General features: G+C 60.2%; 42 protein-coding genes and 1 pseudogene (2 of these 43 only partly in view). 13 read left to right on the top strand and 30 right to left on the bottom strand.

The genetic code is table 11. The features are described from left to right. Both eda and edd read right to left on the bottom strand, forming a co-directional pair. Window positions 1-512, bottom strand: the 5' portion of a protein-coding gene (gene eda / locus AC4FS3_RS06500; RefSeq protein ID WP_491019839.1) for a bifunctional 4-hydroxy-2-oxoglutarate aldolase/2-dehydro-3-deoxy-phosphogluconate aldolase. It extends 133 nt beyond the left edge of the window; the window shows 512 of its 645 coding nt (coding positions 1-512); the start codon lies at window positions 510-512; its stop codon lies off the left edge, out of view. Between the two features lie 129 nt (window positions 513-641). After that, window positions 642-2,459: a phosphogluconate dehydratase gene (gene edd, locus AC4FS3_RS06495; protein ID WP_491019838.1), complete on the bottom strand. Its 1,818-nt coding sequence runs from the start codon at window positions 2,457-2,459 to the stop codon at window positions 642-644. Between the two features lie 306 nt (window positions 2,460-2,765). Here edd and AC4FS3_RS06490 point away from each other — a divergent pair, with 306 nt between their 5' ends. Together AC4FS3_RS06490 and AC4FS3_RS06485 are read left to right on the top strand one after the other, a co-directional pair. Further along, on the top strand, window positions 2,766-3,989 hold the full coding sequence (locus AC4FS3_RS06490; RefSeq protein WP_491019837.1) for an RSP_2647 family RNA methyltransferase: 1,224 nt from the start codon (window positions 2,766-2,768) through the stop codon (window positions 3,987-3,989). A 1-nt stretch (window position 3,990) separates the two neighbouring features. Then, a complete protein-coding gene (locus AC4FS3_RS06485) occupies window positions 3,991-4,533 on the top strand; it encodes an RSP_2648 family PIN domain-containing protein (protein ID WP_283178002.1) in 543 nt (180 codons plus the stop codon). Between the two features lie 93 nt (window positions 4,534-4,626). Here the strand turns inward: AC4FS3_RS06485 and eno are convergent, their stop codons facing one another. Both eno and AC4FS3_RS06475 read right to left on the bottom strand, forming a co-directional pair. Then, the gene (gene eno / locus AC4FS3_RS06480; protein WP_283178001.1) at window positions 4,627-5,904 is read right to left on the bottom strand and encodes a phosphopyruvate hydratase; all 1,278 of its coding nucleotides are present in this window, start codon (window positions 5,902-5,904) and stop codon (window positions 4,627-4,629) included. A gap of 141 nt (window positions 5,905-6,045) precedes the next feature. After that, entirely contained in the window at window positions 6,046-6,978 is a 933-nt protein-coding gene (locus tag AC4FS3_RS06475; protein ID WP_491019836.1) for a DMT family transporter, read from the bottom strand. Between the two features lie 687 nt (window positions 6,979-7,665). Here AC4FS3_RS06475 and AC4FS3_RS06470 point away from each other — a divergent pair. Both AC4FS3_RS06470 and AC4FS3_RS06465 read left to right on the top strand, forming a co-directional pair. Beyond that, entirely contained in the window at window positions 7,666-11,319 is a 3,654-nt protein-coding gene (locus AC4FS3_RS06470) for a vitamin B12-dependent ribonucleotide reductase (RefSeq protein ID WP_491019835.1), read from the top strand. Window positions 11,320-11,520: 201 nt separating this feature from the next. Next, the gene (locus AC4FS3_RS06465; RefSeq protein ID WP_491019834.1) at window positions 11,521-13,272 is read left to right on the top strand and encodes a TniQ family protein; all 1,752 of its coding nucleotides are present in this window, start codon (window positions 11,521-11,523) and stop codon (window positions 13,270-13,272) included. Between the two features lie 346 nt (window positions 13,273-13,618). On the opposite strand, the gene AC4FS3_RS06460 is transcribed toward AC4FS3_RS06465, so the two are convergent. From AC4FS3_RS06460 to AC4FS3_RS06380, 17 genes are all read right to left on the bottom strand, one after another. Beyond that, entirely contained in the window at window positions 13,619-14,515 is an 897-nt protein-coding gene (locus tag AC4FS3_RS06460; RefSeq protein ID WP_491019833.1) for a bacteriophage abortive infection AbiH family protein, read from the bottom strand. Between the two features lie 309 nt (window positions 14,516-14,824). After that, a complete protein-coding gene (locus AC4FS3_RS06455; protein WP_491019832.1) occupies window positions 14,825-15,277 on the bottom strand; it encodes a hypothetical protein in 453 nt (150 codons plus the stop codon). A 75-nt stretch (window positions 15,278-15,352) separates the two neighbouring features. Beyond that, window positions 15,353-17,977: an AAA family ATPase gene (locus tag AC4FS3_RS06450; protein WP_491019831.1), complete on the bottom strand. Its 2,625-nt coding sequence runs from the start codon at window positions 17,975-17,977 to the stop codon at window positions 15,353-15,355. 289 nt (window positions 17,978-18,266) lie between these two features. Beyond that, window positions 18,267-19,823, bottom strand: coding sequence for an argonaute/piwi family protein (locus AC4FS3_RS06445; protein WP_491019830.1), 1,557 nt, complete (start codon window positions 19,821-19,823; stop codon window positions 18,267-18,269). A gap of 1 nt (window position 19,824) precedes the next feature. After that, on the bottom strand, window positions 19,825-21,738 hold the full coding sequence (locus AC4FS3_RS06440; protein ID WP_491019829.1) for a TIR domain-containing protein: 1,914 nt from the start codon (window positions 21,736-21,738) through the stop codon (window positions 19,825-19,827). Window positions 21,739-22,094: 356 nt separating this feature from the next. Then, window positions 22,095-23,282 (bottom strand): GIY-YIG nuclease family protein, encoded by a 1,188-nt coding sequence (locus AC4FS3_RS06435; RefSeq protein ID WP_491019828.1) that lies wholly within the window; start codon window positions 23,280-23,282, stop codon window positions 22,095-22,097. Then, window positions 23,275-25,320 carry a DEAD/DEAH box helicase gene (locus AC4FS3_RS06430; protein ID WP_491019827.1) on the bottom strand — a complete coding sequence of 682 codons (2,046 nt, stop codon included), beginning with the start codon at window positions 25,318-25,320 and terminating at the stop codon, window positions 23,275-23,277. Before AC4FS3_RS06430 ends, AC4FS3_RS06435 begins: the two co-directional genes overlap by 8 nt. Next, window positions 25,317-25,529 carry a hypothetical protein gene (locus AC4FS3_RS06425; RefSeq protein WP_491019826.1) on the bottom strand — a complete coding sequence of 71 codons (213 nt, stop codon included), beginning with the start codon at window positions 25,527-25,529 and terminating at the stop codon, window positions 25,317-25,319. Before AC4FS3_RS06425 ends, AC4FS3_RS06430 begins: the two co-directional genes overlap by 4 nt. Continuing rightward, a complete protein-coding gene (locus AC4FS3_RS06420) occupies window positions 25,526-27,238 on the bottom strand; it encodes a GmrSD restriction endonuclease domain-containing protein (RefSeq protein ID WP_491019825.1) in 1,713 nt (570 codons plus the stop codon). Before AC4FS3_RS06420 ends, AC4FS3_RS06425 begins: the two co-directional genes overlap by 4 nt. A 27-nt stretch (window positions 27,239-27,265) precedes the next feature. Beyond that, window positions 27,266-30,028 carry a class I SAM-dependent DNA methyltransferase gene (locus tag AC4FS3_RS06415; protein WP_491019824.1) on the bottom strand — a complete coding sequence of 921 codons (2,763 nt, stop codon included), beginning with the start codon at window positions 30,026-30,028 and terminating at the stop codon, window positions 27,266-27,268. A 179-nt stretch (window positions 30,029-30,207) separates the two neighbouring features. Further along, window positions 30,208-31,047, bottom strand: a complete 840-nt coding sequence (locus tag AC4FS3_RS06410) for a metallophosphoesterase (RefSeq protein WP_491019823.1) — start codon at window positions 31,045-31,047, stop codon at window positions 30,208-30,210. Then, complete coding sequence (locus tag AC4FS3_RS06405) at window positions 31,044-31,850, bottom strand: metallophosphoesterase (RefSeq protein WP_491019822.1); 807 nt, start codon at window positions 31,848-31,850, stop codon at window positions 31,044-31,046. The genes AC4FS3_RS06410 and AC4FS3_RS06405 overlap by 4 nt, the downstream gene beginning before the upstream one ends. A 35-nt stretch (window positions 31,851-31,885) precedes the next feature. Next, window positions 31,886-32,548 carry an HAD family hydrolase gene (locus AC4FS3_RS06400; protein WP_491019821.1) on the bottom strand — a complete coding sequence of 221 codons (663 nt, stop codon included), beginning with the start codon at window positions 32,546-32,548 and terminating at the stop codon, window positions 31,886-31,888. Continuing rightward, the gene (locus tag AC4FS3_RS06395) at window positions 32,505-33,332 is read right to left on the bottom strand and encodes a phosphoesterase (protein ID WP_491019820.1); all 828 of its coding nucleotides are present in this window, start codon (window positions 33,330-33,332) and stop codon (window positions 32,505-32,507) included. Before AC4FS3_RS06395 ends, AC4FS3_RS06400 begins: the two co-directional genes overlap by 44 nt. Continuing rightward, on the bottom strand, window positions 33,329-33,589 hold the full coding sequence (locus AC4FS3_RS06390) for a hypothetical protein (protein WP_491019819.1): 261 nt from the start codon (window positions 33,587-33,589) through the stop codon (window positions 33,329-33,331). The genes AC4FS3_RS06395 and AC4FS3_RS06390 overlap by 4 nt, the downstream gene beginning before the upstream one ends. Window positions 33,590-33,605: 16 nt before the next feature. Beyond that, window positions 33,606-33,995 carry a DUF6634 family protein gene (locus AC4FS3_RS06385; RefSeq protein ID WP_491019818.1) on the bottom strand — a complete coding sequence of 130 codons (390 nt, stop codon included), beginning with the start codon at window positions 33,993-33,995 and terminating at the stop codon, window positions 33,606-33,608. A gap of 181 nt (window positions 33,996-34,176) precedes the next feature. Next, window positions 34,177-34,491: a hypothetical protein gene (locus AC4FS3_RS06380; protein ID WP_491019817.1), complete on the bottom strand. Its 315-nt coding sequence runs from the start codon at window positions 34,489-34,491 to the stop codon at window positions 34,177-34,179. Window positions 34,492-35,188: 697 nt separating this feature from the next. Here AC4FS3_RS06380 and AC4FS3_RS06375 point away from each other — a divergent pair. The 5 genes from AC4FS3_RS06375 (at window position 35,189) to AC4FS3_RS06355 (ending at window position 41,019) form a co-directional block, all read left to right on the top strand. Further along, window positions 35,189-35,536, top strand: coding sequence for a hypothetical protein (locus AC4FS3_RS06375; protein WP_491019816.1), 348 nt, complete (start codon window positions 35,189-35,191; stop codon window positions 35,534-35,536). A gap of 163 nt (window positions 35,537-35,699) precedes the next feature. Continuing rightward, the gene (locus AC4FS3_RS06370; RefSeq protein ID WP_491019815.1) at window positions 35,700-36,452 is read left to right on the top strand and encodes a hypothetical protein; all 753 of its coding nucleotides are present in this window, start codon (window positions 35,700-35,702) and stop codon (window positions 36,450-36,452) included. After that, on the top strand, window positions 36,452-38,662 hold the full coding sequence (locus tag AC4FS3_RS06365) for a TnsB C-terminal domain-containing protein (RefSeq protein WP_491019814.1): 2,211 nt from the start codon (window positions 36,452-36,454) through the stop codon (window positions 38,660-38,662). Before AC4FS3_RS06370 ends, AC4FS3_RS06365 begins: the two co-directional genes overlap by 1 nt. Next, window positions 38,659-39,642: an ATP-binding protein gene (locus AC4FS3_RS06360; RefSeq protein WP_491019813.1), complete on the top strand. Its 984-nt coding sequence runs from the start codon at window positions 38,659-38,661 to the stop codon at window positions 39,640-39,642. The genes AC4FS3_RS06365 and AC4FS3_RS06360 overlap by 4 nt, the downstream gene beginning before the upstream one ends. 807 nt (window positions 39,643-40,449) lie before the next feature. Then, window positions 40,450-41,019, top strand: coding sequence for a hypothetical protein (locus AC4FS3_RS06355; RefSeq protein WP_491019812.1), 570 nt, complete (start codon window positions 40,450-40,452; stop codon window positions 41,017-41,019). 266 nt (window positions 41,020-41,285) lie between these two features. On the opposite strand, the gene AC4FS3_RS06350 is transcribed toward AC4FS3_RS06355, so the two are convergent. The 8 genes from AC4FS3_RS06350 to AC4FS3_RS06315 all read right to left on the bottom strand — a co-directional run bounded on the left by AC4FS3_RS06350 (window position 41,286) and on the right by AC4FS3_RS06315 (window position 50,413). Continuing rightward, window positions 41,286-43,706 (bottom strand): GcvT family protein, encoded by a 2,421-nt coding sequence (locus AC4FS3_RS06350; protein WP_491019811.1) that lies wholly within the window; start codon window positions 43,704-43,706, stop codon window positions 41,286-41,288. Between the two features lie 56 nt (window positions 43,707-43,762). Then, complete coding sequence (locus AC4FS3_RS06345; protein ID WP_491019810.1) at window positions 43,763-44,677, bottom strand: hypothetical protein; 915 nt, start codon at window positions 44,675-44,677, stop codon at window positions 43,763-43,765. Beyond that, window positions 44,674-45,969 carry a branched-chain amino acid ABC transporter permease gene (locus AC4FS3_RS06340; protein WP_491019809.1) on the bottom strand — a complete coding sequence of 432 codons (1,296 nt, stop codon included), beginning with the start codon at window positions 45,967-45,969 and terminating at the stop codon, window positions 44,674-44,676. Before AC4FS3_RS06340 ends, AC4FS3_RS06345 begins: the two co-directional genes overlap by 4 nt. A 1-nt stretch (window position 45,970) precedes the next feature. Next, the gene (locus AC4FS3_RS06335; protein WP_491019808.1) at window positions 45,971-46,975 is read right to left on the bottom strand and encodes a branched-chain amino acid ABC transporter permease; all 1,005 of its coding nucleotides are present in this window, start codon (window positions 46,973-46,975) and stop codon (window positions 45,971-45,973) included. After that, complete coding sequence (locus AC4FS3_RS06330) at window positions 46,975-47,322, bottom strand: hypothetical protein (protein ID WP_491019807.1); 348 nt, start codon at window positions 47,320-47,322, stop codon at window positions 46,975-46,977. The genes AC4FS3_RS06335 and AC4FS3_RS06330 overlap by 1 nt, the downstream gene beginning before the upstream one ends. Window positions 47,323-47,503: 181 nt before the next feature. Next, complete coding sequence (locus AC4FS3_RS06325) at window positions 47,504-48,217, bottom strand: ABC transporter ATP-binding protein (RefSeq protein WP_491019806.1); 714 nt, start codon at window positions 48,215-48,217, stop codon at window positions 47,504-47,506. 67 nt (window positions 48,218-48,284) lie between these two features. Next, window positions 48,285-49,067, bottom strand: coding sequence for an ABC transporter ATP-binding protein (locus AC4FS3_RS06320; RefSeq protein ID WP_491019805.1), 783 nt, complete (start codon window positions 49,065-49,067; stop codon window positions 48,285-48,287). Window positions 49,068-49,210: 143 nt separating this feature from the next. Continuing rightward, window positions 49,211-50,413: an ABC transporter substrate-binding protein gene (locus AC4FS3_RS06315; protein WP_283177992.1), complete on the bottom strand. Its 1,203-nt coding sequence runs from the start codon at window positions 50,411-50,413 to the stop codon at window positions 49,211-49,213. A 245-nt stretch (window positions 50,414-50,658) separates the two neighbouring features. Between AC4FS3_RS06315 and AC4FS3_RS06310 the strand changes: the two genes are divergently transcribed. The 4 genes and pseudogenes from AC4FS3_RS06310 (at window position 50,659) to AC4FS3_RS06295 (ending at window position 56,470) form a co-directional block, all read left to right on the top strand. Continuing rightward, window positions 50,659-51,789, top strand: coding sequence for a PQQ-dependent sugar dehydrogenase (locus AC4FS3_RS06310; protein ID WP_491019804.1), 1,131 nt, complete (start codon window positions 50,659-50,661; stop codon window positions 51,787-51,789). A gap of 161 nt (window positions 51,790-51,950) precedes the next feature. Further along, a pseudogene (locus AC4FS3_RS06305) lies at window positions 51,951-52,862 on the top strand (IS5 family transposase); the annotation flags it as partial. A 496-nt stretch (window positions 52,863-53,358) separates the two neighbouring features. Further along, complete coding sequence (locus AC4FS3_RS06300) at window positions 53,359-54,171, top strand: HugZ family pyridoxamine 5'-phosphate oxidase (RefSeq protein WP_491019803.1); 813 nt, start codon at window positions 53,359-53,361, stop codon at window positions 54,169-54,171. A gap of 178 nt (window positions 54,172-54,349) precedes the next feature. Next, window positions 54,350-56,470, top strand: a complete 2,121-nt coding sequence (locus AC4FS3_RS06295) for a TonB-dependent receptor domain-containing protein (RefSeq protein ID WP_491019802.1) — start codon at window positions 54,350-54,352, stop codon at window positions 56,468-56,470. Between the two features lie 64 nt (window positions 56,471-56,534). Here the strand turns inward: AC4FS3_RS06295 and AC4FS3_RS06290 are convergent, their stop codons facing one another. Beyond that, window positions 56,535-57,671, bottom strand: partial view of an ABC transporter ATP-binding protein/permease gene (locus tag AC4FS3_RS06290; protein ID WP_491019801.1) — the 3' portion only. The gene runs 537 nt beyond the window's last position; 1,137 of the gene's 1,674 nt are visible here — the last part of the coding sequence; its start codon lies off the right edge, out of view; its stop codon occupies window positions 56,535-56,537.

Below are 57,671 nucleotides of genomic sequence, written 5' to 3'. Positions count from 1 at the left end.
CCGGCGTTTTTCAGGCTGATGCCACCGGTTGGGCAAAACCGCACCTGGGGCAGTGGCGAGGAGAGCGCCTTAAGAAACCCGGCACCGCCGGCCTGTTCGGCGGGAAAGAACTTCTGCACCGTATAGCCGCGCTCAAGCAAAGCCATGGCCTCCGAGGCCGAAGCCGCCCCCGGCAGCAGTGGCAGCCCCTCATCCTCGCAGGCCTCGATCAGCGCCTGGGTGGCACCGGGCGAAACCCCGAATTTCGCGCCGGCGGCCTTCGCCGCCTTCACATCCGCGCGGGTCAGGAGCGTCCCCGCCCCGACCACACCTCCCTCGACCTCGGCCATGGCGCGGATCACCTCCAGCGCAGCCTTCGTGCGCAGGGTCACCTCAAGCGCGGGCAGGCCACCTGCGACCAGGGCTTTCGCCAGCGGCGCGGCCTGGGTCACATCTTCTACGATCAGAACCGGTACAACCGGTGCCAGCCGGCAGATCTGTTCAGCGGCAATGGATTGCTCTGCGGGGGTCATGTCTCTTCCTCGGACAGGGATCTGCCAGCGGCAGCGTTAAGTTTTATCAAGGGGAAAACAGCATCTTCCTCTTGACCTGAGTTTTCCCGCCAGAGACCTCCGGCAGATGTCAGGCGTCGCGGCGGCGGATCAGACCACCACTGCTGCGCCATGTTCCGCATTGCCGACCGAGCGGCGGAACATCTCGAAAAGCTCGCGTCCGGTGCCATAACCGTTGGCGCTCAGATCGGCCACGACCGGGGCACGGGTCGCGAAATCGGGGGCGAGGCAGGTCAGCTCCCCCTTCGCTGCATCAAGGCGCAACAGATCACCATCCTGCAACCGCGCGAGCGGGCCGCCACAGGCAGCTTCGGGTGAGACATGGATTGCAGCCGGCACCTTGCCACTGGCACCCGACATGCGGCCATCGGTCACCAGCGCCACTTTCAGCCCGCGATCCTGCAACACGGTCAGCACCGGCGTCAGCGAATGCAGCTCGGGCATTCCATTGGCCTGCGGCCCCTGGAAGCGCAGCACCACGATCATATCGCTGGTGAACTCTCCGCGTTTGAAGGCCGCTTTGACGCTTTCCTGGTCATGGAACACCCGGGCAGGGGCTTCGATCACATGGCGCTCGGGCGCCACGGCGGAGATCTTGATCACCGCGCGACCGAGATTGCCCTCCAGCTGCCGCAACCCGCCGGTCTGGGCAAAGGGCTCGGCAGCCGGACGCAGGATCCTGTCATTCAGTGTTTTTGCCGGGCCTTCGCGATAGCGGAAGGTGCCCTCATGCAATTCGGGCTCGCGCGTGTAATGTGTCAGCCCGTCGCCCGCGACCGTCTTCACATCCTCATGCAAAAGCCCCGCGCCCAGCAGATCGCGGATCAGGAACTGCAAGCCTCCCGCCGCGTGGAAATGGTTCACATCCGCCAGCCCGTTCGGATAGACCCGTGCCATCAGCGGCACGGCCCCCGACAGATCGTCAAAGTCCTCAAGGTCGAGCAGCACGCCCGAGGCCCTGGCCATAGCGGGCAGATGCAGCACGAGATTGGTCGAGCCACCTGTGGCCATCAGTCCGACAATCCCGTTCACATAGGCGCGCTCATCAAGGATCTCGCCCGCCGGGCGGAAATCATTGCCCAAAGCGGTGATCGCCACCGCGCGCGCCACAGCCGCCTCGGTCAGCGCCTCGCGCAAAGGCGTGCCCGGGTTGACGAAAGTGGCGCCGGGGAGGTGGAGTCCCATCACCTCCATCAGCATCTGATTGGTATTGGCGGTGCCGTAAAAGGTGCAGGTGCCCGGCCCGTGATAGGAGGCCATCTCGGCCGCCATCAGTTCCTCGCGCGTGGCCTTGCCCTCGGCGAAGGCGGCACGGACCCTGGCTTTCTCGTCATTGCCGATGCCGCTGGTCATCGGGCCTGCGGGGATGAAAATCGACGGGATATGGCCAAAAGTGGCGGCGGCCATGATCAGCCCCGGCACGATCTTGTCGCAAACCCCGAGCCACAGCGCCGAGTCGTAACAGTCATGGCTGAGTGAGACGCCGGCCGCCAGCGCGATCACATCACGCGAAAACAGCGACATCTCCATCCCCGGCTGACCTTGGGTCACGCCGTCACACATCGCGGGTACACCGCCTGCGACCTGGGCAGTGGCCCCGAGCCTGCGCGCGGTCTCGCGGATGATCTTCGGGTAATCCTCATAGGGCTGATGCGCTGAGAGCATGTCGTTGTAAGCCGTGATCACCCCGATATTCGGCGCCCGGCCAAGCGCGAGATCCGCCTTGTCGGGGCCCATCGCCGCATAGGCATGGGCCTGGTTGGAACAGCTCAGATGCGCGCGCACCGGGCCTTTGGCAACCGCCGCCGCCATCCGCGCCAGATAGGCGGAGCGCGAGTGCTCTGACCGCCTGCGGATCCGGTCGGTGACGCGGGCAATGATCGGGTTCAGGTCTGGCCTCGGTGTCATGATGGTCTCTCGGTCCTGGCTTTGGGGATCTCCGCTGCGGGTGTCAGAGGGCCGCATATTGGAGAAGCTGGGGCGGAAATCGGGTCGGCAGGGGGTATCCTGTCCGAAGATAGATCTGTTAGCGCTAACATTAAAGGGTGCCGCCCCATTTTGCAAGCACTTTGCCATAGGAACAGGCACAAAATGGCGGCTGCGTCAGAGGCAGGATCGCGCGATGCGGCGCGAGATCCGGCCGGTACAGTGTTCCAGCACCGCAGAGAAACCATGCCACTTTCACAAAGCGACGCGGTTGAGTAAGAGGAGGGCATGACAGAGACAGATATCCCCACCGCCGCGTATAAATATCCAACTGTGCGGCTGCGGCCCAAGGCCGAGGCCCGTGCGATCCGCCACGGCTACCCCTGGGTCTATGCCGATGAGCTGGTGATGGACCGCCGGACCTCCGCGCTGGCGCCGGGTGCGCTCGCGGTGCTGGAAGATGCCGAGCGCCGGCCGCTTGGCCTTGTGACCATAAATCCCGCATCGAAGATCGTGGCGCGGATGCTCGACCGCGATCCGGAGGCGGCGATTGATGAGGCCTGGTTCAAAGCACGTCTGACGCGGGCACTGGCTGCGCGGGCACGGCTTTACCCCGAGCCCTTCTACCGCCTGGTTCATGCCGAGGCCGACGGGCTTCCCGGCGTTGTGATCGACCGCTTCGGCGATGTGGCGGTGGTGCAGCCCAATGCCGCCTGGGCCGAAGCGCATCTCGCGACCCTCGTCTCGGCGCTGGCAGCAGTCACCGGCGTGACAACCGTGATCAAGAACGGCTCGGGCCGGGCACGGGGGCTTGAGGGCCTTTCCGAAGAGATCGTGACCGTGCTGGGCACAACGCCTGCCGCGCCGCTTGCTGTACCGATGAACGGTGCGACCTATATTGCCGACCTGACCGGGGGGCAAAAGACCGGGCTCTTCTTTGACCAGCGCGAGAACCATGCATTCACGGCCCGGCTGGCGCGCGGGGCGCGGGTGCTGGATATGTTCAGCCATGTCGGCGGTTTCGCTCTGGCGGCTTTGGCCGGGGGCGCCGAAAGCGCACTGGCAGTCGACGGATCTGCGCCGGCGCTGGCGCTGGCCGAGGGAGGCGCAAAAGCCTCGGGCGTAGCAGAGCGGTTTTCGACGCGGCAGGGCGATGCCTTCCAGGTGCTCGAGGCGCTTGGGGCGGAAGGGGCGCAGTTCGATCTGGTGATCTGCGATCCGCCGGCCTTTGCTCCGGCCAAACCGGCGCTTGAGGCCGGGCTCAGGGCCTATGAACGGGTGGCAAAGCTGGCGGCTGCGCTGGTTGCGCCCGGCGGCTATCTGGTCCTCTGTTCCTGTTCGCATGCCGCGGATCTTTCATCCTTCCGCAATGCTTCGGCCCGCGGGATCGGGCGGGGCGGGCGGCGCGGGCAGCTGATCTATACCGGTTTTGCCGGCCCCGACCATCCGGTGCTGCCGCAGCTTGCGGAAACGGGGTATCTCAAGGCGCTCGCCTTCCGCCTGGACGGCTGAGATGAAGGCCGTTCTCGACGCTTGTGTCCTCTTCCCGACGGTTTTGCGGGAGATCTTGCAGGGCGCGGGTGAGGCGGGTCTCTATGAGCCGGTCTGGTCCGACCGGATCCTCGGCGAATGGACGCATTCGTCGGCCAAACTCGGGCCCGGGGTGCAGGTGGTGGCCGAAGGCGAGGCTGCGCTGTTTCGCGCGGCTTTCCCGCGCGGACGGGTGGCGCCACAACCGGCCATCGAGGCGCGCCTGGTGTTGCCCGATCCCGGCGATCTGCATGTGCTGGCGACGGGCATCGCCGGCCATGCCGATGCGATTGTGACCTTCAACGCCTCGGATTTTCCTGGTCATGTTCTGGCGGAGGAAGGCATTTCCCGAAGGGATCCGGATGGCTTTCTGTGGGAGCTGCACTCGCGCGCGCCGGAAAAGATGGCGGCGATTGTCGAGCGGGTGCGTGCAAAAGCCGAAAACCTGTCCGGCCAGCCGGTCGGCGTGAAACCGCTTTTGAAACGCGTGCGGCTCTTTCGTCTCGCCAAAGCCCTGGCCGGCTGATCCGGCACGAAAACGGGCGCCCAAAGGCGCCCGCAAATTTCGGAAACGAAATTTGTGCCGGATTTTTTGAAAAAATCCGGCTTCTGGCTGAGGTCAGCCCTTCAGGATCGAACGCCCCGCGTATTCGGCGGTTTCGCCCAGCATTTCTTCGATACGGATCAGCTGGTTGTATTTTGCCATCCGGTCCGAGCGCGACAGCGAGCCGGTCTTGATCTGACCGCAATTCGTCGCGACGGCGAGATCAGCGATGGTGCTGTCTTCGGTCTCGCCCGAACGATGCGACATCACATTGGTATAGCGCGCGCGATGTGCCATATCGACGGCCTCAAGCGTCTCGGTCAGGGTGCCGATCTGGTTGACCTTCACCAGCATCGAATTGGCGATACCCTTGCTGATGCCCTCGGCCAGACGGCGCGGATTGGTCACGAAAAGATCGTCACCCACCAGCTGCACCTTGTTGCCGATCCTGTCGGTCAGAAGCTTCCAGCCCGCCCAGTCATCTTCGGCCATACCGTCTTCGATCGAGATGATCGGGTAATCCGCCGCGAGCTTCGCGAGGTATTCGGCATTCTCTTCCGAGGAAAGCGAGATGCCTTCACCCTTCATCTCATATTTGCCGCCCTTGAAATACTCGGTCGCGGCGCAATCGAGGGCGAGGTAGATATCCTCGCCGGGCTTGTAACCTGCCTTTTCAATCGCCTTCAGAATGAAGTCGAGCGCCACGCGCGACGAAGACAGGTTCGGCGCAAAGCCTCCCTCATCGCCGACATTGGTGCCATAGCCCGCTGCCGACAGCTCTTTTTTCAGCGTGTGGAAGACTTCCGACCCCATGCGGACCGCGTCACGGATATCATCCGCGCCGACCGGCATGATCATGAATTCCTGAATGTCGATCGGGTTGTCGGCATGTTCGCCGCCATTGATGATATTCATCATCGGGACCGGCAGCACGCGCGCCGAGGTGCCGCCGATATAGCGGTAGAGCGGCTGGGTGGTGTATTCCGCCGCAGCCTTTGCCACCGCGAGCGAGACGCCGAGGATCGCATTCGCGCCAAGGCGGGATTTGTTCGGCGTGCCGTCCATCTCGATCATGGTGCGGTCGATGCCGGTCTGTTCGGTGGCGTCATAGCCAACCAGCTCTTCGGCGATCTCGCCATTGACGGCAGCCACCGCCTCCAGCACGCCTTTGCCGAAATAGCGGGATTTGTCGCCATCGCGGCGCTCATTGGCCTCATGGGCGCCGGTCGAGGCCCCCGAGGGCACTGCAGCGCGGCCCATGGCGCCGCTTTCCAGCACCACATCGACCTCTACGGTCGGATTGCCGCGGCTGTCGAGAATTTCGCGGGCGTGAATGTCAATGATCGTGCTCATCGTAAGCTCCGGGTCAGACGTTTCTGTTTCAGTCGGGCGGGATGGGCCGATCCCGATCCCCGTTTAGCGGGAGCCGCCGCCCTGGGGAAGGGCGGCAATCCCCAGGCCTGCGTGTTTTTTGCAGGGCTTGTTGCGTTCTGGTTAATGCGCCCGTTTTCTGGCGCGGCCGAACATATAGAGGCCGGACAGGATCACGAGGCCCGATCCGATGACCACATTAAGGCTCAGACGTTCGCCAAGGAAAAGGACAGCCAGTATGAATGCGAATACCAGGCGCGTGTAACGGAACGGTGCCACGGCCGAGACTTCGCCGATCCGCATCGACTCGACCACCATATAGTAACCGATCAGCCCGGCTAAGACCGCGCAGGCCAGCACCACACCCTGTTCGGGGGCGGGCGCCTGAAAGCCCTCGCCGCGCACCAGCATCAGAAGCACGCCCGCAGGGACCGAGGCCAGAACCCCCCAGGAGGAAAGGCTCATTGTTCCCAGATGCGGCGGCAACCGGCGCGTCACGAGGTCGCGTACCGAAAGGGCTATGACGCAGCCGACCATGGCGAGGCCGGCAATGTCGATCCCGGCCTTCCAGGGTTCCAGAATGATCATCACACCGACAAAGCCGGTCAGGATCGAGATCCAGCGCCGCCAGCCGACGGTCTCGCCCAGAAACAGCGCGGCCCCCGCAGTGATCATCAGGGGCGAAGCCTGTAACAGCGCCGAGGCCATTGCCATAGGCACCAGCGCCAGTGCCAGCAGATAGGTGAAAGCTGCCACCCCCTCCGAGACATTGCGGATCAGCGCCATGCCGCGCAATGCGGCCATACTGAACACCGCCTCGCCACGACGCAGCGCCAGGAGCGCGAAAATACCGCCCCCCGCAAGGCCGTTGATCACCAGGACCTGGCCCGGCGGCATCGAGACTGCGGCATGTTTGAGAAAGGTATCCTCGATGGCAAAAGCGGCCATGGCGCTGACCATCAGTATAGCGGCCCTGCGGTTTTCTGTCACGCTTGCGGCAGCGCTTGCTGCCGCGCGTTCTGCGGCGCGTTCCGGCGCGGCTTTCGGGGCACTCATTCGCTAAACTCCTTCACACCGCCTGCCAGCCCCTGGGCCGGTTTTGCCATCGGGGGCGTGCTTGCGCCCGGCATCTGGCGATGATTTTCCTGCTCTTAGCCCGAGTTTTACGCAGGGGAAAGTGACACAGCCGTCTCACCTGCGACAGAATGAGGCAACGGCGACCCCTGTTTGCGATTTCGCGCGGCTGCGACATTTTTGCCCTGCGCGACATACGGCGTTTTGGGAATCGGTCGCATGGCTGTTTTCCACAGGCTAACGCAGTGCACCGCGTATCTGGCCAGGCTTCATCCGCAATGTGAAGCTTTTGGGCCAAACCGCCCGGATCGGAGGGAAAAGCCGGCACCGGCCAGAATACATTCCGGGATCGTCCACAGATTTGCCCACATCTGCACGCTGCAAAACCCGGGCCGAAACTGGCCCGTCCCCGACGCATGGCCCTGTGACGTCAAGATGACATTGCGGGCAGGGGCCGAAATAAATCCGTTGAAACTGCCGTTCTCCTACGACACGTTGCTCGCGAGGCAAGTCAGACCACCATATGTTGTATTCGTTACACCAAGACCTTTCCAGGCCGGCTTTTGGCGGCGGAACCGGGACCCGTGTGGTGGTTCATGCCCGGGATGTCACGACCAGCGCTACATCCGCAAAAACAAGGGCCGCAAATGGCCCACAGGGGACAGAGCAATGAAAATCGAGCGCAGATTTACCAATGCCACCGGCGGCGCCTGGGGCGCGGTGGATTTCACCACCACCACTTCCGAGATCCGCAACCCGGATGGCCGCATCGTCTTTCGCAATGACGCGGTCGAGGTGCCCGAGGGCTGGAGCCAGGTCGCATCGGATGTGATCGCCCAGAAATACTTCCGCCGCGCAGGCGTTCCGGCGCGGCTGAAGCGGGTCAAAGAAAAGGACATGCCCGAGTTTCTCTGGCGCTCGGTCGCGGATGAGGCGGCGCTGGCGCTTTTGCCCGAGGGTGAGCGCTATACCGGCGAGACTTCGGCAAAGCAGGTCTTTGACCGCCTTGCCGGCGCCTGGGCCTATTGGGGCTGGAAAGGCGGCTATTTCACCCGCGCGGAAGACGCGCAGCACTATCTTGACGAGATGCGCTATATGCTGGCGCGGCAGATGTCGGCGCCGAATTCACCGCAATGGTTCAATACCGGGCTGCATTGGGCCTATGGGATCGACGGGCCGGGGCAGGGCCATTTCTATGTCGATCATGTCAGTGGCAAACTGGTGCAATCCACCAGCGCCTATGAGCACCCGCAGCCGCATGCCTGTTTCATCCAGTCGGTCTCGGATGATCTGGTGAAAGAGGGCGGCATCATGGATCTCTGGGTCCGTGAGGCGCGTCTGTTCAAATATGGATCTGGCACGGGTACCAATTTCTCGTCGCTCAGGGGCGAGAATGAAAAGCTGTCGGGGGGCGGCAAATCCTCGGGGCTGATGGGGTTCCTGAAGATCGGTGACCGGGCGGCAGGGGCGATCAAATCCGGTGGCACCACGCGGCGCGCGGCCAAGATGGTGATCTGCGACATGGATCACCCCGATATTGAGCAATTCATCAACTGGAAGGTGATCGAGGAGCAGAAGGTCGCCTCGCTGGTCGCCGGATCCAAAGCGCATGAGCGCGAGCTGAACGGGATTTTCGCGGCGATCCGCGCCTGGGACGGGTCCGAAGCCGATGCCTTTGACCCCGCCAGGAATGCGCGTCTGAAAGCCGCGATCCGTTCAGCAAAAAAGGCTCTGATCCCGGACACATATACCAATCGTGTGCTGCAATATGCAGCCCAGGGGTTCGACAGGATCGAATTCCCGACCTATGACACCGACTGGGACTCCGAGGCCTATTCCACGGTCTCGGGCCAGAATTCGAACAATTCGGTGCGGGTGACGGATGCTTTCCTTGCGGCGGTGCGCGACGATCTGCCATGGGAGCTGATCCGCCGCACCGATGGCGGGGTGGCGAAAACCGTTTCGGCCCGTGATCTCTGGGATCAGGTCGGCCATGCCGCCTGGGCCTGCGCAGATCCCGGGATCCAGTTTCATGACACGGTCAATGCCTGGCATACCTGCCCGGAAGACGGGCCGATCCGGGGCTCGAACCCGTGTTCAGAATATATGTTCCTCGATGATACGGCCTGCAATCTGGCGTCTTTGAACCTGCTGACCTTCTGGAAGGGCGAGCGGTTCCAGGCCGAGGCCTTTGTCCATGCCTGCCGGCTCTGGACGCTGACGCTGGAAATCTCGGTGATGATGGCGCAATTCCCGTCAAAGGAAATCGCGCAAAGGTCGTATGAATTCCGCACCCTGGGACTGGGCTATGCCAATATTGGCGGGCTTCTGATGACCATGGGGCTTGGTTACGATTCCGCTGAAGGCCGTGCGCTTTGTGGCGCGCTGACCGCGATCATGACCGGCATTTCCTATGCGACCTCCGCCGAGATGGCGGCAGAGCTGGGCGCTTTCCCCGGCTATGCGAAGAACCGCGATGCGATGCTGCGGGTGATCCGCAACCACCGCGCGGCTTCCAATGGCAGCGGCGACTATGCCGGCCTGAACGTGGCGCCGGTCGCGCTTGATCATGCGAATTGCCCCGATGAGGCGCTGGTAGCACTTGCCCGGCGCGCCTGGGATGAGGCGCTGTCGCTGGGCGAGGTGCATGGCTTCCGCAATGCCCAGGTCTCGGTCATCGCGCCCACCGGCACGATCGGTCTGGTGATGGATTGCGACACCACCGGCATCGAGCCAGATTTCGCGCTGGTGAAGTTCAAGAAACTCGCCGGCGGTGGCTATTTCAAGATCATCAACCAGTCGGTGCCGGCGGCGCTTGAAGCCCTGGGCTATCCCGCGCATCAGGCGGCCGAGATTGTGGCTTACGCGGTCGGGCATGGCAGTCTCGCCCAGGCACCCGCAATCAACCATACCGCGCTGATCGGTCATGGCTTTGGGGCCGCCGAAATCGCGAAGATCGAGGCGGCTTTGCCCACGGCCTTCGATATCCGCTTTGTCTTCAACCAATGGACGCTTGGCGAAGAGTTCTGCAAGGGCACGCTTGGCATTCCGGAAACCGAGCTGATGGATCCCGGTTTCGATCTGCTGAAACATCTGGGCTTTACCCGCGCCCAGATCGAGGCGGCAAATGATCATGTCTGCGGCACCATGACGCTGGAAGGCGCGCCGCATCTGAACCCGTCGCATCTTGCAGTCTTCGACTGCGCCAGCCCCTGCGGCCGCAAGGGCAATCGTCTGCTCAGCGTCGAAAGCCATATCCTCATGATGGCCGCCGCGCAGAGTTTCATCTCGGGCGCGATTTCCAAGACGATCAACATGCCGTCCTCGGCCAGGATCGACGAGGTGCTGGCGGCTTACGCGCTCTCCCACAGCCTCGGCGTCAAGGCCAATGCAATCTATCGCGACGGATCGAAACTGTCGCAACCGCTGGCGGCGGCGCTGATCGAAGGCGATGACGAGGCCGAAGAGGTGATGGAGACCGGCACGCCGCAGGAAAAGGCCCGGGTGATTGCCGAGAAGATTATCGAAAAGGTGGTCGTCAAAGAGATCGTCCGTTCACACCGCGAAAAGCTGCCCGAGCGGCGCAAGGGCTATACGCAAAAAGCGCTGATCGGCGGCCATAAAGTATATCTCAGGACCGGCGAATATGCCGATGGCGCGCTTGGCGAGATTTTCATCGACATGCATAAGGAAGGTGCGGGCTTCCGTGCCATGATGAACAACTTCGCAATCGCAGTGAGCGTCGGGTTGCAATATGGTGTTCCGCTTGAGGAATTCGTAGATGCCTTCACCTTCACCCGGTTTGAGCCGGCGGGGATGGTGCAGGGGAACGATTCAATCCGCAACGCGACCTCGATCCTCGACTACATCTTCCGCGAACTGGCGATTTCCTATCTCGACCGCACCGATCTGGCGCATGTCGCGCCCAAGGGCACCGCGTTTGACGATCTCGGCCGTGGCGATGACGAGGGCAAGCCCGATCAGCGTGCCGCAGCCGCGCCGGTGACGCGTTCGGTAGAGCTTCTGAAATCGATCAGCTCGACCGGCTATCTGAGAAATCGCCTGCCGCAGGATTTGCTTCCGGGTCATGACAAGGCAGCAGGCGGGATCGATCCGGTGACGGCCCTCAATATGCTGATCCCGGGCACCCGAACGCCCGGCAGCAGCCTTGCTGCGCTGAATGCCGGATCCGACGCGCGGAGCCGCGCGAAACTGCAGGGCTATACCGGAGATTCCTGCACTGAATGCGGCAATTACACGCTGGTCCGCAACGGAACCTGCCTGAAATGCACCACCTGCGGTGGCACAACCGGCTGCAGCTGAGGGCGCGCGGGGTGTTGTCATTGGAGCATAAGAGTGCCGGTTTTACCCATAAGCTTGCAGCACCCCTGTCAATACCTGCGTTCCTGCACATGACCCGACACTGAATCGAGCGGCGCGGATCCACATGGATCTGCGCCTTTCCCGTTTCACATCAGGGTGTTGTGTCGCTATGCTGCTTCATAAGTTGAGCAAGCGTATCCGATGGCCCTTCCCGTTACCGTTCCACTGCTGCCAGAGGAGACAATGCTCTCCTTCGCCTCGCGTCTTGCGGCGGCGAATGGCGTGGGTCGGCTCTCCAGCCTTTGTGGGCACCTCGGGCTGGATCTGAGAGGCCTGGTTCATGGTGATGAAGGTCAGATAGAACGCCTGGCTGGCTATGGTGGTGTCGAAGCGCGCGACCTGATGAACCGCACCTTCCGGCCTTCGGATGATGGGCTTGTCTGGTTCAGGTCAGAACGGCTGGCTCTTTCGGCGATCCATCGGCGGCGGGTGCGCGCCTGCCCGGAATGCCTGTCTCAGGATCGCGCCGCGGGCGCCGGACTTGCGTCTCGGCCGCTGTGGGCCCTCGTCCAAGCCAGGCGGTGTTGCTACCACGGCCTGTATCTGGCCGATGCGTCGCCATTTGTGCCCAATGATTTTTCAGCAAGCTGGAACGGGCATGATGTGCCCCGCACAGTCGGCAACGGCGAGCCGCTTTTCGAGATCTGGGCGCAAGACCGCCTCGAGACGCGGATCGGCGACACATGGATTGACAAGCTTGATATTGATGTCGTGGGGGAATGCGCCGAGATGATCGGAGTCTCCCTGCTGTTCGGCAAGAGCCGAGGTGTGAAATCCTGCAGCTCCGTAGAGCTTGCCGACGCGGTTTCAGCCGGGTTCAGGGTTCTTACGGACGGCCCTGATGCTGTTCTGAAATTCTTCGAGGCCTTGCGCTATGGGGAGGGTGCCGATCAGGATCGACCACAGGGTCGGTATGGTCGAATCCACGAATGGCTGAAGCGGGGCGGCGGAAGCAGTTCTCGGTTCGAACCGGTCCGGGCGATCCTGCGTAACCACATCATGAGCACCTGGCCGCTTGATCGCAATGAACTGGCGCTGGATGAAAAGGTGATCGAACGACGCTTCCACAGCCTTCAGTCTGCCGCAAAGGAACTTGATCTCCACCCGAAGCGATTGGGTAAGCGGCTTGAGGCGGAAGGTCATCTGGACCTTTCCAAGTCTGGCCCTGATCGGCTGATTCCGGTCTGGGTGATAGCTGCCCTGCGCGCCGGTGCGATCGAAGATGCAGGTCTTAATGAGGCCACCGAGATTCTGGGTGTGAGTAAATTCACGATCGACACACTGGTCGATGCCGGCGTGCTGCGCCGGGCAACGAGTGGCGAAGGTCTTCGGTCGCGCTTGGATCGCGCTAGTGTTCTGGCCTTCTCATCCTGGATCGGAGCACTCCCAGAGGGCGATGGCCATACCGGGCGCGACATCAGGTCAATCTGTCGACTGTTCCGCATGACTGCCACTGACGTGCTGCGATTGGCTTTGGACGGCAAGCTGCCGGGAACAAGCCGGCTGATGGGTCGGGTCGACTATCATGCAATCAGGATCCTGCCTGACGATGTAGAGGCTGCTTCCGATGGGCAGCTTCGGCCTATGCTGGATCTATATGATGCGGCGCAAATCTTGAGTATCGAGGTGCAATTTCTTGAGAAGATCACGGACGCTGGCCTGCTTACCACGGTTCAGCGATCGCCGCGGGTGGGGGTCGGTGCAATATCAATGATCCCGGAAGAGGAAGTGAGTGATTTCAGGAAGAGATATGTGATAGTTGGGACGAAAGAGCTCGTAGCTGTCGACGGAGGGCTCGACGTGCCCATCCCGATCATTTCGGACGGCCATACCGCCGTCTTTTCGGTCGCCGACTGGCAGGCAGGGGGCATTGATCGCACGCGCCCCGGATAGACTTGTCGAACTGGGATGGCGCTATGGACCACAGCCGATACTCGCCGCGATCCTGTTGTAAAGAGCATCAGGAAACTCACCAAAACCGGGGGGTTGGTGCCGAAAGGGACAAATCGGATTCACAATCTGCCGATTTTCGGAAGGTCTGTCGGCCTGCACGCAATGGAACGCCCGTCGTGCTGACCGGCTCTGTCGGTTAGCATGGCGGGTCGAGGACTAGTCGCGCACCGGGGCAGAGCGGTCGGTCTGCCTATGATCAGACACAGGGTCAGCGTGAGGTTGGACCACCGAATAGCCGACCTTATGCGGACGGAGCGGTCATTTGCTCCTCGAGATAGGGCCGGACTTAGAGATCACGGAGTGGCGCGAAGCGTGTTCGGTCTATCGGTATGCCGATGTCACTGGCCGCCGCCTCAAGCCTTTCGCGTTCGCGGTAGTAGGACACTGTCCAATTCACCTCTTCAGACAGATTCCCCAGAATTTCTGCGAAGTAAGGGGCATCAACTTTTGCCAGTCCGTGCCCGAAGATGTAGATCTCCGAAACCTCACAAAGTCCCGAGAAAAAGTCACTATTGTGTTGGATGATATCTGCAGTTGGCTTGAAGGTCGCCCGAAAATATTCGTCTATCAATCGATAGCCGCCGGCCACGCGAGTGTCCGTATCTTCGTCAATGCGGTCTTCCCAGCTGTCCTTTGCCCCCGGCTTCCAGCCATGCCCGAGCACAATCTGAGACGATTTATCCGCCACGGAGCCGTGGATGTGTAGGACATTCGCTGCGCGGTAGATCCTCTGGATTGTGGGGGTGTAGTTGAAGTTCAGAAATTTTGCTTTAGGATCAATGCAACGGACAGGGGAGAGCGTTTCGCGGGGTATGATTAGCGTATTTAGCCAGCGCACGAAATTTCTATGAAGCCCAACTGAAAGCGCTTGGATTATCTGGTCGAGTTCGTATTCGAAATCGTGGTGGCCTGAGTCACGCCAGTCATCCGCACCATAGCTGGGCAGAAAATTCGATCCGTAGTCCAAGAGCTGGTCGGTATCAAAGTGTTCTAAGTTGTTTTCAAGATCCGACCAAGCATTCTGCACTTTGCCTTCACAATCGACCCATGTTGGCAGGAAATTCTCAACCGCTTGGTGAACGTCGCGATCAACCTTCTCTAACCAGTTCCCGAAGTCGGTGTATCCGGACTTGACCCCATGATGGATGTCGAACCCATTGCCAATTATGAAAAGCTTACTCACTGGTTGATGCCCTCCGCGGATCCGACCTGTAGTCTATCACGAGGTTTAAGCAAAACAATTTCGGCCGTGTGAGCGTAATGTCTTGTCTAACAGGCATCAGTCTTGTCTTGAAAACATATGGACGCCAACAACCAACGACTGAGAAGGGCTAGAAGCGTCGATCCGACCATCTGGCCTTGGCTTCGACGCAGGCAGGGTGGGAACTGCCGTGGCAGTTATGCGGACAGAGCCGACTTTTGCGATTGTAGCACCGGGGCAAAATACGCTTCAGATCCAATGCTCAAAGGCGCCCAGAGCGTGTTCAGCTCATCAGTCGGTTCTGTTCTCATAGGCCTCCAACATAACCGGCGATATAACAATCGCAGCCATTAAAATCGTGATGGAATGTTGCAACAATTCTTTACTCCGCTCTGGATCGAAGAAGCGCCCGTTGAACTTCCCCCCATGAAACAGGTTGTTCCGGACCCGCCTGACATAGAGGAAGATGAGGTCGTTTTCGTTCGCGAACTGTGGAGCGACAACACGCCAATCGAGGACATTGGCCACATAGACCTGCTTTTTCGGAGGATGTCGAAGCAAATAGGCGATAGCCGCCGCAATGCCCGGATCACCCCTTCCTGACAGGGGTGGCAGTTCACGAGCAAATCTGGTCCAGTCAGGTTCGGCGGCATCGCCTCTGCCAGCCACGCAATAGCCGGTTACCTTAAGGCAGTATTCAAACTGGGCGAAGACACGGAAAAGCTCCGTCGCCAATTCAGCCATTCCCTGATCACACTCCAAACGATACGGCATTGCTGCGAAACCTCTCAAAAATTTCATCGATGTGACCGAGCAACATCATACGGCCTTCTCTTGGCGGGCAAGTATGTCGGCGATCCAGTTCGCCAGCGCGCCGATCTCGCTTTCGATCACTGACGCTGAGGGCAATAGGGGATTGATTTCGCCGGGCTGGCTATGAAGGAGCGCGGAGCAACGGCTGAAAGCCTCACGCATCGTTATGCAGTCGGCATCGGTGAGGATAGTAAGCTTGATCAAGCCGGTCGTATCGACTTTACGCGATAGCCGACGGATCACAGGTCCGACTACATTTTCGACCGCGCGCTCCCAGCAGGTGCGAAGCTGGTCCTGGAAGGATGTAACCTCTCGAAGCCACTTCGCCTGGTCGCCACGCTCATGGTGGATTCTTACGTTAGCTAGGTGGGCCTTCATGCCGTCGATCACCTTGTCGAGCGGCATGACGCTGGCCGGCGGGTCCTGATGGCAGAAACCGGAATTATCCGCGCCACGGCTGATGAGCCGATAGGCGACCGGCGTTGCCCCGCGCTCTTTATTTGCACGGCAAGCCTCCTCAAGCAGCAGGAGAAAGGCCATGTCGTGCGTAAACACGATGACCTGCCGCGTTTCGCCCGCTTCGGCCAGGCGTGCGGCGACCCGATCGCGGTGCAGGTGGTCAAGAGAGGACACGGGATCGTCGAAAACGATGGCCGATTGTGCATCGATGGTTGACAGCTCGGCGAGGAAAGCGGCTAGCGCTACGCAGCGATGCTCCCCTTCACTCAGAACCTTTCCAACGGGTTCACTCGGTTTGTTGATGAGACGAACCTGGAAAAAGGGCACTCCCGCCGAGGTTTTGGCCTGTTGAAGCTCAATTGCGAGCCCGGCGACGCCGAGCTTGTCGACTTCGATGGCGAAGCGGCCGCGCAGGCGGTTGGTGACAAGAGCCTGCGCAATACGGGCGCTCTGCGTCGTGATTTTGTTTGTGGTCGTGTCCTTGATTGCCTTTTCCAGAGCCTCGATGGATTTGCAGCGTTCAACTTGGGCAAGGACATCGTCTTGCACGATGCCGAGCCATTTCCGGTCGGCCAAGCCGTCACGCTCGATGAGAAGGGCGGCCCGTTGGGGAGAGCCTACATCCGATTCCAGGCCTTCAATCCGCGTCGCAATCCCGCCCAGCACATCACACAGTTCCTCTGGAGCGGAGATCGGGTCCGGCGGCAATGCGTGCAAAACCTCCCTTGCGTGCGTTCGAAACACCGCCCGTAGCCGCCAGGACAGTTGGACGATTTGGCGCTGAAGGGTCTTAGCCAACTGATCGTGGCCCATATCGTCGCGGATCAGCGCGACGAATGAAGGCAGCTCCTTCATGGGGAATCTGTGCGACGACAGTTCCTCCAGCAAATCGTCATAGGCTACGGCAGCTTCCTCTTCACGGCGCTTACTTTCGTCCTGGACGAAGGCTTCGAAACTGCTCAGTCGGTTAGCGGCGTCCTCGCCGAGCGGCTGCTGGCACAGAACGCAATGAGCATCCCGGGCCGTCACGGGGAAAGGCTTTTCGGGATAGGCCGCCTCGCGTGAATAGGTTCGCGCAGCTTCCCAGAGGGCTCTCCAGATATCCGAGCCGATGTCCGGCAGAGGTTCCGCGGCGAAAAGATCGTCGGATGCAGCCAATGCCGCCGCTCGCGCAGTTGCAAGACGCTCATGGGCCTCGCGGAGCACCGTCCGGTTCTGCTCAGAGGCTGCGGCTGTCAACTTGCCGATCTGTTCGATCACTGCATTGATGCGCCTTTCCTGAGCCTGGAGTTGACGGACGGTCCGGGCGGGATCGCCAGCGAGATCTGCAATGAGGGTTTGAAGCCGCTCGTCTTCCTGCGCATTCAGGCCAGCCAGTTTTTCAATGGCATCGGGTTTGGTCTTCCCGGACAAGTTGGCAATCACCTTGCCGACCGCCGTATCGGGCTTGCAGTCGGGGTTCGCGAGGACGACGGGCGTTTGCTGTTGCAGCTTACGGATTTCGGCCGACAGTTCAGCTTTCACATCCTGGCACGCCTGCGCCAGGCCAGCGAGAGTGCGTAAGGGAAGCGGCGTATAGGCGAGATCGTTGGTGTTCTCGACATGGACATTGGCGGTCCGGGAGTCGAAGACGCTGACGGCGGACAACATGGGATCGACGGCTTGGCCCTGATGCCATGTCGCGTTTCGCTTCTGACCGCCAACGAAGAAGTCGACGCTGGCAGTCGGCACACCACCTGCACCGGCATAGATATTCGGCAGGATGGCATCGCCCTTCGGTGAGCGTGCCCGGCAAAGCTGCTTGAGGACGCGGGCGTATCCTGATTTGCCAGCTCCGTTGTCACCATAGATCACGGTAAGGCCAGTCTTGCCGAAGGACAGCCGCTCGCCTGGCGCGAGCGCATTCACATTCGACAGTCCATGCAAGGCGCCGAGGCTGACAACCGCATGACTTGCGGCAGGATCACGGATGTGACTGGCGTCCATTGGAGCAGCGGGAATGTCGCCCTTGCAAACAGCAACGAGTGCCGTGATATCTACTGGCTCGAGCTTGGTCTGGCTGCATAACCGACGTAAGGCGTCGCGCTGCCAGCCGGGTAGATCGGAAGACCAGTTCAGTATATCGGCAAGCGCCGCGGCCTCGTTCGAGGGCTCAGTATTCTGTTGCTCCATCGTTCGGATCTCCCCGTAGAACCGTCTTATGCGGCCTGCCATTTGATGTTTCTATTGCCGCTACCATGTCAGTTGTCACCGTTAATCCGCATTGTGGCACGCATTTGGCACCAACGCTCATCGCAGCATCCACCTCCTTTGATGACTAATTCTGACTACTGAGGTGTTAGCAACCACTCGGGGGCCGCATGGGGCACGATAGTTTCAGGCCATCCTTTCACCGACCTCAATCAACCACCTGCGTCATACGCACGACTGAGAACCAAAAACGCCCGACGCACCCAGCCGACTAGATATAATACTTAAAAGGTTGCGGCCCCGTCTCTTTAGCCGCCCCCATCACAAGGATATCTCCGACCATCGTGGCAAATCGGACCGTGACCGGAAGGCCATCATTGAAGTTGCAAGAATTGTAGTTAATTTTTGTTAACCCCATGATGTCATTCAGGACTGACATCATCTTCGGTCTTTGATCTTTCCATCTAAGGATCGTGACCAGCAAAGGGTTTGGAGTTTCCGGGCCAATGTAGGTGTCAAGCTGTGGAACATATCCGCTTGTCCAGAGGTAAGCGTTCTTGTCATCCAGAAGCAGCGTGGTTCCGCGAATTACGGGGTAGTCCCCAATCCTATATAGCTTTGCGTCACCACTTGTTGAGTTAATTCGCACCCCCACGACATTCGTTCCAGCCGGTGCAGCGCGACAGAACGCCTCCCATTCAGCGTCATTGAAGGACGCCTGGCCATGGATGAAAAGCTCCTTTGGTGCAGCGCCGTGTATTTCGGTATAGGTATCAATCACGGTTTTGAGGAGCGCCTCGGCTGCATCCGCACTCAGATGATACTCATACTCATCAGTCTTCCACGGTCCGTTTGCACCACGGAATACTACCCCATCGCCCTCGCTGAGGAACATCTGAGCGGCACAGCAGACATGATTTTGTCTGTTGTTCGGGAGGTTCTTGTATACCATGCCGATATAGCAAACGCCCGGCCGTATCTCGGAGAGCCGCCACGGAGGTTTGGGCTGTGATTTGTAATACAACCCAGTTGAGAGATTCCAGGCGACGGTGGCGGCATCCTGTGTCTTTCGAACTGGATTTCCCGCAGAATTTACGAAGGCATCGGGTGCAATCGTTGTCTCGCGCAGGATTTGGGTCGGTGCGATGGATAGAAACTCAGCCTTAATACGGCGCCGAAAGTCCGGAACATCGTCAAAGAAGTCCTCGCGGCTCGTGTCAAAATCCGGAACTGCTTCGAACAACGGCATGCTGGTCCGCGATCTTTGCTTTTTGGGCACCTCACCTCTGGTTAGCTCAAGGCCGCTGCGCCTGGATTCGGATCGGCAACGCTCATAGACAAATTCCGGCACAACGAGGAGCCACACGTCGATGGAGCGCTCTTCGTTGCGAAGATATTTTTTGACACGCTCGATATATATTCGGGCCACCGCATCGACGGCTTCATGTTTGTTTGCGATCCTGGTGGCGCGATCGATATCTTCAATCTTTACGGAAAGTTCGCTGCAGGAATCGGGGTCGAAAGTTACCCCGAAAGTCTCTTCAAGGCCCGAGAAGTCCGCTAGGTGCAGTCGATCCTTCTTCTCTCGTGGTCCGGGAGGAGGCACGGAAATCCCCTGCAGCAGACGCTTACCCCACTCCCTGAAATGCTTGATTCCGCTTGCTGTGCCTACCACTCCGACGCGCACCTCTGAAACCCGGCGTGACGCGGCATGAGGCCCGTAGAGGAACAAGCCATCTTTAGGGTGGCGACTTTTCTGCCCGAAACGAAATTCGAGCTCTGGTTCATCGAGATGTTCAACGGCAAGGCTGGGTTCACGAAACCTCATGTCACGGCTCCTCGGGCTCGGGGCGGCCGAGCGTGCTTTCGTCTGTCTCTTCGCTGTCCGCGTCCAGGGTGTCCTGAAGAAGGGTGCTTACCGGCGAAGTGAAAAGCATGGGCTCTGCCGAGAGCACCATGTCATGACCGGGTGCAAGTGGGACACGAATGAACGCCGACCCGGCTGACATGATCTCGAGAAAGGCGAGCAGGCGCCCGTGCCATTGCTTGTTGCGCCATCCCTGACAACCGGATCGGCGAAGGCGATGCATCTTCTTGTGATCATCAATCGCCCGGCCTTCAGGGGTTGAGTTATCCTCGGCGAAGAGCACACGTGCCTTCAATCGAACGTGCCAGAAAGGCCAAAGCTTCGGAACGGCCGTAACACCATACTTCCATATGTGTCCTCGCGCGACATTGCGAAGCATTGAGGATCGCCGTCCACCACCTTGTCGACCCCAGGCGATCTTAGCGCCATTGGGCGCTTGCTCTGCGGAGACATGGAATCCTTCGGTGGCGGCGTAAGTGTATGCGATCATTCCTTTGCTGCGGCAAAGCCGCTCCCAGGCATCCCGGAGCATCCCAGTCATCATACTGGATGCATCACGGCTCTTCAGGCCGATTTTGGGGAAGCCAGACTCTACAAAATCCGTGACCGGGGTAGATGACTTCAACCGCAAGTTAGCTACACCGTGGAAAGCCTCCGCCACATCATGCGGGTCGGCAAATGTGATCAGGCCTCGACCATGATGCACGGCGGGATAGGTCAGTCGCGATACCTGACGCTTCAATGCGTCTTCGTGCAGGAAGCCAATTGCCTCGTAGTAGTGGATCTCATCTGGCATTTCTGCGACATGGATCCAGTTCGACGTCAAGGTCTCTGGTTGTCGGATAAGGGGCACCGCCTGCCTAATACGAAACTCCTCCCACTGTTTTGCAACACCGGTGTCTGTCGCACCGCAAGGAACCTTTTGACCCCGCAACGCACTCAGAAGCTTCTCCAGACCCTTGCCCCAACCATGGGAGAAGTCGACGGGAACTGCATCCCGCATGCCTTCGATCTTTCCTCCCTCCGCCATTCTAAGCGGAATAATAAACCGAGCATCTCCGATCGACCGCGCGAGCCCAGTGGCTTTGTCGACCAGATCCATTAGCCCGTCGTCACGCTGAGTTGCGGGACCGGCTGGAACAAGGACCTTAACCGCCCGCCGCTCAAGTGCGTGGGAGATCTCCTTACGCCATCGGTCTCCGGGCTCCAGGGTCAAAAGCTCAGAGAACACACGGTATCCGTGGGCTTCCAGTTTTGGCCCAAGCCAAAGGATAAACGGATCGTCGCCGGGCCGAGATCCAAGAAGAAAGAGGACGTCACGTGACGGCTCCGGCGCTTCTTCTGCCTCAGCGACGGAGCGGGGAAGCAGGGATGCAAGAATTTCTGGCGGTTTCGCCTTCCGCTCTCTTTCATCCAAGGCGCTGTTCAGCAACGACTTTATCACAGTGGCTCCGACGGGCCAAAGTGCTGGGAATTCTTCCTGAACCTGCGGGTGTCGGCGCAAGAGTGCTTCGAGATCTTCCTTCCCGTAGATATCGCCCGGTTCGATCAATGACGGGCCGACGACCTCCATCAGTTTCCGTTTTCTGTCCGGTGACATGGAAACTGATGTTGAAAGAATGTAGCGGCTCGGTGCCATCGCATCGATAGTGGCACGCGAACTGCGCATCACACGCATCAGCTCGGAAAAAGCGCTCGCATCATAGCGCTTTGCTTGAAGTATCGTCAGATCAGGGCCCCGAGCGTGACGACCGTCCATACCGCCATCGGGCCCTTCGCCAAACTGTTCAAATCGGACGCCTGTCTCGCGACCGATCAGATCAGCCGAAAGGTATTCAAACTGTGAGGGGGACAATGCAGAAAAATTATGGAGCATACCCTCAAAGATGCCGAGGAACGAGGCTTTCTACAAGCCGGTTGCGGACAGAAGGCATGACGTTTCTGCCAAAATTTTCCTGCAGATTTGGCAACGCTTGACTGAGCACCATATGCGCCGTCTGGGTGGTGCCGGGGATTGGGACAATCCAAGGCTTCCGCGCCATGAGCCAGGTCAGTGCGATCTGTCCGGGTGCAGCTTCCTTGCGCGCGACCCAGGTCACCAACAGCTCGACCAAAGCAAGATTATGTGGCAGGTTTTCTGGGGCAAAACGGCCCTCGATCCCGCGAATGTCACCGGATGCAGATATTTGGGCCTATCCAAGCCGACCCGGCCTGCGGGGGAGACTTACCAGATCAACGAAGGATGAGGGCAGCACTTTCCGGATCATAAATATACTGCGTAATGGTCCCGTCTTTGATCCTCTCGACCGCCTCATCGATGACAAAGAACGGAACGAGGAACCATTCCTCAGGGACCACAGGGCGCCCGAACCTGTCCTGGATCTGAATATCCAGCCGGACCGGCGCAAAAATGCGGTGAATGAGGGTTTCGAGCTTGGAACGCGAAATGTTGAACAGCTTGTAAGTCGCGATCAGTTCGACATCGGCCATCAGATAGGTGGTCTGCAGCCGAGCGCCCGCGATGCGCTGCTTCACGTCGTTACTGGTGACCCCGATCTTGTGGACCAGCTCACGATTTTCTGCGACCGTCGGGTGGTCTGATTTGCTGTGTAGCACATAGATGGTGCCACTGGCCTGATCTTCCGCCTCGACTTCACCGGAGAACAAAGGACCCGCAACTGGATCGGTCACGCGTCGGCCAGCCTCATCCTTGTTCAGCGCGCGTTGCAACGACCGCATCAACATGCTGCTCTCGGTGCCGTTGTCAAAGATCACCCGAAGGCGCGCATCAGTGCGCCCTTGATCATTCAACGTCGTTTCGCCCTTTTCGGCGACATATGCCTTTTGCCCCCCGACGATGAAGAAGCGACCTGGTTCGATCTCGGCTTTCAGTTCAAAGGGGCGCGTCTCACGCATGCCTTGATCAAGGTCGCGCTGAACCTGCTCGAACAGCGGCTTGAAGGCTGCAAAATCGGCGCAAACCTCCCGGTTGGCAATATCCTCGGCTGCCTTGCGCTCGGCGCTGGATCGAACATGGCGCAGTTCAGTTAAGGCGGGCGCCACAGCATCAATCCCCAGCTCAGCGAGAAGCGCATCGTCGTCGAGGTCAATGTCAGCGCCAGAGAGCTTGGTTTGCTCACCGGAGAGCAGCCCCTGCCTATCAATCCCTATGCACAGATCCCGGCATTCTTGCTGTTCGCGAATGCGGTCCAGACGGACTGCGTAAAGTCGTTCGAAGATGTCGCCATTCTCGCTGTGCTGTGGCGCGCGGCCATGCTCGTCCACGTAGCGCTGGATGTCCTCGAAACCGGCAATGATGCGCTCTTCCCGCGGCCCGTGCGAAGAGGTCGACTTGGCATCAACCACAATACCGAGCTCGGCAAGCAGTGCGTCATCGTCATCTGTGAAGGTCTTAGCCATTTTTCTGGTCTTGCTTCATACGTGCGAGGAATGCCACCCCTTCGGCCATCCGCTTTTCCCAAGCATCGGACGACGTGATATCCGGCAGCCGACCACGCTCCTGCTTGAACTTCAGCGCGCGCTTCGCCAGATCCCGCGCCTCATCCGGGGTCAGTTGAACCTTGCGCGCGTTGATAACCGCCGCAACCTGTTTCAGGCTGTTCTCGTCCATGGTTTTTGACAGGATGGCGTAGGCTGCGGCGAAGGGATTGATCCGGTCGATCAAATCGATGTCGAGTTCCGTCACGCTCAAGGCAAACCGGCGCACGCCGTCAACAAATGCGGTGCTGCCGCTCCCTTCTTCGGCGCCGCCAACAATCGCAGCCTTCGCCTGCTGGGTGAGGTTCAGAGCGGCGATCGCGTGCTGACGCACGGCTTCCTGATCCTCGGCGTCCAAGTTGGGGTATTTCTCACGGATGATCTTGCCCAGCCGGACCTGTGTCAGCTCCTCTGGGACCATTTCTTCATCAAATAGGCCACGTTCGATAGCGGTTTTGTCCTGAACGAAGGCAGTGATGACCTCGTTCAGATCCTGGCTGACGATCCGCTCGGCCTCTTTGCTCTTCGGAGGTGCAAGTCCCTTGATCTCGATCTGGAACTGGCCCTGCGCCTCGTTGAATCCCACGTTGCACTTGCTGGGGTCGTAGCCACCCTCGCCATAGTCGAACCCCTCGACGGGCCCAGATGCCTTGGCTTTCGGCGTGAAGTTGAATCGGGGTGTCAGCACCTGTTCCATCAGCAGGCTGGCGGCAATTGCCTTTAGCGTGTCATTGACAGCCTCGCGCACGGCCTCTTCGGAGGCATCTGGCTCGGCGATCAGGTTGGTGAACCGGGCGCGGGTCTTGCCTACGGCGTCACGGGTTGCGCGACCGATGATCTGCACGATTTCTGTAAGGCTGGACCGATACCCAACGGTCAGGGCATGTTCGCACCAGATCCAGTCAAAACCCTCCTTCGCCATCCCCAACGCGATGATGATGTCGACATGGTCACGGTTCATCTTCTGCGCCGGGTCCTTCAGCGCGGCTGACACCTTGTCGCGTTTGGCCGGATCATCATCGACCAGATCGGCGATGCGCAGAACACGGCCTTGATGCGTTTTCACCAGCTGAAACCCGGTCGCGGCATCGGTGCCTTGCCATTCGCCGAGGGCCTCGATGATGTGCTCCACCTCCTTGATCTTGTCCTTCGTGCTTTCCCGGGAATTGACCGATGGGATGTGAACGATGGTTTTCTCGTTGGGATCCAGCACCTTGATGATGTCGTCGGCATAGGATCCGCTGTAGAAGTAGTAGCCGATATCCAGGTGCTTCAGATACCTGTAGCCGTTCAGCTGCTCGTAATAGGTATAGGTGACGGTCTCGAACTTCGCCTCGTCTTCTGGCTGCAGAACCGCTTCGGCATCCCCACGGAAATACGACCCCGTCATGGCAACGATGTGCATCTTGTCCCTGGCGACCAGGGCGCCGAGATGTGCGCCAAGCTTGTTGTCCGGATTGGCGGAGACGTGATGAAACTCGTCGACGGCGATCAGGCAGTTGTCGAAGACCTCGATGCCAAACCGATCGACGGCAAACCGGAAGGTCGCGTGGGTGCAGACCAGCACCCGGTCGGCGCTGTCGAGGAAGGCCTGAACCGAGCTGACCTTGCCGCCATCTTCGCCCGGCGCGTTACAGAGATTCCACTTCGGAGTCACGGTCCAGTCATCCCAGAAGCCGAACTTCGACAGCGGCTCATCGGCAAAGCTGGCGCCGATGGATTTTTCGGGCACCACAATGATGGCCTTGGCAAGACCCTGATTGTGCAGCTTGTCGAGCGCAATGAACATCAACGCCCGGCTCTTCCCCGAGGCCGGGGGTGACTTTATCAGCAGATATTGCTCGCCCCGCTTCTCATAGGCGCGCTCCTGCATGGCACGCATGCCGAGCTCGTTCGGCTTGGTGCTGTTGCCATTGCGGGCATAGGTGACGGAGACGGAGGGGACGCCTACGTTGGTCATTCATCACGCTCCGTCCTGAAAGCCGCTTCAAAGGCACGGACACTTCCATAGGTTTCAGCCACCCGGGTCTGAACCTTGCGCATCATATCAGATCCACGTTCAGGCCATCCATGGTGTTCAAACATCTGCGCAAAACTGCAAAAATGCGTTATTGCGATTTTTGCGATGATCTTCGCGTCGCCCCCAGGCGTGTAGGTGCCCTCACTCATGCGATTGGACCTCCACCCATGCAGAGAACTTTCATATCGGCCTCAATTAGCGCCGCTCTGGCATCAAGGAACGCATTATACTGGTCAGCAATAAGGTGCTCATATGGGATCAAATGGCTTGCAAGACGCCAACGCACCTCATCCTGACCCAGATGTGCAGCTTTGGCGCGTTCCGCGATGTATTCGCTAGGAGCGGATCCACTCTTATTGCGGTTGGTCGCTGAGGTGATCAGAGCGCAGTTTAGTGCGCGATTTGCCAACGAGTCATCCCGACTAACATTCAGATATTTACACGAATATAGGTGGTCAAATTCGCGCTCCTGAATGTTGGCGCTACTGATTGGGGCCCCATCGGCAAAGTCATAGGCTTTTCGACGCAGCGACGTCGCCAGAATTGCACGTGGCAACCGATCCTTACGGCCAGGCCAGCCCGCAGCCTTGATCTCTGCAGCGTCTGGCAGTCTGTAGAGGTCATCGTTGAAGAGCTCGCAGGCTACAGATGCATCACCCTTGATCATACTTGAGAGCGTTCGGAAGTCTGCATATGCCCTCGTTGCTGACGTCTTACCGTAGCGGTTCGTATAACAGGCACGCCAAAGCACCTTTCGGATCAAGCTGCGCGCATTTCCTTCCTGATCCAGCTTCAGGTCAGCGGCCACAGCCCAGAGCGCACAGGTGAGATAGAGGGCGATTTCAGTGGGAAGAGACTTTTCGTCGAAGATTGCCTCCTCGCTGAGAAACTGCATGCCACGCCTTAAGCCTACCGACATCTGCGGCCAAACCTTCATCAAGCCGGTTCCGAAGTCCTCCTCAAGATAGGTCTTCTTCAAAGGTGGCTTTTCGAGCAGCAAGGCTGCGACCGAAAGCAAGAGGCTTTCAATGCTGCCGTATTCTTTCGCCGATGGAATGGTGGTGAGAAGATCCGTGATTTTCTGGTGCAGAGACTCGCCCGTTGCCTCTTCCACTTGCGCAACCACGATGTCGAAGTCTTTTAGCGGCGAAGCTGACGTGTTCATGTTGATGAACACCTCCAACGCGGTCTCACGCGAGGTCTCGACCGGAAGGGACAGGAACGGGAGAACGTAGCTCTGCACGCGCGCGCGCAGGTTCGCTACTGCGAGTAAAAGGCTCATTGGCATCGCATCGACAGCCCTGAGGGCTTCGGTCCATGCATTAAAAGACGCCTCACCCTTGCTTCCAGGACGGAGGATCGAGATTGGTGCCAACCCTCGCTTGATTGACTCGACAGGACTATCCGCCCAAACCGGCTGCATAATCCCTTTCCGATCCCACCGTTTCACGATCTCGACCATTGGAAGGTCCGAATCCTCCGAGTCCGTAGTTTCGGCTACCTCCTCGGCAACCTCTGCCTTTGTTACACGGACAAAAACCCGCAATTCATTGTAATCGTCGGTCAAGGATCGCCAAAGCGCGGTCATGCGCTGTTGGCCATCGAGGAGATGCATGCTGGGCCGCGAGTTGACTGCTGGCGCACCGACGATCGGCCGCGAGTGGAACAGTTCTTTATCGCCGACCTCAAGGATCAGCAGCACGCCCACCGGCAGCGGCGGCGTCCGCAGGATGTTCTCGAAAAGGCCCGCAATCTGCTGAGATCTCCAGGCTTCGTGGCGTTGGAACCTAGGCAGCTTGATCTGCCCCTGTTCGATCATCGAGAACCAGTCCTCTATCTTCTTACTGCGGGCTTCCATGCTGCTTCCTTATTGAACTGGCTTGTCTTAAATCTTCCGACCTGCCGCCCGAGGCGTCGAGGTCATTTTCGTATACATCTCGAACAGCTTTTCCAGCCGCTCGGTGTCGTTCTTGAAGCGGCGGCCGATGCAGATGCGTTCGAGGGTTTCGTCGTTGCGATCGTGGGCTTGCCGCAGGTTTTCGGGCATCTTTTCGGGGTCGTAGAGGTCGGCGATGGTGGCGGGGAAATGCGCCTCGCGGGCGAGGAGGATATCTTCGGCGCAGGCAGTCAGATCGGCCCTGTTCTTTTCGGTCAGGGTGGGGACGGGGAAGGTGTTCCAGCCGAGTGTGTTGGAATAGCGGTAGTCGGTTTTCAGTTTTCCGCAGACGGTGCCGATCCAGACCAAATGAAGACGTGAGGCGAGGAGCGCCAAGTTCCAGAGAGGCGCGTCAACAATCATGAACGCTAGGTTCGAAATCACTGTGCCAGCGGGCAAGATGCCGACAGGAAACCATTCTCGCCGTTCAGAGCTGACGGAAGGGATGATGATGGCATGCGCCCGTGGAATTGGTGCCATGTGCTGAAACCAATGCGGAACATCGGCGAGCTGGTCACGGGTCTCCTTCTTTTTGCTCACTGCACGCAGCGACCGCACCTCCGATAGACGTCTAGCCACTTCTGGGACCAAGTTAGCCTTTTCAAGGTCCGCATCACCTAAAACGAGACAGCTTCGGCTGTGTCCTTGCAGGAAATCTTGCGATCCGAAAAACGGGCGTATTCGATCTGGCAACCATGCCGCCATCTGGCCGATTGTTCGTTTCTCGTCGAGGTTCAGGATTAGGTTTCCACCATCATTGGGGACGCTTCCAGTGAGCATGTCAGGCAGCGCCCTATTGATTGGCTTTGGGACACTGTGAACATAAAGAATTTCCCCTTCGGTAAGGTAAGGGCTGATTACCTGAACGTCTCGCTTGAACGAGCCGTCATCAATAACCTTCTTTCGACTATGATCTCTTGTTCCAATACCAACAATGACGCAGGTCACTCCGGCGTTTCGTGCTGCACTGTTCGACCATTTGAAGGAATGGTGTGCGTAGAATATTTCAATATCTGAACGCAGAACAAACGGCCACAATTGAGGAAGCTGGCGGCCCTGACAGATTGAGTTGGTTGCTACAAGCGCGGCAGCGCCCTTAGTTCTTCTGATAAACTCGCTGGCCATGATGAACCAGCAACCGACGTAGTCAACATAGCCATATTTCTTGGTGTAGCGGCCAAGGATGAACTCCATGTCATCTTGATGCTCGCCTTCTTTCTTTCCCTTGCCCAAATATGGCGGGTTCCCGCAGATGTAGGTCTCCCCACCCTCATTCTCGAAATCAATCTGCGCCTGATCCAGCGGTGTGTGGAAGAGGTCCTCGGCGTGATACCGCACCCCGGTCCCCGTCGGCGGACACACCGACAGCCAGTCCAGCCGCAGGGCGTTGCCCTGGGTGATCCAGTTCTGCGCGTTCAGCGGCAGGAATTCGGCCCGCGCCTGCACCTCGCCGCGATAGGTCACGTCGCACTGGAACTCGGCGATGATCAGCGCCAGACGGGCGATTTCGGCGGCAAAGTCGCGCAGCTCGATCCCTCGGAAGTTGGTCTTTGGGATGGCGGTCTTGGCGTCAGCCTCGCCCCGGCGCTGGTTGATCACCACCTCGATCGCCCGCATTTCCTTATAGGCGATGACAAGGAAGTTGCCCGATCCGCAGGCGGGGTCAAACACCCTGATCTTGGCCATCCGGTTGCGCAGGTTCAGCAGCTTGCGGGGGTTGTCGCCCGCCTCCTCCAGCTGCGCGCGCAGGTCATCCAGGAACAGCGGGTTCAGCACCTTCAGGATATTCGGCACCGAGGTGTAGTGCATGCCGAGCGCCGAGCGCTCGCCCTCATCTGCCACGGCCTGGATCATGGAGCCGAAGATGTCGGGGTTGATCTTGGTCCAGTCGAGGCTGCCGATGTGAAGCAGGTAGCTGCGCGCGATCTTGGAAAAGCGCGGAACGTCGGTGTCGCCCGAGAAGAGACCGCCGTTGACATAGGGAAAAGCGTTGGCCCAGTTGCGAAGGCCGGACGCGGGGCGATCGGTGATCTTGGTGTTCATCGCCCGGAAGATTTCGCTGATCACCCAGTGGGTGTTGCTGCTGTCCTTGTCGCTGAACTGGCCCACGGTGGTGGTGAACAGGGTGCCGCCGTTGAAGATGCCGGTGTCTTCGGCGAAGAAGCAGAAGATCAGCCGGGCCATGAAGTGGTTCATGTCGTGGCGGCGCGCCTCGGTTCCCCATTCGGGGTTGTCCTTGAGCAATTCGACATAGAGCCGATTCAGGCGGCCGGTCGCCTTGATGTCAAAGGCGCTTTCGCGGATCTGCTTGACGGTGGTGATGCCAGCGAGCGGCAGGAAGAAGCCGAAGTGGTCATGGAAATCGCGATAGGCGCAAGCAATCGGCGCGTCGTCGGAGGTGAGATCTTCGGCTTCGAGCGTCTCGCCGTCGGTGGCTAGGATGAAGCGCGCCTTTCCTCTGGTCGTGGCGGGGCTGGTGCGCAGCGCCGCGAGGGTGGCAGAGGTTTGTCCTTGATCGCAGGTGGCGATGTGGATGTTATTGGCTTGGAGAACGCCGCCAAGGTCTGACTTGTTCGACACGCCGGAGCGCAGGCGCTTGAGGGTGGTTTCCTTGTTGCCAAAAGCCTCCAAGAACTGGAAAGGAAACTCCTGCCGGTCAAAGGGTTTCTCGGCCAGTTCAGATATGGCCTGTTCAATTTCAACGGCGTTCATTCGTGCAATCCAAAGCGCATCGGGGCTCTGCCACAGTCGGCGAATTTCCTACCTTTGCCAAGTCCTTGAGCCCGAGAAGCGCCCGTCAATTATCGATGCAAACAGGGAGCGCTTAATTGTCCCTGTCGTCCTGTCTCGACATGCTGCCTGTTGGACCTGATTGAGGCTGCAAGCTGTTGTCACAGGCCGATGCTCTTGTCGTCGAGGTCGATCAGTCCCCGCCCGACCCGATCTGCGACATCCGCAGTGCGGAACTCGTGCTCATAACCTACCGAGACGTTCCGCAGCAGCGTGCCGCCGGGCAGTCGCGTATCTGCAGCCCGATGAGTATGGCCGAAGATCCAGGCGTCGGGCCGATAGCGATCGATCAGATCCTCCAGATCGCTGGCGAAACATGGCGAAAGGGGCGTCATCCCTCCCGCGACTGCGGCAGAGGGTGCGTGGTGCGTCACCACGACAGTTTTCCCACGCCAAGGCTTGGCCAGTTCCGAAATCAGCCAAGACTTCTGGCGCTCGTGGACGACGATGGTGTCCTCGGGCTCGAGCTCACGTTCAGGGCCTCCGATCAGGATCGCGCCATATCCGTAGTCGGGCATGATCCGCGCGTTCCAGATCGAGTCCTCGACAGCCGCTTCGCCCTCGGCCTCGAACAGGCGCAGGTCGGTCCAGAGCGTGGTCATCAGGATGCGGGTATCGCCCAGTTCCATCCGGCGGCATTGCCCGAAGGCGCATCCGGCTTCGTGGCAGATCCGGTCCAGATCGGCGTCGAGCGTGCCGAGATTGCCGCCATAGTAGTCGTGGTTGCCCGGGAGAATGACGGTCTTCGCTGACGGGTAGTGCGTGCCCAACCATTTGATGGCGCGAGGCCATTTATGGGCAGCGTGTTCCGTAAGGTCGCCTGCGATGATCAGGGCATCTGCTTCCTGGCCGGCATGTTGGATCTCCTCGCCTAGGCGGTGCAGGAGATCGCGATCGGTGATTTCATCGAGATGTAGATCGGCCAGGACGAGGATTTTCATGGCGTGACCTCCGGCAGCAGACCGCGCAGGAGAATGGCGGCCTCAGCGCCGACTGGCACCTGATCCGGGTAGGCGAGCGATACGTTTCTGACCCGCGTTCGCCCGACTATGGCTTCGATCCGCCAGTGCGTATGCCCAAACAGCCAGGCTTCGGGCTGATCTGTCTCGATCATCGGCAGCAGGTTCGATCCATAGACTGGATCCGTGTCACCGCGTTGGTCGCCAATCAGATCGGGGTGGGGACAATGATGGGTGACGACGATGGTCTTTCCTGAAAAAGGCTCCGACAGCTGTTTCTCCAGCCAGGCGCGATGGTCGGCATGGGCGATGGCGGTATCCGACGGCCTGATCCGGCGGAAACCGGCGCCGCCGTGCCGGATGTATTTGTAGTCGTTCATGACACGCTGTGCCGTCGCCATCGCACGGGCCGGATCGCCCTGCAGCGCGAAATCTGTCCAAAGCGTGCAGCACAGATAACGGGTATTGCCGATGACGATCACAGACTTCTGCGCGAAATTCGCGCCAGCATCGGCACAGATCGCGGCGAGCCGATCATCGCCGTGAAGGACGTGATCATAGTAATCGTGGTTGCCCGGCAGCAGATAGATCCGCCCGGGAGCGACGTAGCGCGTGAGGTGGCGGATCATGTGCGGCCAGCGGACCTTGGGCTTGTTCGCCAGGTCGCCGGCGACGATCAGCCCGTCCAGGCCAGTCAAGAAATCCGGGGGCAGCGCCGCAAACGGGTCGCGTCCGGCTTGGAGCCACATGTCGAGATGGAGATCGGCAACGACGAGCACAGACATAAACTGGGTCTTCCGGGAACTGACAGGGTGGAGGACTATTTCAGATTGAGAAACGAAAGCACATCAGAGAGTCGCCTGATCTGGCCGAGACCCGGCGCATTGTCTCCGGGCACAAAGTGCAATGTAGACATCCCGGCCGTCTTCGCGCCCTCGATGTCCGAGGTCAGGCTGTCACCAACCATCAGGATTTCATGTGCCGGAAATTCAAACCTTGCTTGCAGCGCTTCAAAGAAGGCGGGTTCGGGCTTCACAGCGCGAACGGCAGAGTGGCAGGAATAGCATCTGACATCAAGGAACTCACCCAAGAAGGTCAGTGCGGGGATAATGTAGGGTGGCGCCAGATTGCTGGCCAGTGCGATGCGGAATCCGGCGCTGTGCAGCCTTTCAAGGACGGTGAGAGCCTCGGGCATGGGTTCGATCGAGATCAGTTCAATGTCGAGATCGCGTTGCCACTCCGGCTGAAACTCCACGCCGCAGGCGGCTGCGAAGAGTTTGATGGTTGGGATCGGCTCCTTTCGCGGGTCAAGTAGGACGGCACCCGGGGTTGAGCGCGCAGCGGCCAGCAAAGATCGCCAAGGGTTGGTCGGGTTGGCGATCCTCAACAGGGTGCCGAAACAGTCAAAGGCCACTGCCCGCACCGGCCTATGATCCATTTCATTCATCACTTTCACCGAGTTGGGTTCGATTTGACCTTTCATCGTAGCGATATCCCGGCGGGATGATCAGGTTGCGGACGGATAGGTGGCCACCGATGCACTGCGCGCAAAGATGATCCCCTTCGCCAAACGCAGCCAGGGAATCCGTGGTGAATCTCGCGATGATCTCGCCGTCATACCCGACGGCGATGGTCTCGCCGCGCACCACGGCATGACCCGATGGGACCTGCGGATCCAGAACGACAGAGCAACCGGTGCAAAGCACTGTCGGAAAAGCGCATCCGGGTTCGACCTCGTCCCAGTGGTGATTGACCGGAAGGTGCGCCGCTCGCGCCTCGATCTCTGGAAGCGTCACCGGGCGGAAATCCCACATGTCCACGCCGACGTTCACGCTGTTGCGAGTGCCGGGCCAGTTTTGGTGGACATGGCCGAACAGTTGCAACCCGCTGCGTCGGGCCCCCGGGAAGGTGATCATCGGATAGTGGCACAGGCAAAGTCGCCGTCCATCGACAAGTATATCCGCCATCTGGGTCATGCTGTCCCACGGCAGATCGCGGATCCACGAGCGGTCGTGGTTGCCAATCACAAGATGTTTGCGGCCGGGAATGGCATGGAACATCTTGCGCACCTCTGCGCGCTGAGTGTCAGTCGCTTTGCTGATGGCGAAATCGCCCAGAATCCAGAGGTCATCCTCAGGACGGACGCGCGCCTGCAGTTCGGCGATGATCGCCGCATCCATGCTGCGTGCGTCCGGAAAGGGTCGAGCACAGAAGGCTATGATGTTCTCATGGCTGAGGTGCAGGTCTGCCGTGAACCAGGTTGTCATGTGCCGTGCCTTTTGGGTTGATATGCTGACCGAAGCAGATCCAGTTCGCGCCGCGCGGAATGAAGCTGGTCACGCAGACACGCCATATGCTGTCGGGCCACCATCGCACCTGTGGCCATGGAGCCGCCCGTCTCCTTGTCGAGTGCCGCACCTGCGAATTGCATGAGGATCAGAAGGCCCTCCACCGTCGCGGCTTCATCCGCAGCGTCTGTCAGCGCATAGGACACATGTCCGAGAAGCGCCTTTCTCCCGGCCATTCGATCCTCCTTCTTCCTACGCATTGAACGTCCTCCCTTGCCGATTCAGAACTGCTGAGCGCAGGGCGGCGGCGAGTTTGACAGCATCATCCCGGCGTAGCCATGTGTAGCCGCGGAGAATGACCTCGTCTGGCATGACGCCCGCCGGCCATTCGGTGTCTAGGCGATACCATCTGCTCCGGCTGCGAGCCCAGTTCCCGCCAAGATCGAGTGCAATCAGCACCGAGGTGAAAATCCTCTTGCCGTCGCTCAGCCGCGGGTGGCCAGACACGGTGCCCGTCAGGCAGGGCACCCCCGCGAAATCGATCGCGGCAAGCCACTCATTAAGAACGGGCGCGTCAGCCAGGGCCTCGGGCGTCGGATCCGTCTGCGCCTCGGCGGCAGCGACGGCGATCATACTCAGCATCGGCATCTCCAAACATAATCAGATGGTAGGTTTCGAGAGGGCCGCAGCGACAAAGCGCCGCCCCCAACGGTCTGGAAGGGCATCGCGCGGTGTGGGGGTGAGGCGGTGTCGCGCACGCGGATGGAGGCGTTCATCTGACAGAGGCAGATCCGCCACAAACAGGGGATCGCGTCCGGCAGCGTCAGGTATGTCCTGTCATAGCCGTAGGAGACCGCATCGCCGTCGTGCTGGATTTGGCCAGCGAGCACAGCGTCGGATTGGCTGGAGAGCCATGCCAGAACGTCAACTTCGTCAAAGCGTCGAGACACGACGGCTCCAGGTTTCGGGCATGCGCCACCAGCGGGCGAAAGGCCCGGGATGCGATGCGGATGGGTTTGAACAGGTTTCGGCGGCGGCCCAGAACCGCCTTGAGGATATGGATAGCCATGTCCAAACCGTGCCCGCAAGGCGAATTTCTTCGTGATTTCATGGGCTTGTTTTGTTCCCAGTTTTTCAAGAAGCAAATCTGCCGATCAACCCCTTGGCGCCGATGGCATTCAGAGGTCAGGTGAGAGGTTTTTCAAAATGCATGAGACGTTGACTGACCACCAGCTAAGCATCCCCTCAGGCCAGCAGCCAAGTGCGTTGCAGGCGTGGGCGCATCCGAATCCGACCAGAAACGGGCTCCTGTGCGAATCGCAACGGATTCCGACAAGGCCTTCCTTCGCCGCGTCTCGGCACGGGATGAACACACAGTTGAGAGGTGCCTTGCAGGTTAGCCGGCAGCCACGCACCCTCCGCAGATGTCTTTCTGCCAGGTATCTCCAGTGTGCGTGTTGCGACTGTCCGCGCCAGTCAAATGCCTCCGATGGCATCAGTTCCGCCGCGTCGCAGGTGCGTGATCTATCGGACAAAAAACCATAGGAATCAGTTTCATGGAAAAATTATTGGGTTTCTTTGGGATTCGATTCGACTCTGTAAAAGCGAAATTTTATAATGATGATGGGTTCACACGAAGACGTGGGCCTAGACAGGAAATGCGCACGGTTTCGATCCCGATACCTCCTTGAGACGTATCACCTATAGGGATGGTCGCCATCATAGTTACGCCCGTGGGGAGGGGCCGGAAACGGCAGGGTCTCCCGTAGTCTCTAGTTCAGGGCGTGCGGCCTGGGCGAAAGATCCATCGATGGCTTGTTCGACGGACTTTCGCTATGCAGAGTATTCAAGATCATATGCATCATGCTGCGGTTTTTCCGCGGGCTGATGATCGTCGTCCCAGCTCGTGGGGACGCACGCTGCTGGCTGCATGGCCGGCGGCGACTTTTGCATGTCGTGATGCAGGTGGATCGCGTCGGTCGGCGGGGCCGACCAGCGTCTGCTTCTTGAAAAATGAATCGACGCGGAAAAATCAGAAATCATCGCAAAATCAGCGTGTTGACTCGAATCTTTACGTCTGCGACGTGACGTGCAGCATGCCGAAAATCGGCAAAACGGGCGCGATCATTTCGCGGCGCGGCGGCCAAGTCATGCCTGAACGGGAGGAGGGCGGGGAAATGTAACGGAAAAGGTAAAGCCCGGATCCTGCAAGATCCGGGCCTCAAAAGTCACAGCCGGGCGAGCCGACCTTAGATTCACACAGGGATCATATCCCAGGTCCTCCACTCGGTCAAACAGTCATCGTCTGGGCTCTCGCCCGGAAGCGAAGAAGTATTGGCTAATCCAATGGAATATCACGAAATCGACCACGACACCTGGGCTTACGGGGAGGCCCGGAACAAGCGCGTCAAGAAGATCGAACTTAACCCGATCCACGGCGTGCTGCCTTTCACCGGAGTCCGCAATCCGATCACGACCAGCAGCGTGTCGCAGAAGGTGATGCTGACCTACATGACGGCTGCGAACGGTTGGCAGCGCAAGGTTGGCGCCGCGGAAAGTGCTGCAGAGGCCGCCGCAGGGGAGGAAGCCCTGATCGACCCTGACGTATATGACGTCGAATTTCAGCCGCTGACTTTCCCCTACGAATATCCCAAAGGAAATATCCGGCCCCATACCATCGACATCCGGGTCACGTTCAACTCGGGCCTGCGGCGCTTCATCTTCGTTCGCAACGCCGAGAGCCTGAGCAAGCCTTGGGTTCAGGAAGAAATCGACGCGATCCAGAATGCGGTGCCAACCCATGAGGCACACGAGTTCATGGTGGTGAACGCTGACACCTACACCAGAGCGCGCCGCGACAATCTTCGGCGGATGCATCGTCTCGTTGCCTTCATGCCCGATCCGGTCTCGGATCGGATGGTGGCAGCTGCCGCGAGTGAGCTGAAAACGCTCTGGCGGATTTCCGACCTGTGCGGTGTTGTCGACTTGGCACCGGCGCGCGTCATGCAGTCCTGCCTGCGCCTGATCGCGGCGAAGTCCCTTTGCGCAGATATGGATGCCGTCATCTGCCGGCACTCGCGGATCTGGAGGGCTGTGTGATGGCCATGCCTTTCCCCAACTATAAAATTCCGTCGGGCCTGCGTGTTATGAAGTCCGGGGTGTCGCATGCGATTCATCCCGCAGGCGATGGGACCTTTCGTTTCACTGATCTCGGGACCGGCAATACGGAAGTCATGTCCTACCGGGAAATCCTGCACTATCTTCGCCTCCCGGGTGTTTCTGCAGCGAACATGCTGAGCACGACCTCTGCCGCAGCCGCGCGGACTCGCGACGGTGGCTTCCACTACCGCGACCAGTTGCACCAGAAAATCAAGGCTCAGATCGATCCGCGTATTGCCTTCTGCATGGGGGTGGACGCGTTGGAAACCATTGGTGTTCCGATCTCCGCTGCCGCGATGGACAAGCTGGAAAACCGCAAGGTGATCCGACGGGTCGCATCTGAGCACTATAAGGGCAAGCCGATCATCATCTCCGGATCTGACGTGCGCGGGGGATCGGAAGTGACCGTCATTCCTCTGCCCACTGGACGGACTTTGTTCAAATATTGGCGCCGGTTCCGCGAGTCGGGCTATGACGAAATGTCCCTGCCAGACCAGGCGTGGAAGCGGGGCAATCGTGTGCGCCGCATCGCGCTGCGTGTGGTCGAACTGATGTCGCAGACCTTGGACGAAGCATGGCTCGACACCAGAACGCCCACGATTGCACACGCCCTGAGGCATCTTCACGGCCTGATTGCTGCCGAAAACCAGAAGCGGTTGCGCAACGGGCTCAAGCCGTTGCCCCGCGTAACCCATAAGACATTGGCCGAGCATTCGAAGAAAATCTCGGAGACTGCCCGGCAGATTGCCCGTGATGGCCAGCGGGCTGTCGAGAACAACCGTTCTCGCGGGGCCAGTGACACGCGGGCACTGTTCATCGGCGAGCTCGTCCAGGTTGATGAGTGCAAGTTGTCCATCATCACGGTGGCCAAGCGGCGCGGCTGGTGGGAGAATCTGACCGCCGAAGAGCAGCAGACCCTGGAGGAAATCGATGAGATTATCCGCTCTCGCCTTTGGCTGATCCTGATCCTCGATGTTGCATCTCGCATGCCCCTTGGCTGGGTCCTGACCGACAATCCTGGAAAGGAGGCCATGCTCGAAGCCATTCGCATGGCCATGCGGGACAAAACCCGCGAAAAGATCCTCTATGGCTGCGAGTGCGATCCCATGCCTGCGGTCGGCATCGCATGTTTTGTTTACGACAATGGTGCGCCTGGGCGGAATGCGGATGTGAAGTCGGCCAATCTTGGGCTCGACGTTCAGACCGTCGATGCCCGCGCCTATCATGGCGTCGAAAAGCCCTACGTCGAGCGGATGTTCGGGTCGCTCGAGTCCCGGGTCATCAACATGCTCCACGGCTATACGGGTCGGAAAGCGGGGCACCTGACCGGCTACGATGCGATCAAGAATGGTGTTCTGGATCTTCAGGAACTCTACGGCATCCTCACCCGCTATTTTGTCGACGAATATCCCTACGAGCGCCATTACGGAGCCACCATGATGGGGGCTCGGCCGTTCAACAAGCTGGAGGAAATCAACAGGGATTACGGTTTCATCCCCGCTCCGGCCGATCACGACCGCCGTATCCATCTCGGGTGGCGCAGCGTGGTCACCGTCACCGATGATGGCGTGAAGGCCTTCGGTCTTCCCTACACGTCGCCTGAGCTTCAGGCCTTGAAGGACAGCATTCACGGAAAGGTTGCCGTTTACACCGATCCCGATTGCATCGACCACGTCAGCATTGTGATCGAAGGGCATCCGGAGCCGGTTTTGGCTGAACTGAGCTGGACGGCGATGAAGGGGCTTACCCTGCATGAATTCCATGAAATTGCCCTGGCATCGCGCGCGGAAGACCCCGATGAAACGGAGGTTTTCGAAGCCCGCCTCGTCCGAGTCCATCGCGAACGGTATGAACAGATGCAGTTCATTGCGATGGAGCGCAATCTCGGCCGCAGTTTCATCACGGCGAGGGAAGCCGAGGCCAAGGCTGCGGTGATCGCGACCGGCGTCCAGACTTCCTGTGTCGAAGACATCGGTGAAACGGCGCGCGCGGGTTCTGTCACCGATCAGGGTCCGGGTCGTGGCGTGCGGAAGGTGGGGGCAGGGTTCCAGCCCGCAATTGATGGAAAGCAGGCAGGCAAGGACGTCACCCCGCGGCCGGTCACTCAGGCCCGGCTTGGCAAGCCCAATACCAAGGGAAAACTGTCATGAGCTTTATCAACCCCGCCAAGGTGGCTGTTCTCGCCACCCTCAAGGACAAACACTACGGATTTCCCCGCGCAGATGATCTGCGCGGTGGGCTTCAGGATGTCTTGGAAGACTACTGTGCGAAAGCATCGCTCGGGAAGGATTTCGAGGCACGTGGTCTGCTGGTGACCGGACCATCCCGGGTCGGGAAGACGACGGAACTTCGCAAACTGATCGGCGCATTCAATGGGAGCGACACGATCATGCCCGATGGCCGTCCGGCAAAAATTGCGTCCGTGATGTTGAAGGGCACACTGACCTGGAAAGATCTCGGCATCTACACTCTCAAGACCGGTATGGGATTCCCCTCCGAGAAGCGCATGACCCAGCATGCGGTTTGGCATCTTGTCCAAGCCCAGGCAAAGGCTCAGGGCGTCGTCGGTATCCACTTCGATGAGTGCCAGCACATCTTCCCAAAAGAGGGGCGGGCGGAACGCAGTAAGATCCTGGACAGCTTCAAGTCCCTGCTGAAGGATCCGGACTGGCCGATGGTGCTAATTCTGTCCGGTGTCGACGAGTTGGCAGGTCACATCAAGTCTGATGAACAGATCGACGCACTTCTGGATGAGGTGGCGTTCCCCGAAATAAACCTGAACCAGCAGGAGGATGTCGACGAACTGAATACCCTTTGTCATGCCTATGCGGAGATGGTCGGGCTGGATTTTTCTGATCTGGCTTCCATCGACTTTTTCCAGCGTCTCGCCCTTGCCTGTGCGGATCGTTGGGGATTGGTGATCGAACTTTTGATCAACGCCCTGGTGAACGCGGTTCTTGAGGGGGGCGACACTATCCGGTCCGAGCATTTCTGTCAGGCGTTCACCAAGGGAACCCGGTATCGGCCCGGGATCTCGCCGTTTTCGATCAGCGACTTCGAGAAGCATTTCGAGCGCCAGAAACTCGCCAAGCTTTGGGATGAACGCAAGAAGGCAAACAAGTCCGAGTAGCTGTCGGTGGGTTCAGCCCAGATCTGAAAAATCGCAATCAAAACAAAGGGCCCGCGCCAGTCGCGGGCCTTTTCATTTTCGTGGCTCATGATCGCGCGTGCGGTTTCGACCTACAAGCTTATGGGTAAAAGCAACATGGTTATGCTCCAATGCCTCGGAGGTCACATAATATATTATTAAAATCAATAGGTTGTGGCGTCTCTACTGATTCGAATTATTCGGCTGCGCGCTCATATGCTCCACTGACAGGTGTCATTGAAGCATATGAGAGCGGGTTGTACCCATAAGCTTGCACTGACCCCGCCATGACCTGCATTCCTGCACATGAGCCGACTTAAATGGAAGAGCGCGGATCGACATGGATTCGCGCCTTTCTCGTTTTATATCAGCGTGTTGTGTCGCTATGCTGCTTCAGGATCTGAGCAAACGCATCCGATCGCCGATCCCGTTACCGATCCATTGTTGCCCGAGGCGACAATGATCTCTTTCGCCGCGCGTCTTGCGGTGGCAAATCGTGTGTGTCGGCTCTTTACCCCTTTGTGGGCCCCTCGGGCTGGATCTGACGGCCCAGGTTAACGAGATGAGGGTCAGATATAGCTCCTGGCCGACTATGGTGGTTAGACGCGCCCGATCTCTTCGGGGCTTCGGATGATGGGCTTGTCTGGATCAGGTTAGAACGACTGGCCCTTTCGGAGATCCCTGGACGGCGGGTGCGCGCCTGGCCCGGGAATGCGTATCTCAGGATCGTGTCCGAGGCGTCGTCCTTGCTTCTCGACCGCTGCGAGCCCTTGTCCAGACCTGGCGCTGTTGCATCTCGTCGATGTCTCGCCGTCTCTTCCCAAAGATTTTCGGCACGCTGGCACGCGCATGACGTGCCGGGCAAAGCTGGCAGCGGGGCCGCATTTTTCGGGATCCGGGCGCGAGACCACCTCACAAAACCGGATCGGCAACGCATGGATCGACATGCTGGATGTTGAAATCGTGGGCGAATGTGCCGAGATGATAGGTTCCTCCCTGCTGTTCGGGAAGAACCGAGGTGTGACATCTTGCAGTTCCGGAACGCTTGCCGAAGCGGTTTCAGGCGGGGTCACGGTTCCTATAGGCGACCCTGAAGTGGTTCTGAAGCTCTTCGAGGCCCTGCGCTTTGCGGAGGGTGCCGTTCAGGATCGCCCACAAGGTCGCTATGGTTGCATCCACGCATGGTGGACGCGGGACGGCGGCAGCAATTCATGGTTTGAGCCTGACCCTGCGATCCTGCGAAACCACATCATGATGAGCTGGCTGCTTGAGCGCAATTCCATGGTGCTGGACGAAAAGGTGAGCGAACGACGGTTCCACTGCCTTCAGCCCGCCGCGGAAGAAATTGATCATAGGTGAGGCCTAGCGCAAGCTTTCATCGCAACGGCGCATTCTGGGTGAGGTGGCATGAAAGCCAGAAACTGCTTTGGCGACAGCTTCTCGCGAAACATGATCGCACCCTCTGTCGCTTCGTGCAGTTGACAGAGCTGTTTCGTCAGGTCAACGCCGATGATCGATGCCTCGTCCTTACTGGTTCCTGCCGATCCTGTCCGGATCCCTATGGCACATAAGTGCTGTCAGGAGGGGCGACCAACCTGTCGTCACTGATCGGTCGCGGTGTCAGATCAGTCGCGCATCCGGCCGCCATCGTCCCAGACCGGTGCCAGATGCACCCGTGCCGGGCGGCGCTCGCCGAGGATTTCGACCTCCAGCGCCAGACCGTCTTCGACGCGGCCAGCGGGAATGAAGCCCATTGCCAGGGACTTGCCGGTCCAGTGGCTGTAGCCGCCCGAAGTGCACCAGCCGACGACTTTTCCGTCCAGCCAGACCGGCTCCCAGGCCACGACATCGGCATCGGTGACATCGACCTCCATCGTGACAAGGCGGCGCGCGGGGCCGGTTTCGCGTTCCTTCAGCGCGGCCTCTTTGCCGATCCAGTCGACAGGTTTTGTCCAGGCGATGAACCGGTCAAGACCGGTCTCGGCAGGGGTGTAATCGGGCGAGAATTCGCGCCCCCAGGAGCCGAACCATTTGTCGAGCCGGAGGCTCATCATCGCCCGCATCCCGAAGGGGGTGATGCCCAGATCCGCGCCGGCCTTCAGCAGGACCTCCCAGAGATGGCGGACAGACATCTGGTCGCAAAAGATCTCATATCCCAGATCGGCGGTGTAGCTGACGCGCTGAACAATGCAGTTCGCCATGCCGACGGTCATCGGCTTTACATCCATGAATTTGAACGATTTCGCCGAGACATCGGTGCGGGTGACGCGCGCCAGCAGCTTGCGGGCATTCGGCCCGGCGATGGTGAAGCCGGATCGCGTATCCGAGATGTTCTCAACGGTGACGCCCGGCGCGGCATGGTCGTGGAACCAGCGCAGATGCCAGCCTTGCGCGCCATAACTGGCGGTCAGCTGGAATTCGGTCTCAGACAGGCAGGAAACGGTGAAATCGCCGATGATCTTGCCCGAGACCGCCAGCATCGGGGTCAGCGAGATACGCCCCGGTTTCGGGATGCGTCCGGCCATGATGCGGTCGAGCCAGGCGCGGGCGCCCGCACCTTTGACGAGGTATTTGCCGAAATTCTGCAGCTCATTGATGCCGACGCCCTCGCGAAGGCCCCTGACCTCGCGCGCGGTGGCCTCCCAGGCGTTGGAGCGTTTGAAGCTTGGCGTCTCATAGCGCGGCTCGCCGGGCAGGGCGAAGTAATTGACGACCTCAAGCCCGTATTGTTGGCCCCAGACCGCGCCCATCTTGTCGAACACGTCATACATCGGCGTGGTGCGGAAGGGCCGGGCGGCCGGGCGTTCCTCGTTCGGGTAAGAGACGTTGAACCGCATCTGGTAATTTTCGATGACCTTCGGCACGGTATAGCCGGGGCTGGTCCAGGTGCCGAACCGCGCCACGTCAAAGCCGCGCGGGTCGCGTTCGACCTCGCCTTCGATCATCCATTGCGCCAGTGCGAGGCCCATGCCGCCGCCCTGGCTGAACCCGGCCATCACCGCGCAGGCCGACCAGTAATTCCTCAGCCCCGGCACCGGCCCGATCAGCGGGTTCCCGTCCGGAGCAAAGGTAAATGGCCCGTGGATCACGCGCTTGACGCCCGAGCGTTCCAGGACCGGGAAGCGGCGATAGGCAAAGGCGACCGACTCCTCGATCTTATCGAAATTCTCGTTCAGAAGCTCGTGTCCGAATGTCCAGGGCGTGCCGTCGAGTGCCCAGGGCTCGCAGGGTTTCTCATAAAAGCCGATGCACAAACCGCGCCCTTCCTGGCGCAGATAGCTCTCGCCGCCCGGATCCATCACATGCGGGAATTCGCGGCCCTGGGCGAGGATCTCCATGATCTCGGGGATGTCCTCGGTCACCAGATACTGATGCGCCATCGGCAGAAGCGGCAGGTAAACGCCGGCCATGGCGCCGATTTCCCGCGCCCAGAGGCCGCCGGCATTCACCAGATGTTCGCAGGTCACGGTGCCTTTTTCGGTCACAACCTCCCAGCCGTCTTTCGTCGGGTTCGTCTCCAGCACGCGGTTATTCAGGACAATCTCGGCCCCCGCCATTCGCGCGGCCTTTGCATAGGCATGGGTGGTGCCCGAGGGATCAAGATGCCCGTCCAGCGGGTCGTAGAGCCCGCCGATGATGCCGTCGAGACTGACCATGCCATCGGTCAGTTTTGAAATCTCGGCAGGCGAGAGGATCTCGGTATCGAGCCCCATATAGCGGTGTTTCGCGCGCTCGGCCTTCAGCTGTTCAAACCGCGCCGGGTTGTCGGCCAAAGTCACCCCGCCAACATGGTGCAGCCCGCAGGACATGCCGGTGATCTCTTCGAGTTCCTTGTAAAGCCGGATCGTATACCCCTGCAGCGCCGCCATGTTGGTGTCGCCGTTCATGGTGTGAAACCCGCCCGCCGCGTGCCAGGTCGATCCCGAGGTCAGCTCCGAGCGCTCGATCAGCATCACATCCGTCCAGCCGAGCTTTGTCAGGTGGTAAAGCACCGAACACCCAACCACCCCGCCGCCAATCACCACAACCCGGACTGATGTGCGCATAGCCATCCCTTTCAGATCATATCGGGATTATCGGGCGCACCTGGCGGGATTCTTGTTCATCGGCGACTTTGAGTGTCGTTTATACAGCAGGTCTCGGCGATGCGACGGCAGGCGCGGGCCAGTTCCGGCCAGACCGCGCCGATTGCCGCAGGAGACCAGACCCCTTTGCGGCCGCGGCCGTCGCGGATCGGGCTGCCCGTTGCCAGCTGGCCAAGCTGTTCGGCTTTAACCTCGGGCCCGTTCATCGTCACCACCGCGATATGGCGGCGCCGGGCGGCGATCCAGGGCAGAGCGGCCTTGATCCGGGGCCAGAACGGCAGTTTTGACATGAATTCGCGCCGCAACATCACGGCGCAATCCTTCGGCACGGCCCGGATGATGTCGCGTGCGAGCGAGGAGATGATGACGTCATCAATATACATGCCGCCTGCGTTCGTCTCCTGCGGATCTTGCAAAATGGCCGCGTAGAGGCTGGACGGATTGGGAGTAACGCCTGAGTGAAATGCGAGGACCGAAGAGTTCCCGACCGGAAAATGCGCCCCCGGGCGCAACCGGTCGAGCAGCCGGCGCAGCCGCGAAAAGCCAAGCCCGGCGGGGGGCAGCATGAAGAGGCTCGTTTCATCCGTAACCAGGGCCGCCAGACGCCCCAGATCACCGATCACCGCCGAATCGAGGTCGATATAGATGCAGCGCAGATCGCGGGGCGTGATCTCGGGCGAGAGCACCGCGAGTTTTGCACGATAACCGGGCGAAAAGAATTCCGGCTGGCTGAAGGGGGCAGGGAACAGGCATTGGCGGATCCGGGGATCCAGATCCGGGCGCGGGCGGTCGCTGACCAGCACGGCCTCGCGCATCCCGGGCGAGTGGTCGAAAGCCCCCTGGACGATGCAATTGATATGCGCGGCGCCATAGCGCTCCCCCCAGATCGCCAGGATGAGCGCGAAGGGCAAGGGGCCGGGTTCCGGGCTCATTTCTCAGGGATCAGCCCGCGCGGTGCAAAGCGCAGCACCAGCAGGAGGATCACCCCAAGCATCAGGAGCCGCATATGCGCCGCAGATTCCGCCAGCTGGGTTTTCACCGGTCCTGCCGGCAGAACCGAGGTCAGCCAGCCCATGATCATCGGCCCAAAGGATTCTGCCGCCAGATAGAGCCAGCCGATCAGAATGCCGCCCAGAATGGCGCCCTTGTTATTGCCCGAACCGCCAACGATCACCATCACCCAGATCAGGAAGGTAAAGCGCAGCGGTGCATAGCTTGACGGTGTCAGCTGGCCGTCGAGCGAGGTCATCATCGCCCCCGCCAGACCCACCACGGCAGAGCCGAGGATAAAGATCTGCAAATGGCGGTATTTGACATTCTTGCCCATTGCGGCGGCCGAGATTTCATTGTCGCGGATCGCGCGGGTCATGCGCCCCCAGGGGCTGTTAAGCGCGCGTTCACACAGCCACAACAACACCAGTACAACGATGGCAAACAGGCCCGCGTAAAGCAGTTTTACCGCAATGGCCGAGGCCGGAACCGGATCGGCATTCACCAGCCCGATCCAGTCAGTGAAATCCGGATTGCGCTGCAGCTCCAGCTCGTATGGCACCGGCCAGGGGCGGGGCAGGTCGATCAGGTTCTTGACCCCGCGCGCCAGCCAGTCCTCATTCCTCAGCGCGGCGATGATGATCTCGCCGATCCCCAGCGTCGCAATGGCGAGGTAATCCTCGCGCAGGCCAAGCGCCACTTTGCCGATCACCCAGGCCACGGCCCCCGCCAGAGCTGCACCCACCGGCCAGGCCCAGAGCGAGTTGAACCCGAGACCACCGATATGCCCGGCTTTCGACGAGTCATTCGCCTCGACCGCCATGACGGCAGGGTCAAGCAGCGCGCGGTAGATGAAGAAGCAGACCAGCAGGAAAGCGATGGTCGCCAGCGTTCGCGTGCTGCCCTTTGGCAGCTTTTTCTGCATCCAGACCGCCAGCACGATTGCAATAGCGCCAAAGACCAGCGCCGAGAGGATTTCGGGCGTGCCGGCCTCCCAGGCGCCGGCGACGGGTTTGCCCGAGACCAGCGCGACCCCAACGCCGCCAAGGGCAACAAAGCCGACGATCCCGGCCGAGAAGAGCCCGGCCCAGCCCCATTGGATATTCACGCCAATCGCCATCACCGCCGAGATCAGCGCAAGGTTCAGAATATTGAGCGCGAGGTTCCAGCTTTGAAAAAAGCCGGTCAGCAGGAAGAGAACCGCGACGCCGGCAAAGAGAAGGGTATTACGCATCTTACTTGCTCCCCATGATGCCATTGGGCTTCACCAGAAGCACGATGATCAGGATCACGAAACTCACCGCCACTTTGTAATCGGTCGAAAGCGCCTGGTAGAGCCCGTCTCCGAGCCAGCCCTCCGGCGTCAGATAGCCGAGGATTTTACTCCAGGCATTGGTGATCAGGATCTCGGAAAAGGCGATGACAAAGCCACCGATGATCGCGCCGATGGGCGAGCCAAGCCCGCCGACAATGGCGCTGGCAAAAATCGGCAGCAGCATCCCGAAATAGACGAAGACCCGGTAGTTTTTATCAAGCCCGTAGAGCGTGCCGGCAATGGTCGCCAGCGCCGCCGCGATGATCCAGGTCACCATCACCACGCGGTCCGGATTGATCCCCGACAGCAGCGCCAGATCTTCATTGTCGGAAAAAGCCCGCATCGACTTGCCGGTGCGGGTGCGGTTCAGAAACCAGAACAGTGCCACAACGCAGATCACCGCGACGATCACGGAAACCGCCTGCGAGGTGCGTATCGCCAGAGGCTCGGCGAGGCCCGTGGCGGCGCGGAAGGCGGCGGGTGGCAGCAGGAAGCGCTCGCCATCGGCAAACTGAATCTCGCGCGTGCCAAGGATCATCCGCACCAGGCCATTCATCACGAACATGACGCCGATCGAGGCGATCATCAGGATGATCGGTTTCGCTTTGGCACGGCGGTAAAAGCGGTAGACGACGATATCAGAGCCCAGCACCAGCACCGAGGTCGCGATGATCGAGAATGGCAGCGCGATCAGTGCCGTCGGCAGCGGGCCGGCCGAGACGCCCCAGCTTTGCAGCATCCAGGTGAAAAGGATCGCCATCACCGTGCCAAGCGCCATCGTATCGCCATGCGCGAAATTCGAAAACCTCAGCACCGCGAAGACCAGCGAGACCCCAAGCGCGCCAAGCGCCAGCTGGCTGCCATAGGTCAGCCCCGGCACCAGTATGAAATTGGCGAAAGCCACAAGGGCGTTGAGAATATCCATCAGCCCGTGGCCTCCGTGCAAATCAGCATCTCGGTCTTGTTTTCCGACCAGCCATTGACGCCCTGCAGCATCAGCTGCGCGCCATTCGACGGGGCAAGAAAGAAGACACCATAGAAGTTCGGGCCGATCTGGCCCCCGTAAACAAGATCGCCGCCCGAGGTTCTGTCGAGCATCACAAGATCGGTCGCATAGCCTTGGCTCTGGACCTCAATCTTTTCCGGGCCCGCATGGGTGCGGTAATGGCGGCTCGTCTCTTTGCAGCTGCCGCCGCAACATTCATACCGGACGCTGCAGTCGAGAGTGCGGGCGCTTACACTCTCGGGGGGCAGGGTGCAAAGGACTGCCATGACAAGCGCCGCCTTCCTGGCTGACAGGGGCAGAGCGACGAGGGGCGCGCGTATGTGGAATGAGCAAAAGTGAGCGAAAGCATCACATCTGAAAACCGCATTGCAGCTGAGACGCCGAACCGTCAGCGCGGGGCCCGAAGAAAGCAGAACAGGGGCCAGCGGGGGGATCCTGCGCACCTTTTCAGCCCCCGAGGAAGGACTTGCGGACCTCCGGGTCCGACAGCAGCGCCGCGCCCGTGTCGGTATAGCGGTTCGCGCCCTGAACCAGCACAAAGCCCTTATCCGCGATCTCCAGCGCCTGGCGGGCGTTTTGTTCCACCATCAGGATCGAGATGCCGGTGCGGGCGATCTCGATGATGCGGTCGAACAGCTCATCCATCACGATGGGCGAGACCCCGGCGGTCGGCTCGTCGAGCATCAGCACCCTGGGCCGCGTCATCAATGCGCGCCCGACCGCGACCTGCTGGCGCTGGCCACCGGAAAGCTCGCCCGCCGCCTGGTTGCGCTTTTCCTTCAGGATCGGGAACAGGTCATAGATCTGCGCCATCGTATCCTGGATCCCCTCATCCTCGCGGATGAAGGCGCCCATTTCGAGGTTCTCTTCCACCGTCATCGTGGTGAAAATGTTCTGGGTCTGCGGCACAAACCCCATCCCCTTGCGCACCCGCGCCTGGGGAGAGAGTTTCGTGATATCCTCGCCATCCAGCCGGACCGTGCCGGATCGCAAGGACAGCATGCCGAACACCGCCTTCATCGCGGTGGATTTGCCGGCGCCATTCGGGCCGACGATCACCGCGATCTCGCCCTTTTCTACGGCCAGCGTGCAGGAATGAAGGATATCAACCGGGCCGTAGCCGCCGGTCATGTTTTCGCCGATGAGAAAAGGATGCGCCATTACGCCTCCCCGAAAGTAAGAATGTTGAAATTACCCTGATGCGCGGGGGAGATCCCGACCCACCGCCTCATGCGCCGGCCTTCAGCTTGTTCTTCAGGCCGCGGCCCAGATAGGCCTCGATCACGCGCTCATCGGCGCGCACTTCGGCGGCACTGCCTTCGGCCAGCACCTTGCCTACGGCCATGACGATCACCGGGTCGCAGAAGCGACCGATAAAATCCATGTCATGCTCGATCACGCAGAATGTATAGCCGCGCTCTTTGTTCAGACGGACGATGGCATCGCCGATCGAGTTCAGAAGTGTGCGGTTCACCCCGGCGCCGACCTCGTCCAGAAAGACGACCTTCGCGTCGACCATCATGGTGCGGCCCAGCTCCACGAGCTTTTTCTGCCCGCCGGAAATCTGGCTCGCCTTGTTATCGGCGATATGGCTGATGGTGAGGAATTCAAGCACCTCATCGGCCCTGGCGCGCAGGCGTTCTTCTTCTTCGCGGATCTTGCCGCGTGAGAAGAGGGCGTTCCACAGATGCTCGCCATGCTGCTGGCCCGGCACCATCATCAGATTCTCGCGCACCGTCATCGAGCCGAATTCATGGGCGATCTGGAAGGTGCGCAGCAGGCCCTTATGAAACAGCTCATGCGGCGCAAGGCCGGTGATCTCTTCGCCATCCATAAAGACTTTACCGGATGTCGGCGGCAGACGGCCTGCGATCACATTGAACAGGGTGGATTTCCCGGCTCCGTTCGGACCGATCAGCCCGGTGATCGTGCCCGTGCGGATCTCAAGACTGGCGCCATCGACAGCATGAAAACCGCCAAAATGCCGGTGAAGGTTCTCGACCCGGATCATACACATCCCCTGATTGCCCCCGCTGATACTGCCGTCAGACGCGGCCGGGTGGCGCTTTGTTTGTCACAGGCCCGCGCGGATGCACGGGCCTGCAAGGCCTGTCAAGGCAGAGACCGGGGCAATTCCCCAATGTCAGCCGGAAATCAGTGATATTTCACCGTTTCCCACTTTCCGTCCTTGATTTCATATTCGCGGTAGCGCCCGGTGACGTCGCCATTCTCCAGGAAGGTCACGCCGGTGGCGCCTTCATAGTTGATGGCTTTGCCGGCCGCGATCAGCTCCAGCGCCTTGCCCAGCTCGCCGGGGTTGATCACCTCGCCCGAGCCATCGGCGGGGCCATTGGCGACCTCCATGATCTTGTCTTTGTAGACCTTGGGATCGGTCGACCCGGCGGCCTGCATGGCAAGGATCATGATCGCAGTCGCGTCATAGGTGTTCGGCGCAAAGTTGGTGGTGCCGTCAAAGCTCGGGTCATTGGCGGTGGCCAGGTCCAGATAGGTCTGGTAGCCGGCCGCGTCTGACGACGGGTGCTGGCCGTAAGACCCTTCCAGCGGGGCGCCGATGGCTTCGGTCAGGGATTCCCCGAACATACCGCCCGGCAGGCCAAAGGTCGTGAAGGCGCCGGTATCGACCGCGGCCTGGATGATGCCTTTGCCGCCCTGGTCGACATAGCCCGCCACCACGAGCACATCGCCGCCCGCTGCTGCCAGTGCCGCGACTTCGGCCGAGTAATCGGCTTTGCCGTCATCATGCGATGCGTTGATGGTGACCTTGATCCCCTTGGCTTCGGCAGCCGCAGCAATCGCATCTGCCTGGCCCTTGCCGTAATCCGAGTTGGAATAGGAGATCGCGATCGACTTCACGCCACGCTCGGCCAGAATGTCGCCCATGATGATGCCTTCGCGGGCATCCGAGGGCACGGTGCGGAAGAAGAGACCTTCATCCGGATCATCCGACAAGGCCGGCGAGGTGGCCGAAGGCGAGATCATCACGATCCCATTCGGCATGGCCACATTGGTCAGAACGGCGCGGGTCACGCCCGAGCAATCGGCGCCGATGATGCCCTTGACGCTTTCCGAGGTGATCAGGCGTTCGGCGGCTGCCGTAGCGAGAGCCGCATCAATGCAGCTGCTGTCTGCGCGCACGCCGGAGAAAACCCAGCCATTGGCGGCCTTGCCGGAGTCGTTCACTTCTTTGATCGCCATTTCCGACGCCAGCGCCATATTCGGCGCGATGGTTTCGATGGGGCCGGTGAAGCCGAGCAGGATGCCGAGTTTCACATCCTCAGCCGAGGCCGAGCCAGCCGCCAGCGCGCAGGCCGCAGTGGCCAGCAGAAACTTTTTCATTGATATCTCCCTGATTGGACCGAGATCCTTTCCCGACCCTAGCCGGGCCGATTTCAAAAGAAAAGCGCCGAAAAATCCAGTTAAGAGGGATAAATTCCTTATCCGCCCTCGCAGCGCGGGAGAGCCGCCCCTATCTTTTCTCCCGAAGACTTAACCTGGAGATCTGACCGGAGATGCTGCCCGGGGCTTTGGCGGCAGCTTTGCCGGACGCTCTGGCAGTAGGACGCGGAAGCGAGGGGGGCGTGATGATCAAATCCGTAGTGAAGACGGCTCTGACCGGCCTGGCGTTTGCGCTGCTGGTGGGCGCGGGGGCAGCAGGGGCGCAGGGGAGGGTAGAGACCTCGGCTGGCCCGATGGAGATCACCAGGGTGGCGGCGGGGTTTGAAATGCCATGGGGCTTTGCCTTTTTACCCGATGGCAGCCTGCTGGTAACCGAAAAGGGCGGCAGGCTCTTGCGTTTTGCACAGGGCGAGACGCAGGTGATCAGCGGCCTGCCTGAGGTGGCCGTGCTGGGGCAGGGCGGGCTCCTGGATGTGATGGTGCCGGCCGATTTCGCCACCAGTCGGGAGATCTGGCTGACCTGGGCCGGCCAGAGCGGCGAGGGGCTTGCGATCATGGCCGGGCGGGGGCAGCTCTCTGCGGATAACAGCCGGCTTGAGGATTTCGCGACCCTGTTCACCGGCGATACAGCCGCCGCAAGCCGGCATTTCGGTGCGCGTATCGTCGAGGGGGCCAGGGGCAATATCTTCATCACCACCGGCGACCGTGGCACCGGCCCGGCGGGGCTTGAGGCGCAGGACCCGACCCTGAGCCATGGCAAGGTGATCAGCATCGCGCGTGACGGCAGCCCCGATGTCGCCCAGACCGGCTGGCGCACTGGCATCTTCTCGATCGGGCACCGTAATATCCAGGGCGCCGCCGCCATGCCCGATGGTGGCCTTCTGGTCTCGGAACATGGGGCGAAGGGCGGTGACGAGATCAACCTGTCACAACGGGGCGAGAACTTCGGCTGGCCGGTGATTTCCTACGGGGTGAATTACAATGGTACGAAAATCGGCAGCGGCACTCATGCGGATGGTATGAACCAGCCTCTGCATTACTGGGATCCTTCCATCGCGCCTTCGGGTCTGATGGTCTATTCGGGGGCACTGGTCCCTGCCTGGAAGGGTGATGTCTTCACCGGCTCGCTCAAGCTCGGTTTCATCTCGCGGCTTGATCCCGAAACGCCTGCTGCCACCGGCTGGGCGGAAGAACGGATCACCGCCCCCGAGACCGGCCGCGTGCGCGACATAAGGGAGGGGCCCGATGGGGCCATCTGGTTCCTGTCAGAAACAGCGGGCGCGATCTATCGCCTGGCCCCTGCCGACCAGGGGTGAATCCCGGCAAATCAGGGCTATGGGTGCTCCGGCGCCTCTGGTGGCTGGTCCGTCCAGTTCAGGGTTTTCGCACTTTGGCGCCACGTCAGATCATTTAGGCTATGTTGCACAAATCCGGTGACTGGATTCACGTTTTGAATCCAATGTGATAACCAGGCGGCATGAGCAGGCCGGCGCGCCCGAGTTACAAGACCAGGAACTGGCCGGCCTGCAATGAAGTGCTCAAGCGCCGCGGCTCGCTGACGATCTGGTTCGACCCCGGGATGAACCGGGTTGCCGCGCCAACGGGCGAGCGTAGCCGGCAGCAGGCCGGCAGCGATGCGGCCGTTCAGACCTGCCTTTCGATGAAGGTATTGTCCGGCATGGCGTTGCGGCAAATGACGGGGTTCGTCGAGAGCCTCTTGCGGCTGATGGGTCGGAACCGGGCGGTGCCCGACTTCAGCACGCGGTCTCGCCGCCAGCAGCGACTGGCCGTGACCATTCCGTATCGCGGTTCCAAAGGGCCGCTGCGCTTGCTGATCGACAGTACGGGGATCAAGGTCGAGGATGAAGGTGAGTGGAACGCCCGCAGGCATGGCGGCCCCAAACGGCGGGTCTGGCGCAAAATCCAAATCGGCATCGACGAACGAGTATTGGAGGTCCACGCCGTCGGGATCACGGGAAGCCACATCGGTGATGCTCCGGTTCTGCCCGACCGGATTCCCGAGGATCAGGAGATCGGCAGCGTCACGGCAGACGGTGCCGGCGACACCCGCAATTGCCATGACGCTATTGCCGGGCGTGGCGCAGATGCGGTCATCCCGCCTCGCCGGAAGGCGCTCCCCTGGAAGACCGTCACCGCCGGTGCCATCGCAGGCAACGAAGCTTTGCGGCCCTCGAAGTATCCGGGCCGCACCCTGTGGCGACGATAGAGCGGATACCACCGCCAGAGCCGCGTCGAAACCAGGATACACTGTGTAAAACTTCCGGGTCAGCGTCTCATGGCGCGGGACTTCGATCGCCAGGTCGCGGAACTTCAGGTTCGGATCGCCGTCATGAACGGCTGCACCGCGCTCGGAATGCCCATCACAGAGCCGGGAAACAGGTCTGTCCGGGGAAGGGGAAACCTCGGCTATCAGCCAATTTGTGCAACAGAGCCACGAGCAGGTCGTCAATGCCTGCCAGAAAGCCGCGAATTTGCGGATGGTCTGTAAGAACTCCCTGCGCTACCGGGCCAGAACCGCTTCACCTCATCGGGGGCATCGACCGCTATGAGGATTTCGCCACCAGGTTAAACAGGCTCCTGCGCACACAAATCAGCGCCGATGTGCAGGATCGCAAATCGGGGTACAGATTCGATCTGCCGGATCACGTCGCGGAACAGGCCCATCGTCTTCCGGGCGGGGAATATCACTGGTTCAACAAGTTCGTGGCAACCTCTGCCTGAAACATCCAGCGCGTCCGCAAGGTCCTTTCTTCACCTGCAGGACACTGGCTCCGGAAGGGCTTGAAGCGGGCCCCGCCTCCGGGATAGGGTTCGGGCAGATGCCAGCCATCCGGCAAGCCGACCGACCTGCCGGAGAGTGAACCATGGGCGCCAGCGCCATCACCCCGCGCCGCGTGCCGATCAACCAGATCGCCGCCGCGCCTTTTGATGCCCGCCAGATGGCGCGTGATCTCTTGCGCAGCTGCCGCAGCATTGCGCTGGCAACGCTCGATCAGCACAGCGGCTATCCTTACAGCACGGTGACCAATCTCTCGGTGGAACCCGATGGCAGTCCGCTGTTCTATGCTGCGGGGATCTCGCTGCATGCGCGCAATATCCTTGCTGATCCGCGGATCTCGATGACGCTGGCGCAGGCCGAGGGGCTGGATGTGGTCAGCGAAAGGCGGATGACGCTGGTTGGACGCGCGCTCCCGCTTGAGGGCGAGGCCGCGCGCATCGCGGGCGAGCGATACCGGCGCCGCTTTCCCAAGGCTTCGGCCTATATCCCTCTGAAAGACACCATGTTTTTCCGGGTGGCGGTCGAGGCGATCCATTTCAATGGCGGGGCCGCGCGCAATACCGATCAGCTGACAGTGGCAGATCTGCATTGCGATCTCGCCGGTGCCGATGATCTGATGCGCCATGAGGCCGAAGAGATCGCCCGCCTGCAGGCCGATCGCGAGAGTTTCGCCTTTCTGACCGCGAAGGCGGGCGGCGCGCGGGGGCGCTGGCGGATCGCGACCATAGACCCCGAGGGGATCGACCTGGCGGCTGAACGTGCCCTGTACAGGATCTGGTTTCCGCAGCGTGTCATCAGCCGGGCAGAGCTGCGCGCGATGCTCGCGGGGCTCTGTGTCCAGGCCCGGGGGGCGCTGCCTGCCGTGGCGGCGATGCCGCAACTTCGGGGGAAACTTTAATCTCTGTTTAATAAATTCGCGCCGCCACATTGCCCCGGACGAGACTATTTCCTAAAACGCTGACGCCCGGGCGTGATGCGTCCGGCACCAGACACGATCCGAGACAGTTGGGCCAGGATATCTGTGGCACCGGCGATCCAGGGGAAGTCATTTCCCTGAGTCAGATCCGGAGACAGCAATGTCCTATCCTCATGGCGCATATCCGCGCCTTTTCTCGACCCGTTTCTTCGCGCTTTTGCTGGGCAGCAGCATCCTGGCGCAATACCCGCTTTCCGCCACCGCGCAGACCACAGGTGAAGACGAGACCAGCACGGCGGTGCCGCATAACCTGGGCACCATCTTCCTGACCGGCGAAGGGCTTACGCTCGGCGTCGCAGGCGATGCGGTCTATGAGACACCGGCCCCGGTCAGCGCGATTTCCGGCGCCGATATCCTTGGCCGCTATTCCGGCAATGCCCAGACCGCCTTGCGCGCAATCCCCGGTGTGTTTTCGCGCCAGCAGGCCAACCAGCCGGGGATCGAGGTCAATATTCGTGGCATGAGCGGCTATGGCCGGGTCACCGCGATGATCGACGGCGTGCCGCAGACCTTCAAAAATATCGGCGGCCACGAATCCTCCGGCGGCTCGATGCTTTATGTGCATCCCGAGCTGACCGGCGCGGTCGAAGTGGTGCGCGGCGCGGTTTCGGGCGCCCATGGCTCCGGCACGCTGACGGGGGCTGCGAATTTCCGCACGCTCGCGATTGATGATGTTGTGCCGGAGGGCGAGACGCGTGGCGGGATGCTGCGGCTGAAGGGCGGCTCGAACGGCTATGACCAGTCGGGGATGCTGGCTTACGGGCAGCGCTTTACCGGCCTTTGGGGCGGTGAGGGGGAGGTCAATGTGATGGCCGCGATCGCCCATACCTCGCAAAGCGATTACGAGAATGGCGAGGGCATCGTGGTCGCGGGCAAGGGCGCCTCGAATTCGCCGAAGGGCGGGCTGGTGAAATTCGAGGTCAAGCCGAATTCCGAACATACATTCGCCTTCGGCACCCGCTGGTATCGCAACCAGTTCATCAACTCGAATTACAACTGGGATATCGACAACCAGACCGACACGCTGTCCTGGAAATGGCGGCCGGACAATCAGTGGATCAACCTTGATCTCGAACTGTTCCATAATGAGGAAGAGCTGAACTACCGCCCCGGCTCGACCGGTGGCTATACCGGGCGGCGCACCGCCGATGTCACCAAAGGCGCGAGCCTGACGAACCATGCCAATGTCGATCTGTCGAATGGCGTGAACCTTGATCTGACCTTCGGCGTCAGCTGGCAGCAAAACGACTTCAGAACCTATGAGCGGCGCGGTGGCAACCATCCGGGAACGCTCGACAAATCTTCGCTGTTTTCCGAAGCGGTGGCCGATTTTGGCCGCTGGAGCCTGATCGGCGGTCTGCGCTATGATCATTGGGAGGTTTCGGGCACCCGGACGGCTCCGGCGAATGAATATGTCGAACGCTCGGGCGGCGAAGTGCTGCCGAAGCTCGGTCTCTCCTTTGATCTGACACCGGAGATCGAGCTTTACGGCACCTATTCCCACACCTTCCGGCCGCCAAGCTCGCATGAGGTGTTCTATGCCAATGTGCCGTTCAACACCGGTGTCGGCAGCTCGAACAACAACAATCTGGATCTGAAGCCGGAACTGTCGAAAGGCGTTGATCTGGGCGTGAACTGGCGGCGTGACGGGCTGTTCAGCGCCGATGACCAGGTGCGACTGAAGGTTGGTTACTTCAACAACCGGATCAAAAACTACATCGTCAATGATCTGCAGGGCGGCGTGGTTCGCTGGGTGAATACCGATGGCACGGTGAAAAGCCATGGCGTCGAGATCGAGGGCGCTTATGATGCCGGGCTCTATTACGTCAATATAGGGTATTCCGACAGCAAGACCGATGATGTGCCGACGGGCTTCGGCACCGGTGGCGGCAATGGGGAAGGCTCGATCCAGCCTGACCGCGTGGCGACCGTCGATTTCGGTGTGCGGCTCCTCGATCAGCGGCTGCAACTGGGCGCGCAATATCGCTATGTCGGCACCGGCAAAGAGGCCGAGTTCTTCAATGGCTGGCAGGAGACCGCAGCCTATGACCTCTGGGATCTCTATGGCAGCTATAAGATCAATGACACGGTTCAGGCCTTCTTCTCGGTCGAGAATGTTACCGACAAGACCTATGGCTATGCTGGTTCGGGGCTGAACAATTACCGGTCTGAATCCGGGCGGGGCCGGACCTTTATCATGGGGATGACCGCGCGGTTCTGATCGGATATCGCGACTGAAACGGGCCGGCCCTGTCATGTGGGGCCGGCCTTTTCATAGGCTGGTATCAGCCCAGCGTCAGGCGCTGACAGGTTCCAAGCGCCTTTGGCTCATCATGTGAGACACAAAGGATCGTCGCCTCCGGCAGATCACGGGTCAACAGCGCCAGCATCTCGTCGGCCGCCGCCGCATCGAGGGCGCTGGTCGCCTCGTCCAGGATGATAAAGCCGGGCCGCGCCAGCAAAAGCCGTGCAAAGCCGAGCCGCTGGCGCTCGCCCCCGGAAAGGGTCTTGAGGGGCGTATCGGGGGAAACAGCGCCAAGCCCGGTCAGGCGCAGCGCGGCCTCGATCTGCAAAGGATCGCATTCCGCCGGGTCCAGCGGGTAGCAGGCGGCGGCGGCGAGGCTTTCGGGGAAGAGGCGCGGCTCTTGCGACAGCACGGTCGGGGCATGGGCCGGCAGCCCGATCTGGCCCTCGCCATAGGGCCAGAGGCCGGTGATCGCGGCGACAAGCGTGCTTTTGCCCTGGCCGGACGCCCCCGTGATCCAGAGCCGTTCGCCGGGCGCAAGGGTCAGATCCGGAACCGGTGCCAGCGCCCGTCCCTCAGGGGTGAAAAGACGCAGCCCGCGCAGCTGCAGCCCGCCATCCTCTGTTGCGGCGCGGGTGATCGCCCGGGGTGGTTCCGGGCGCAGCTCTGGCCGCGCCGCTGCGGCGAAAAGGCCATCGAGACGCTCGGATACGGCCACGAACTGCGCCAGATCGCGGTAGGAAAAGATGAACCAGCTCAGCGTTGTGACGACATTCGAGAAGGCCGCCGCAAGCTGCATCAGCCCGCCAAGCGTCACCGCCCCCGCGAAATAGGCCGGCAGGGCAAAGAATGTCGGCACCCGCAGCACGGTCTGGAAATAGCTGCGTGAGAAAAGGCCAAAGATGAATTCGCGCCGGATCAGCTGGTTCCAGTTGACACGCAAGGCGCCGAAAAGCCGCAAGAGCCGCCGCGTCTCGGCCGCTTCGCCCCCCGATTGCGCGATGGGGCTGGCCTCTTCCCGCAGCTGCACCAGGGCATGGCGGAAATCGGCCTCGCGTTTTTCCTGGGTGAAAAGCAGGGACTTCAGCGGCCGGCCAAGGAAATGCGTCGCAAGCGAGGATATGGCCACATAGAGAAAGGCAAGGATTACCATATATCTCTGAATTTCAATATCATG

The sequence above is a fragment of the Pseudogemmobacter sp. TB195 genome, from assembly GCF_058313095.1.
The sequence above is the reverse complement of the archived record's forward strand: the minus strand, read 5'-3'. Positions and strand labels throughout refer to the sequence as shown.

Bases quoted from the DNA above. Each gene is read 5' to 3' on its own strand.
- edd (WP_491019838.1), bottom strand. From the start codon at position 2,459: ATGACACCGAGGCCAGACCTGAACCCGATCATTGCCCGCGTCACCGAC.
- AC4FS3_RS06490 (WP_491019837.1), top strand. From the start codon at position 2,766: ATGACAGAGACAGATATCCCCACCGCCGCGTATAAATATCCAACTGTG.
- AC4FS3_RS06485 (WP_283178002.1), top strand. From the start codon at position 3,991: ATGAAGGCCGTTCTCGACGCTTGTGTCCTCTTCCCGACGGTTTTGCGG.
- eno (WP_283178001.1), bottom strand. From the start codon at position 5,904: ATGAGCACGATCATTGACATTCACGCCCGCGAAATTCTCGACAGCCGC.
- AC4FS3_RS06475 (WP_491019836.1), bottom strand. From the start codon at position 6,978: ATGAGTGCCCCGAAAGCCGCGCCGGAACGCGCCGCAGAACGCGCGGCA.
- AC4FS3_RS06470 (WP_491019835.1), top strand. From the start codon at position 7,666: ATGAAAATCGAGCGCAGATTTACCAATGCCACCGGCGGCGCCTGGGGC.
- AC4FS3_RS06465 (WP_491019834.1), top strand. From the start codon at position 11,521: ATGGCCCTTCCCGTTACCGTTCCACTGCTGCCAGAGGAGACAATGCTC.
- AC4FS3_RS06455 (WP_491019832.1), bottom strand. From the start codon at position 15,277: ATGGCTGAATTGGCGACGGAGCTTTTCCGTGTCTTCGCCCAGTTTGAA.
- AC4FS3_RS06450 (WP_491019831.1), bottom strand. From the start codon at position 17,977: ATGGAGCAACAGAATACTGAGCCCTCGAACGAGGCCGCGGCGCTTGCC.
- AC4FS3_RS06445 (WP_491019830.1), bottom strand. From the start codon at position 19,823: ATGAGGTTTCGTGAACCCAGCCTTGCCGTTGAACATCTCGATGAACCA.
- AC4FS3_RS06440 (WP_491019829.1), bottom strand. From the start codon at position 21,738: ATGCTCCATAATTTTTCTGCATTGTCCCCCTCACAGTTTGAATACCTT.
- AC4FS3_RS06435 (WP_491019828.1), bottom strand. From the start codon at position 23,282: ATGGCTAAGACCTTCACAGATGACGATGACGCACTGCTTGCCGAGCTC.
- AC4FS3_RS06430 (WP_491019827.1), bottom strand. From the start codon at position 25,320: ATGACCAACGTAGGCGTCCCCTCCGTCTCCGTCACCTATGCCCGCAAT.
- AC4FS3_RS06425 (WP_491019826.1), bottom strand. From the start codon at position 25,529: ATGAGTGAGGGCACCTACACGCCTGGGGGCGACGCGAAGATCATCGCA.
- AC4FS3_RS06420 (WP_491019825.1), bottom strand. From the start codon at position 27,238: ATGGAAGCCCGCAGTAAGAAGATAGAGGACTGGTTCTCGATGATCGAA.
- AC4FS3_RS06415 (WP_491019824.1), bottom strand. From the start codon at position 30,028: ATGAACGCCGTTGAAATTGAACAGGCCATATCTGAACTGGCCGAGAAA.
- AC4FS3_RS06410 (WP_491019823.1), bottom strand. From the start codon at position 31,047: ATGAAAATCCTCGTCCTGGCCGATCTACATCTCGATGAAATCACCGAT.
- AC4FS3_RS06405 (WP_491019822.1), bottom strand. From the start codon at position 31,850: ATGTCTGTGCTCGTCGTTGCCGATCTCCATCTCGACATGTGGCTCCAA.
- AC4FS3_RS06400 (WP_491019821.1), bottom strand. From the start codon at position 32,548: ATGAAAGGTCAAATCGAACCCAACTCGGTGAAAGTGATGAATGAAATG.
- AC4FS3_RS06395 (WP_491019820.1), bottom strand. From the start codon at position 33,332: ATGACAACCTGGTTCACGGCAGACCTGCACCTCAGCCATGAGAACATC.
- AC4FS3_RS06390 (WP_491019819.1), bottom strand. From the start codon at position 33,589: ATGGCCGGGAGAAAGGCGCTTCTCGGACATGTGTCCTATGCGCTGACA.
- AC4FS3_RS06385 (WP_491019818.1), bottom strand. From the start codon at position 33,995: ATGCTGAGTATGATCGCCGTCGCTGCCGCCGAGGCGCAGACGGATCCG.
- AC4FS3_RS06375 (WP_491019816.1), top strand. From the start codon at position 35,189: ATGCAGAGTATTCAAGATCATATGCATCATGCTGCGGTTTTTCCGCGG.
- AC4FS3_RS06370 (WP_491019815.1), top strand. From the start codon at position 35,700: ATGGAATATCACGAAATCGACCACGACACCTGGGCTTACGGGGAGGCC.
- AC4FS3_RS06365 (WP_491019814.1), top strand. From the start codon at position 36,452: ATGGCCATGCCTTTCCCCAACTATAAAATTCCGTCGGGCCTGCGTGTT.
- AC4FS3_RS06360 (WP_491019813.1), top strand. From the start codon at position 38,659: ATGAGCTTTATCAACCCCGCCAAGGTGGCTGTTCTCGCCACCCTCAAG.
- AC4FS3_RS06350 (WP_491019811.1), bottom strand. From the start codon at position 43,706: ATGCGCACATCAGTCCGGGTTGTGGTGATTGGCGGCGGGGTGGTTGGG.
- AC4FS3_RS06345 (WP_491019810.1), bottom strand. From the start codon at position 44,677: ATGAGCCCGGAACCCGGCCCCTTGCCCTTCGCGCTCATCCTGGCGATC.
- AC4FS3_RS06340 (WP_491019809.1), bottom strand. From the start codon at position 45,969: ATGCGTAATACCCTTCTCTTTGCCGGCGTCGCGGTTCTCTTCCTGCTG.
- AC4FS3_RS06335 (WP_491019808.1), bottom strand. From the start codon at position 46,975: ATGGATATTCTCAACGCCCTTGTGGCTTTCGCCAATTTCATACTGGTG.
- AC4FS3_RS06330 (WP_491019807.1), bottom strand. From the start codon at position 47,322: ATGGCAGTCCTTTGCACCCTGCCCCCCGAGAGTGTAAGCGCCCGCACT.
- AC4FS3_RS06325 (WP_491019806.1), bottom strand. From the start codon at position 48,217: ATGGCGCATCCTTTTCTCATCGGCGAAAACATGACCGGCGGCTACGGC.
- AC4FS3_RS06320 (WP_491019805.1), bottom strand. From the start codon at position 49,067: ATGATCCGGGTCGAGAACCTTCACCGGCATTTTGGCGGTTTTCATGCT.
- AC4FS3_RS06315 (WP_283177992.1), bottom strand. From the start codon at position 50,413: ATGAAAAAGTTTCTGCTGGCCACTGCGGCCTGCGCGCTGGCGGCTGGC.
- AC4FS3_RS06310 (WP_491019804.1), top strand. From the start codon at position 50,659: ATGATCAAATCCGTAGTGAAGACGGCTCTGACCGGCCTGGCGTTTGCG.
- AC4FS3_RS06300 (WP_491019803.1), top strand. From the start codon at position 53,359: ATGGGCGCCAGCGCCATCACCCCGCGCCGCGTGCCGATCAACCAGATC.
- AC4FS3_RS06295 (WP_491019802.1), top strand. From the start codon at position 54,350: ATGTCCTATCCTCATGGCGCATATCCGCGCCTTTTCTCGACCCGTTTC.